Source organism: Roseicella aerolata (assembly GCF_020523605.1).
GTDB lineage: Bacteria > Pseudomonadota > Alphaproteobacteria > Acetobacterales > Acetobacteraceae > Paracraurococcus > Paracraurococcus aerolatus.
Map to the genome: position 1 here is coordinate 1 of NZ_JAJAQI010000003.1, position 53,912 is coordinate 53,912.

At 72.7% G+C, this 53,912-nt stretch carries 57 protein-coding genes (1 of these 57 running past the window's edge); 30 read left to right on the forward strand and 27 right to left on the reverse strand.

Translation table 11 applies throughout. The features are described from left to right. Positions 1-584 precede the first annotated feature (584 nt). From LHA35_RS02480 to LHA35_RS02490, 3 genes are all read left to right on the forward strand, one after another. On the forward strand, positions 585-2,183 hold the full coding sequence (locus LHA35_RS02480; protein WP_226604058.1) for an ABC transporter substrate-binding protein: 1,599 nt from the start codon (positions 585-587) through the stop codon (positions 2,181-2,183). A 158-nt stretch (positions 2,184-2,341) separates the two neighbouring features. Beyond that, positions 2,342-3,331, forward strand: coding sequence for an LLM class flavin-dependent oxidoreductase (locus tag LHA35_RS02485; RefSeq protein WP_226604060.1), 990 nt, complete (start codon positions 2,342-2,344; stop codon positions 3,329-3,331). A 164-nt stretch (positions 3,332-3,495) separates the two neighbouring features. Continuing rightward, positions 3,496-4,455 (forward strand): TIGR03557 family F420-dependent LLM class oxidoreductase, encoded by a 960-nt coding sequence (locus LHA35_RS02490; protein WP_226604062.1) that lies wholly within the window; start codon positions 3,496-3,498, stop codon positions 4,453-4,455. A 131-nt stretch (positions 4,456-4,586) separates the two neighbouring features. Here the strand turns inward: LHA35_RS02490 and ccmI are convergent, their stop codons facing one another. The 7 genes from ccmI to LHA35_RS02525 form a co-directional block, all read right to left on the reverse strand. Beyond that, entirely contained in the window at positions 4,587-5,393 is an 807-nt protein-coding gene (gene ccmI, locus LHA35_RS02495) for a c-type cytochrome biogenesis protein CcmI (protein WP_226604065.1), read from the reverse strand. Then, a complete protein-coding gene (locus LHA35_RS02500; RefSeq protein WP_226604068.1) occupies positions 5,390-5,872 on the reverse strand; it encodes a cytochrome c-type biogenesis protein in 483 nt (160 codons plus the stop codon). The genes ccmI and LHA35_RS02500 overlap by 4 nt, the downstream gene beginning before the upstream one ends. After that, positions 5,869-6,495, reverse strand: a complete 627-nt coding sequence (locus LHA35_RS02505) for a DsbE family thiol:disulfide interchange protein (RefSeq protein ID WP_226604071.1) — start codon at positions 6,493-6,495, stop codon at positions 5,869-5,871. Before LHA35_RS02505 ends, LHA35_RS02500 begins: the two co-directional genes overlap by 4 nt. Next, positions 6,492-8,456, reverse strand: a complete 1,965-nt coding sequence (locus tag LHA35_RS02510; RefSeq protein WP_226604636.1) for a heme lyase CcmF/NrfE family subunit — start codon at positions 8,454-8,456, stop codon at positions 6,492-6,494. Before LHA35_RS02510 ends, LHA35_RS02505 begins: the two co-directional genes overlap by 4 nt. Continuing rightward, positions 8,453-8,977, reverse strand: a complete 525-nt coding sequence (gene ccmE / locus LHA35_RS02515) for a cytochrome c maturation protein CcmE (RefSeq protein ID WP_226604074.1) — start codon at positions 8,975-8,977, stop codon at positions 8,453-8,455. The genes LHA35_RS02510 and ccmE overlap by 4 nt, the downstream gene beginning before the upstream one ends. Further along, positions 8,974-9,129, reverse strand: a complete 156-nt coding sequence (locus LHA35_RS02520) for a hypothetical protein (RefSeq protein WP_226604076.1) — start codon at positions 9,127-9,129, stop codon at positions 8,974-8,976. The genes ccmE and LHA35_RS02520 overlap by 4 nt, the downstream gene beginning before the upstream one ends. An 86-nt stretch (positions 9,130-9,215) precedes the next feature. Next, positions 9,216-10,049, reverse strand: coding sequence for a heme ABC transporter permease (locus LHA35_RS02525; RefSeq protein WP_408902302.1), 834 nt, complete (start codon positions 10,047-10,049; stop codon positions 9,216-9,218). 85 nt (positions 10,050-10,134) lie between these two features. Here LHA35_RS02525 and LHA35_RS02530 point away from each other — a divergent pair, with 85 nt between their 5' ends. The 6 genes from LHA35_RS02530 to LHA35_RS02555 all read left to right on the forward strand — a co-directional run bounded on the left by LHA35_RS02530 (position 10,135) and on the right by LHA35_RS02555 (position 15,584). Continuing rightward, on the forward strand, positions 10,135-10,551 hold the full coding sequence (locus tag LHA35_RS02530) for an EVE domain-containing protein (RefSeq protein WP_226604080.1): 417 nt from the start codon (positions 10,135-10,137) through the stop codon (positions 10,549-10,551). A gap of 199 nt (positions 10,552-10,750) precedes the next feature. After that, the gene (locus LHA35_RS02535; protein WP_226604085.1) at positions 10,751-11,245 is read left to right on the forward strand and encodes a GFA family protein; all 495 of its coding nucleotides are present in this window, start codon (positions 10,751-10,753) and stop codon (positions 11,243-11,245) included. Beyond that, the gene (locus LHA35_RS02540; RefSeq protein ID WP_226604087.1) at positions 11,245-11,607 is read left to right on the forward strand and encodes a Rieske (2Fe-2S) protein; all 363 of its coding nucleotides are present in this window, start codon (positions 11,245-11,247) and stop codon (positions 11,605-11,607) included. The genes LHA35_RS02535 and LHA35_RS02540 overlap by 1 nt, the downstream gene beginning before the upstream one ends. 120 nt (positions 11,608-11,727) lie before the next feature. Next, positions 11,728-12,153: a hypothetical protein gene (locus LHA35_RS02545; protein WP_226604090.1), complete on the forward strand. Its 426-nt coding sequence runs from the start codon at positions 11,728-11,730 to the stop codon at positions 12,151-12,153. Between the two features lie 157 nt (positions 12,154-12,310). Further along, positions 12,311-14,242: an acetate--CoA ligase gene (gene acs, locus LHA35_RS02550; protein WP_226604094.1), complete on the forward strand. Its 1,932-nt coding sequence runs from the start codon at positions 12,311-12,313 to the stop codon at positions 14,240-14,242. Between the two features lie 325 nt (positions 14,243-14,567). Further along, entirely contained in the window at positions 14,568-15,584 is a 1,017-nt protein-coding gene (locus LHA35_RS02555; protein ID WP_226604097.1) for a calcium-binding protein, read from the forward strand. 456 nt (positions 15,585-16,040) lie between these two features. Here the strand turns inward: LHA35_RS02555 and LHA35_RS02560 are convergent, their stop codons facing one another. Beyond that, positions 16,041-16,364, reverse strand: a complete 324-nt coding sequence (locus LHA35_RS02560) for a succinate dehydrogenase assembly factor 4 (RefSeq protein ID WP_226604100.1) — start codon at positions 16,362-16,364, stop codon at positions 16,041-16,043. Positions 16,365-16,448: 84 nt separating this feature from the next. Here LHA35_RS02560 and htpX point away from each other — a divergent pair, with 84 nt between their 5' ends. Further along, positions 16,449-17,381 (forward strand): zinc metalloprotease HtpX, encoded by a 933-nt coding sequence (htpX, locus tag LHA35_RS02565; RefSeq protein ID WP_226604103.1) that lies wholly within the window; start codon positions 16,449-16,451, stop codon positions 17,379-17,381. A gap of 56 nt (positions 17,382-17,437) precedes the next feature. Further along, positions 17,438-17,821 carry a c-type cytochrome gene (locus tag LHA35_RS02570; RefSeq protein WP_226604105.1) on the forward strand — a complete coding sequence of 128 codons (384 nt, stop codon included), beginning with the start codon at positions 17,438-17,440 and terminating at the stop codon, positions 17,819-17,821. A 177-nt stretch (positions 17,822-17,998) separates the two neighbouring features. Here LHA35_RS02570 and LHA35_RS02575 read toward each other — a convergent pair whose 3' ends face one another. The 3 genes from LHA35_RS02575 to LHA35_RS02585 form a co-directional block, all read right to left on the reverse strand. After that, positions 17,999-18,979 carry an MBL fold metallo-hydrolase gene (locus tag LHA35_RS02575; protein WP_226604108.1) on the reverse strand — a complete coding sequence of 327 codons (981 nt, stop codon included), beginning with the start codon at positions 18,977-18,979 and terminating at the stop codon, positions 17,999-18,001. Then, positions 18,976-20,040: a ketopantoate reductase family protein gene (locus tag LHA35_RS02580; protein ID WP_226604111.1), complete on the reverse strand. Its 1,065-nt coding sequence runs from the start codon at positions 20,038-20,040 to the stop codon at positions 18,976-18,978. Before LHA35_RS02580 ends, LHA35_RS02575 begins: the two co-directional genes overlap by 4 nt. 104 nt (positions 20,041-20,144) lie before the next feature. Continuing rightward, positions 20,145-21,119, reverse strand: coding sequence for a Bug family tripartite tricarboxylate transporter substrate binding protein (locus LHA35_RS02585; protein ID WP_226604114.1), 975 nt, complete (start codon positions 21,117-21,119; stop codon positions 20,145-20,147). Positions 21,120-21,229: 110 nt separating this feature from the next. On the opposite strand from LHA35_RS02585, the gene LHA35_RS02590 reads away from it, so the two are divergent. Continuing rightward, positions 21,230-22,147 carry a LysR family transcriptional regulator gene (locus tag LHA35_RS02590; protein WP_226604117.1) on the forward strand — a complete coding sequence of 306 codons (918 nt, stop codon included), beginning with the start codon at positions 21,230-21,232 and terminating at the stop codon, positions 22,145-22,147. A 9-nt stretch (positions 22,148-22,156) separates the two neighbouring features. Here LHA35_RS02590 and LHA35_RS02595 read toward each other — a convergent pair whose 3' ends face one another. Together LHA35_RS02595 and LHA35_RS02600 are read right to left on the reverse strand one after the other, a co-directional pair. After that, the gene (locus tag LHA35_RS02595) at positions 22,157-22,591 is read right to left on the reverse strand and encodes a hypothetical protein (protein WP_226604119.1); all 435 of its coding nucleotides are present in this window, start codon (positions 22,589-22,591) and stop codon (positions 22,157-22,159) included. A 148-nt stretch (positions 22,592-22,739) separates the two neighbouring features. Beyond that, positions 22,740-23,504 (reverse strand): DUF7168 domain-containing protein, encoded by a 765-nt coding sequence (locus tag LHA35_RS02600; protein WP_226604122.1) that lies wholly within the window; start codon positions 23,502-23,504, stop codon positions 22,740-22,742. Between the two features lie 116 nt (positions 23,505-23,620). Here LHA35_RS02600 and LHA35_RS28575 point away from each other — a divergent pair, with 116 nt between their 5' ends. From LHA35_RS28575 to LHA35_RS02610, 3 genes are all read left to right on the forward strand, one after another. Then, positions 23,621-23,752 carry a hypothetical protein gene (locus tag LHA35_RS28575; protein ID WP_264185256.1) on the forward strand — a complete coding sequence of 44 codons (132 nt, stop codon included), beginning with the start codon at positions 23,621-23,623 and terminating at the stop codon, positions 23,750-23,752. A 206-nt stretch (positions 23,753-23,958) separates the two neighbouring features. After that, complete coding sequence (locus LHA35_RS02605; RefSeq protein ID WP_226604125.1) at positions 23,959-24,342, forward strand: VOC family protein; 384 nt, start codon at positions 23,959-23,961, stop codon at positions 24,340-24,342. A 30-nt stretch (positions 24,343-24,372) separates the two neighbouring features. Next, positions 24,373-24,705, forward strand: a complete 333-nt coding sequence (locus LHA35_RS02610) for a YdhR family protein (protein WP_226604126.1) — start codon at positions 24,373-24,375, stop codon at positions 24,703-24,705. A gap of 64 nt (positions 24,706-24,769) precedes the next feature. Here LHA35_RS02610 and LHA35_RS02615 read toward each other — a convergent pair whose 3' ends face one another. The 4 genes from LHA35_RS02615 to cysQ all read right to left on the reverse strand — a co-directional run bounded on the left by LHA35_RS02615 (position 24,770) and on the right by cysQ (position 28,918). Beyond that, positions 24,770-25,693, reverse strand: a complete 924-nt coding sequence (locus LHA35_RS02615) for an NAD(P)-dependent oxidoreductase (protein ID WP_226604128.1) — start codon at positions 25,691-25,693, stop codon at positions 24,770-24,772. Further along, positions 25,690-26,901, reverse strand: coding sequence for an ABC transporter substrate-binding protein (locus LHA35_RS02620; RefSeq protein ID WP_226604129.1), 1,212 nt, complete (start codon positions 26,899-26,901; stop codon positions 25,690-25,692). Before LHA35_RS02620 ends, LHA35_RS02615 begins: the two co-directional genes overlap by 4 nt. Before the next feature lie 278 nt (positions 26,902-27,179). Further along, positions 27,180-28,154, reverse strand: a complete 975-nt coding sequence (locus LHA35_RS02625; RefSeq protein ID WP_226604131.1) for an L-threonylcarbamoyladenylate synthase — start codon at positions 28,152-28,154, stop codon at positions 27,180-27,182. Then, complete coding sequence (cysQ, locus tag LHA35_RS02630) at positions 28,151-28,918, reverse strand: 3'(2'),5'-bisphosphate nucleotidase CysQ (RefSeq protein WP_226604133.1); 768 nt, start codon at positions 28,916-28,918, stop codon at positions 28,151-28,153. The genes LHA35_RS02625 and cysQ overlap by 4 nt, the downstream gene beginning before the upstream one ends. Positions 28,919-29,039: 121 nt before the next feature. Between cysQ and LHA35_RS02635 the strand changes: the two genes are divergently transcribed. From LHA35_RS02635 to LHA35_RS02650, 4 genes are all read left to right on the forward strand, one after another. Next, positions 29,040-30,587, forward strand: a complete 1,548-nt coding sequence (locus LHA35_RS02635) for a leucyl aminopeptidase (RefSeq protein ID WP_226604135.1) — start codon at positions 29,040-29,042, stop codon at positions 30,585-30,587. 102 nt (positions 30,588-30,689) lie between these two features. Next, entirely contained in the window at positions 30,690-32,123 is a 1,434-nt protein-coding gene (locus LHA35_RS02640) for a leucyl aminopeptidase family protein (RefSeq protein WP_226604136.1), read from the forward strand. A 176-nt stretch (positions 32,124-32,299) separates the two neighbouring features. Next, positions 32,300-33,910: a catalase gene (locus LHA35_RS02645; protein WP_226604138.1), complete on the forward strand. Its 1,611-nt coding sequence runs from the start codon at positions 32,300-32,302 to the stop codon at positions 33,908-33,910. Between the two features lie 68 nt (positions 33,911-33,978). Further along, positions 33,979-34,503 carry an ankyrin repeat domain-containing protein gene (locus tag LHA35_RS02650; protein WP_226604140.1) on the forward strand — a complete coding sequence of 175 codons (525 nt, stop codon included), beginning with the start codon at positions 33,979-33,981 and terminating at the stop codon, positions 34,501-34,503. Between the two features lie 3 nt (positions 34,504-34,506). Here LHA35_RS02650 and LHA35_RS29055 read toward each other — a convergent pair whose 3' ends face one another. Beyond that, a complete protein-coding gene (locus LHA35_RS29055; RefSeq protein ID WP_274707738.1) occupies positions 34,507-35,586 on the reverse strand; it encodes a methyl-accepting chemotaxis protein in 1,080 nt (359 codons plus the stop codon). 230 nt (positions 35,587-35,816) lie between these two features. Between LHA35_RS29055 and LHA35_RS02660 the strand changes: the two genes are divergently transcribed. From LHA35_RS02660 to LHA35_RS02670, 3 genes are all read left to right on the forward strand, one after another. Continuing rightward, positions 35,817-36,242 (forward strand): GFA family protein, encoded by a 426-nt coding sequence (locus LHA35_RS02660; RefSeq protein ID WP_226604143.1) that lies wholly within the window; start codon positions 35,817-35,819, stop codon positions 36,240-36,242. Positions 36,243-36,392: 150 nt separating this feature from the next. Next, positions 36,393-36,851 (forward strand): DNA polymerase III subunit chi, encoded by a 459-nt coding sequence (locus LHA35_RS02665; protein ID WP_226604145.1) that lies wholly within the window; start codon positions 36,393-36,395, stop codon positions 36,849-36,851. Positions 36,852-36,906: 55 nt separating this feature from the next. Next, positions 36,907-37,161, forward strand: a complete 255-nt coding sequence (locus LHA35_RS02670) for a hypothetical protein (protein WP_226604148.1) — start codon at positions 36,907-36,909, stop codon at positions 37,159-37,161. Between the two features lie 23 nt (positions 37,162-37,184). On the opposite strand, the gene LHA35_RS02675 is transcribed toward LHA35_RS02670, so the two are convergent. Genes LHA35_RS02675 through LHA35_RS02685 form a run of 3 tightly spaced genes read right to left on the reverse strand, consistent with a single transcriptional unit; the run spans position 37,185 to position 39,277 of the window. After that, the gene (locus LHA35_RS02675; RefSeq protein WP_226604150.1) at positions 37,185-37,889 is read right to left on the reverse strand and encodes a hypothetical protein; all 705 of its coding nucleotides are present in this window, start codon (positions 37,887-37,889) and stop codon (positions 37,185-37,187) included. A 48-nt stretch (positions 37,890-37,937) separates the two neighbouring features. Then, entirely contained in the window at positions 37,938-38,243 is a 306-nt protein-coding gene (locus LHA35_RS02680; RefSeq protein WP_226604152.1) for a hypothetical protein, read from the reverse strand. Between the two features lie 47 nt (positions 38,244-38,290). Then, a complete protein-coding gene (locus LHA35_RS02685; RefSeq protein WP_226604154.1) occupies positions 38,291-39,277 on the reverse strand; it encodes a Bug family tripartite tricarboxylate transporter substrate binding protein in 987 nt (328 codons plus the stop codon). 292 nt (positions 39,278-39,569) lie between these two features. Between LHA35_RS02685 and LHA35_RS02690 the strand changes: the two genes are divergently transcribed. After that, entirely contained in the window at positions 39,570-39,743 is a 174-nt protein-coding gene (locus tag LHA35_RS02690; protein WP_226604156.1) for a hypothetical protein, read from the forward strand. A gap of 172 nt (positions 39,744-39,915) precedes the next feature. Here the strand turns inward: LHA35_RS02690 and LHA35_RS02695 are convergent, their stop codons facing one another. Next, complete coding sequence (locus LHA35_RS02695) at positions 39,916-40,359, reverse strand: nucleoside deaminase (RefSeq protein WP_226604157.1); 444 nt, start codon at positions 40,357-40,359, stop codon at positions 39,916-39,918. Between the two features lie 119 nt (positions 40,360-40,478). On the opposite strand from LHA35_RS02695, the gene LHA35_RS02700 reads away from it, so the two are divergent. The 6 genes from LHA35_RS02700 to LHA35_RS02725 all read left to right on the forward strand — a co-directional run bounded on the left by LHA35_RS02700 (position 40,479) and on the right by LHA35_RS02725 (position 48,547). Beyond that, positions 40,479-41,195, forward strand: coding sequence for a gamma-glutamyl-gamma-aminobutyrate hydrolase family protein (locus LHA35_RS02700; RefSeq protein ID WP_226604159.1), 717 nt, complete (start codon positions 40,479-40,481; stop codon positions 41,193-41,195). Beyond that, positions 41,188-42,048 carry a pseudouridine synthase gene (locus LHA35_RS02705; RefSeq protein WP_226604161.1) on the forward strand — a complete coding sequence of 287 codons (861 nt, stop codon included), beginning with the start codon at positions 41,188-41,190 and terminating at the stop codon, positions 42,046-42,048. The genes LHA35_RS02700 and LHA35_RS02705 overlap by 8 nt, the downstream gene beginning before the upstream one ends. A 115-nt stretch (positions 42,049-42,163) precedes the next feature. Continuing rightward, entirely contained in the window at positions 42,164-42,739 is a 576-nt protein-coding gene (gene rsmD, locus LHA35_RS02710; protein WP_226604162.1) for a 16S rRNA (guanine(966)-N(2))-methyltransferase RsmD, read from the forward strand. A gap of 192 nt (positions 42,740-42,931) precedes the next feature. Then, entirely contained in the window at positions 42,932-43,873 is a 942-nt protein-coding gene (locus LHA35_RS02715) for a glycosyltransferase (RefSeq protein ID WP_226604164.1), read from the forward strand. 31 nt (positions 43,874-43,904) lie between these two features. Continuing rightward, the gene (locus LHA35_RS02720) at positions 43,905-46,559 is read left to right on the forward strand and encodes a glycosyltransferase (protein ID WP_226604166.1); all 2,655 of its coding nucleotides are present in this window, start codon (positions 43,905-43,907) and stop codon (positions 46,557-46,559) included. Beyond that, on the forward strand, positions 46,556-48,547 hold the full coding sequence (locus LHA35_RS02725) for a DUF6212 domain-containing protein (RefSeq protein WP_226604168.1): 1,992 nt from the start codon (positions 46,556-46,558) through the stop codon (positions 48,545-48,547). The genes LHA35_RS02720 and LHA35_RS02725 overlap by 4 nt, the downstream gene beginning before the upstream one ends. On the opposite strand, the gene LHA35_RS02730 is transcribed toward LHA35_RS02725, so the two are convergent. The 4 genes from LHA35_RS02730 to LHA35_RS02745 form a co-directional block, all read right to left on the reverse strand. Next, positions 48,544-49,308 (reverse strand): sensor histidine kinase, encoded by a 765-nt coding sequence (locus LHA35_RS02730; protein WP_226604171.1) that lies wholly within the window; start codon positions 49,306-49,308, stop codon positions 48,544-48,546. The genes LHA35_RS02725 and LHA35_RS02730 overlap by 4 nt on opposite strands. Before the next feature lie 99 nt (positions 49,309-49,407). Continuing rightward, the gene (rpmB, locus tag LHA35_RS02735; protein WP_226604174.1) at positions 49,408-49,710 is read right to left on the reverse strand and encodes a 50S ribosomal protein L28; all 303 of its coding nucleotides are present in this window, start codon (positions 49,708-49,710) and stop codon (positions 49,408-49,410) included. A gap of 123 nt (positions 49,711-49,833) precedes the next feature. Further along, a complete protein-coding gene (locus tag LHA35_RS02740; RefSeq protein WP_226604177.1) occupies positions 49,834-50,100 on the reverse strand; it encodes a hypothetical protein in 267 nt (88 codons plus the stop codon). A gap of 186 nt (positions 50,101-50,286) precedes the next feature. Continuing rightward, complete coding sequence (locus LHA35_RS02745) at positions 50,287-52,200, reverse strand: ABCB family ABC transporter ATP-binding protein/permease (protein ID WP_226604178.1); 1,914 nt, start codon at positions 52,198-52,200, stop codon at positions 50,287-50,289. Positions 52,201-52,346: 146 nt separating this feature from the next. Here LHA35_RS02745 and LHA35_RS02750 point away from each other — a divergent pair, with 146 nt between their 5' ends. Then, positions 52,347-53,201 (forward strand): NUDIX hydrolase, encoded by an 855-nt coding sequence (locus LHA35_RS02750; protein WP_226604181.1) that lies wholly within the window; start codon positions 52,347-52,349, stop codon positions 53,199-53,201. A gap of 29 nt (positions 53,202-53,230) precedes the next feature. Here LHA35_RS02750 and LHA35_RS02755 read toward each other — a convergent pair whose 3' ends face one another. Then, positions 53,231-53,912: the 3' portion of an alpha/beta fold hydrolase gene (locus LHA35_RS02755; RefSeq protein ID WP_226604184.1), read on the reverse strand. Its footprint extends 269 nt past the window's final position; 682 of the gene's 951 nt are visible here — the last part of the coding sequence; its start codon lies off the right edge, out of view — the gene reads right to left on this strand; it ends in the stop codon at positions 53,231-53,233.

The window sequence follows — 53,912 nt, forward strand, 5'->3', positions numbered from 1 at the left end:
AATCGAAGGCAAAATCGGCGCCCCTGCCGGCGCTCATATCGCCCAAACCTCCGCATTGCCGAGCCATCTGCTCGTTCTGGTGCGCTGGGCCCGTTCTGGCGCATCCGCGCACAGCTCTCATGATACCTGGTTCATGGAGTCCCGACCTGCGGCCCGCGGAGCGGGCCGGGCGCGCGAAGGCGCGCCGCGGCCAGTGCCGCGCAGCCAAGGCCCGGAGGGCCGCCGGCGCTTGAGGCAGGACATGCGTCAGCATGTTCATGGGCCAGGCATGAGCGGTGCTGCCCCGCCTGGCCGCGCCGGCCTTCCTGCGGCCGAGGGCCGTCCGCCGGCGCGGGGCAGGCCGGTGCCGGTCCATGCCGCCCGCAGGCGAGGCCCGCGATACCCGTGGAACGTCTCACCCCGCGGAGGATCGCCGGGGCACCAGATGCCGCATGCGGTGCGGACACCTCCGCCCGGATGGGTTCCCCTGCCATGGAACGGTCATTTGCGGATGAAGGCCACGGTCCGTTGTGGCGCATCGCCCTGATGTCGCGGCAGGCTCGCCCGGAACGAGCGGCGATGCCGCCGGGACGGGGAGGAGCAACATGGACCGGAGGACGTTCTTCAGGACCTCGGCCGCCGCGGCCATCGCCGGCGCAGGGGGGCTGCCCGCGCCCGCCCTCTCGCAAGGCGCCGGGGCCCGCACGCTGCGCTTCGTGCCGCAGGCGAACCTGGCGAATTTCGATCCCATCTGGGGTACCCAGTACGTCGTGCGCAACGCCTCCGCGCTGGTCTGGGACACGCTCTACGGCCTCGACGACAAGCTCGAGCCGAGGCGCCAGATGGTCGAGGGCGAGGAGGTCTCCGCCGATGGGAAGACCTGGACCTTCCGGTTGCGGGAGGGCCTGCGCTGGCATGACGGCGAGCCCGTGCGCGCCGCCGATTGCGTGGCCAGCCTCAACCGCTGGGCGGTGCGCGACGGCATGGGCCAGATGCTCCGCGCCATCCAGGAGGAGCTCGTCGCCGTCGATGACCGCAGCTTCCGCTGGCGGCTGAAGCAGCCCTATCCGAAGATGCTTCTCGCGCTGGGCAAGACGAACACGCCCATGGCCTTCATGATGCCCGAGCGCCTCGCCCGCACGGATCCCTTCCAGCAGATCACGGAGTTCGTCGGCTCCGGGCCGATGCGCTTCCTGCGCAACGAATGGGTGCCGGGCGCGAGGGCCGTCTTCACCAGGTTCGAGCAGTACCGGCCGCGGGCGGAGCCCGCCTCCTGGCTCGCGGGCGGCAAGCAGATCAATTTCGACCGGCTCGAATGGGTCATCATGCCGGATCCCGCGACCGCCTCGGCCGCGCTGCAGAATGGCGAGATCGACTGGTGGGAGACGCCGCTGACGGACCTGGTGCCGCAGCTCCGGCGCAGCCGCAACATCACGGTCGACATCGCCGATCCGCTCGGGAACATAGGGTCCTTCAGGTTCAACCACCTGCATGAGCCCTTCAGCGATGTCCGGGCGCGAAGGGCCGTGGCCATGGCGCTGAACCAGGAAGACTACATGCGGGCGGTGGTCGGCGATGAGGGGAGCCTGTGGCAGACCTCCGCCAGCTTCTTCACGCCGGGAACGCCGCTCTACACCGAGGCGGGCGGCGACATCCTGAAGGGGCCGCGCAACATCGAGGGCGCGAAGGCGCTGCTGCGCGAGGCCGGCTACAAGGGCCAGCCCATCACGGTGCTGGTGGCGCAGGACCAGGCGCCCCTGAAGGCGATGGGCGAGGTGACGAACTCCCTGCTCGGCGCGATCGGGATGAATGTGGATTTCGTCGCGACCGACTGGGGCACGGTGGGACAGCGCCGGGCTTCCAAGGCGCCTCCCGGGCAGGGCGGGTGGCACGTCTTCCACACCTGGCATGCCGGAGCCGACTGCACCAACCCGGCGACGCAGATCCAGATCCGCGCCAATGGCGACGGCGCCTGGTTCGGCTGGCCGAGCGACCGCGCGGTGGAGGCGGCGCGCGACAGGTGGTTCGAGGCCGCCGACCTGGAGGCCGAGAAGGCCGCCGTCGCCGAGATGAACCGCGAGCTCTGGCGGCACGTCACCTATGTGCCGACCGGCTTCTACAAGACCTTCCAGGCCTGGCGCCGGAACGTCACGGGGGTGGTTGGCGGACCCATCCCCTTCTTCTGGGGCGTCTCGAAGTCCTGACGCGCCCGCCCGGTCCGTCCCGGCCGGCATGCCGAACCGGTGCCGGCCCTCGGGCGGCGCGCTGACCGGCCCGCAGCCCACGGGCGCCGCAAGGGTGCGGAAGACACCCCGCGGCGCGGGCTGTAGGCTGCCGGCAAGGACAGCGGAGGGAAGGCGCCATGAAGGTCGGACTGTTCCTGAACACGCAGTTCCCCGAGGGGGACAGCCTGCCCGCCCGGCTGCCGGAACTGGCAGCGCAGGTGCGCCTCGCCCGCGCCTCGGGCTTCAGCTCGCTCTGGTTCCCGGACCACTACCTGATCGGGCCGGTGCAGATGCCGCAGCCCATGCCGCTGATGGCCTGGCTGCTGCGGGAGGCGGAGGGGATGACCATCGGCCCCAACATCCGCATCCTGCCGCTGCTCAACCCGGTGATGGTGGCCGAGGAGGCGGCGACGATGGACCTCCTCTCCGGCGGGAATTACGTGCTCGGCGCCGGCCTCGGCTACCGGGAGATGGAGTTCACCGCCTTCGGCATCCCGCTCGCGGAGCGCGCACCGCGCTTCTCCGAACAGGTCGCGCTCATCCGCCGCCTCTGGACCGAGGAGAAGGTGACGCACAAAGGCCGCTTCTACACGGTGGAGGATGCCTCCATCAGCTGCCGCCCGGTCACGCCGGGCGGGCCGCCGATCTATGTCGCGGCGCAGGTGGAAGCGGCGATCAGGCGGGCCGCGCGCATCGGGGATGCCTGGCTGATCGTCAATTCCTCCGCGCTCGATGTCGTGGTGCCGCAGATGGCGGCCTATCGCGCGGCGCTGGCGGAGGCAGGCCGGACGCCGCGGGAGTTCCCGATCGCGCGGGAGTGCTATGTCGGCGCCTCCCACGCCACCGCCTTCGAGGAATGCCGCGCGGCGCTGCACTACAAATACGCCGCCTATGCCTCCTGGGGGCTCGGCCGCGGCAGCACGGATGCCGAGATGTTCGGCATGCCCTTCGAGCAGTTCGTGCGCGACCGCTTCATCATCGGCGACGAGGTCTCGGTGAAGGAGGAGATCGCCCGTTACCGCGAGGCGCTGGGCGTGGACCATTTCATCATGCGCCTGCAATGGCCGGGCCTGCCGCAGGAGCGCGTGCTGGGCAGCATCGAAAGGCTGGGACGGATCTTCGGCTGAGGCGGCAGGGGGGCTGCCGCCGGCCCCCAGGCCAGGAGACGGCACGGGCCAGCCGGCAGCGCCGCCGGCCGCGAACAATCCCCGCCCGGGGGCGTTAGCGCGGCACCCGCCGCCCGCCCGCCTCCTGCCGCGAGCGGCCGCATCCCCGGACGGAGCGCCCGCAGATGATCAAGCTCGGCTACAAGCTGATGTCGGAGGAACACGGACCGAAGGAGCTGGTGCGCAACCTGGTGCGCGCCGAACAGGCCGGCTTCGACCTGGCCGCCATCTCCGACCATTTCTCGCCCTGGATCGAGGAGCAGGGCCATGCGCCGCTCGCCTGGTCGGTGCTCGGCGCCTGCGCGCAGGCGACCAGCCGCATCGGGCTGATGACGGCGGTGACCTGCCCCATCATGCGCTACCACCCCGCCATCATCGCCCAGGGTGCCGCCACCGTCGCGCTGCTCAGCGACAACCGCTTCACCCTCGGCCTCGGCGCAGGGGAGCGGCTGAACGAGCATGTCACGGGCGAGGGCTGGCCCGGCGTGGGGGAGCGGCATGAACGGCTCTCGGAGGCCATCGACATCATCCAGGGCCTGCTCGCCGGCGATCTCACCAATTACCGCGGCGCCTATTTCAGCCTGGACCAGGCGCGGCTCTTCGACCGGCCGCCAGGGAAGCTGCCGGTGGTGGTGGCTGCCGGCGGGCCGGAGGCGGCGCGGCTGGCGGCGCGCAAGGGCGATGGCCTGGTCGTGACGGAGCCGAAGCCCGAGCTGATCGAAGCCTTCCGCTCCGCCGGCGGCGAGGGCCCGCGCTATGCCGAGGTCTCGATGTGCTGGGCCCCCACCGAGGAGGAGGCGCGGAAGACGGCGCACCACTATTTCCGCTGGTCGGTCACCGGCTGGCCGGTGCAGGCGGAGCTGCCGAACACCCGGGGCTTCGAGGCGGCGACGAAGCATGTCACGCCGGAGGTGGTGGCGCAGCAGGTGACCTGCGGCCCCTCAGCAGAGATGCACCTGAAGTCGATCACCAAATTCATCGAGGCCGGCTATGACCACATCATCCTGACCCAGGTCGGGCCGCAGCAGGCGGAGTTCATCGCCTTCTTCGAGCGCGAGCTGGCACCGGCGCTGCGGGGGCGCTGAAGCGAAGCACCGCTGCCGGCGCGGGCCGGCAGCGAGCCGGCCTCCCACGGCTGCGGGTCGCAGGCACGGCCCCGGCCGCCCTTGGCTGCGGCAGGCCAGGGCACATGCCGGCCGGCAGCAGGCGGCCCCTGCTAAGGCAGCTCGTTCATCCGCCGCTCGACCATCGCCCGCCAGGGCGCCTCGGGCGGCGCATCGGCGATCAGCGCCCGCCAGGCGGCGCGGGCGCTCTCGGTCCGCCCGGCCCGGGCCTCCGCCAGCCCGGCCAGGAAGCGCAGGCCGATATGCTGTGGCGCCTGCGGCAGCGCGGCCCGCAGCAGCGCCCCCGCCTCCTCGGTCCGCCCGTCCTCCAGCAGCACCTGGGCGAGCTGCGCGGTCAGCTCCGGGTCGAACCTGCCGAGCAGCGCGCGCCGGTAGGCATCCGCCGCGGCCTCCAGCCGGCCCCGGCTGCGCTCGGCATTGCCCAGCAGCACCCAGCCCTCCCGCGCCTGCTCGCTGCCGGGCGGAAGCTGCCCCAGCCGCTCCCGAAGACGGCCCATCACCGCCTCGTCCCGCGCCGCGGCCTCCTGCCGCAGGGCATAGGGGGCGGAGGGCATCTGCGGGATCCCGCCGGCGAGATAGAGGCCGAGCGCCAGCGCCGGCGCCGCCCCCAGCGTGCCGAGCAGCACCCAGCGGCCGCGGCCGGACTCGGCCGGGCCCCGGTCCTCCGGTGCGGTCAGCAGGCGGCGCTGCACCTCCAGTGTGGCGGCGCGATGCGCCGCCTCGTCCAGCCTTCCCGCCTCCTTCTCCCGTTCCAGCTCCGCGAGCTGGGCGTGGTAGAGGGCGAGATCTGCCTCCCGCCTGCCGCGGGCGCGGGGCGGGCCGAACAGGGCGATCGCGAGCGGCGCCAGCGCCGCCACGGCCAGCAGGCCGAGCAGCGGCCAGAAGGGAAACCAGGTCACGGGCTGCGGCCGTCCTCGAGCTGGGCGAGCCGCGCGCGCTCCGCGGCGGAGAGATCCTCGGCGGTCCCGGGCGGGGCGGCCGCCGCGCGCCGGCGGCGCATCGCCAGGATCAGCGTGAGGCCAAGGCCGAGCGCAAGGACCGGCGTCGCCCAGAGCAGCCAGGTCGCCGGCTTCACCGGCGGGCGCAGCAGCACGAAATCGCCGTAGCGGTCATGCACGAAGCGGAGGACATCGGCATCGTTGCGGCCGGCCGAGACCTGTTCCCGCACGATGCGGCGGAGATCGCGGGCCAGCTCCGCATCGCTATCCTCGATGGACTGGTTCTGGCAGACCAGGCAGCGCAGCTCGCGCCCGATCTGGCGCGCGCGTTCCTCCTGCGCCGGGTCGCGCAGCATCTCCGCCGGGTCGGAGACGGCGGCGAGGGCGGGCGGCGTGAGCGGGGCGGCCAGCAGGAAGGCGAGGAAAAACAGGTATTTCATGCGTGGCGGCGCAGCAGCGGCTGCAGCTCCTGCTTCAGCGTGTCGTCGGTGATCGGGCCGGCCCAGCGCCAGCGGATGAACCCCTCCCTGTCCACCAGATAGGTCTCCGGCACGCCATAGAGGCCCCAGTCGATCGCCACGCGCCCGGGCAGGTCCACCCCGAGCTTCCGGTAGGGGTTGCCGTGCCGGCGCAGGAAGCCGAGCGCATCCGCCGGCTTGTCCTTGTAGGCGACGCCGAGCACCGGCACGCCCTCGCGCGCCAGGCGCATGAGCTGCGGATGCTCGATGACGCAGGGCACGCACCAGGAGGCGAAGAAATTCACCAGCACCGGCCGTCCGGCCCCGCGCAGATCGGCCGAGCTGAGGCCGGGGAGGTCGGCGCCCTCCAGCGGCGGCAGGCTGAATTCAGGCGGCTGCCGGCCGATCAGGGCGGAAGGCACGCCCTTCGGGTCGTAGCTGCCGGTGCCGAGGCCCCGCAGCATGGCATAGAAGCCGACACCAGCCGCGGCGGCGACGCCGAGCGGGGCGAGCAGCAGCAGGCGGCGGCGGGAGGGCGAGGGCGGTGCCCCCGCGCCGCCCGGCCCCTGCGCGGGGGCCGGGCGGCGATCCCCGGCCGCGCTCATGCCCGCGCCTCCGCCCGCACCGGGCGGGCCGCGGGGGCCGAGACGCGCATGCGCCGGTCGCTCAGCGAGATGCCGCCGCCGAGCGCCATGATGGCGGCGCCGAGCCAGATCCAGGGCGCCAGAGGGTTGTTGTGGATGCGGAGCACCGCGCCGCCATCCCGCTCCTCGCCCATCACCACATAGAGGTCGCGGGCCCAGGTGGTGTGGATCGCCGCCTCGGTGGTCTGCATGCGGGCGACGGCGAAGCTGCGCTTGTCGGCCTCCAGCACCGTCACCAGCCGGTCGCCGTCCCGCACCTCGACGGTGGCGCGGCGGGCCGTCCAGTTCGGGCCCTGCACATCGGCGAGGCCGGTCAGCCGGTACTCCATGCCGGCGAGCGTCGTCGCCTCGCCCGGCTTCAGCAGCGCGAGCTTGTCCGTCGCCAGTCCCATGCCGGCGAGGCCGAGGATCATGACACCGAGCCCGGCATGCGCCAGCGCCCCGCCCCAGGCGGCGCGCGGCAGGCCCTTCGCCCGCGCCCAGGCCGCCTGCGGCCGGCTGAAGAGCGCGATGCGGTCGGCGATGTCGGCCGCCGCGGCGGCGATGGCCCAGAGCGCCGCGGCGAAGCCGAGCGCCGGGCCGATCCGCCAGCCCTCGATGGCGAGGCAGAGCAGGAAGGCGGCGAAGCCGGCCAGCGCGGCCCACCAGAGCCGCTGCATCGCCGGGAAGATCCGGGCGCGCTTCCAGGGCAGCATCGGCCCGAAGCCCATGGCGAGCACCAGCGGCACCGCCAGCGGCAGGGTCGCCAGGTTGAAGAAGGGCGGCCCGACCGAGATTTTCTCCCCCAGCAGCAGGTCGGCGAACATCGGGTAGAGCGTGCCCACCAGGACGACCGCGGCGATGGAGCAGAGCAGCAGGTTGTTCAGCACCAGCGCCCCCTCCCGCGAGAGCGGGGCGAAGACGCCGGTCGGCACCATCGTCGCCGCCCGCCAGGCGAACAGCGCGAAGCCGCCGCCGATATAGAGGGCGAGCAGGCCGAGGATGACCATGCCCCGTTCCGGGTCATTGGCGAAGGCATGCACGCTGGTCAGCACGCCCGAGCGCACCAGGAAGGTGCCGAGCAGCGACATCCCGAAGGCGAGGAGCGCGAGGAAGACGGTCCAGGTCTTCAGCGCCTCCCGCTTCTCGACCACGATCGCGGAATGCAGCAGGGCGCAGCCGGCCAGCCAGGGGAGGAGGGAGGCATTCTCCACCGGGTCCCAGAACCAGTAGCCGCCCCAGCCGAGCTCGTAATAGGCCCACCAGGAACCGAGCGCGATGCCGAGGGTCAGGAAGCTCCAGGCCGCCAGGGCCCAGGGCCGCACCCAACGACCCCAGGCGGCGTCCACCCGGCCCTCGATCAGCGCCGCGACGGCGAAGGCGTAGGTCACAGCGAAGCCGACATAGCCGAGATAGAGCAGCGGCGGATGGAAGGCGAGGCCGGGGTCCTGCAGGATCGGGTTCAGCCCCTGGCCATCCGGCGGCGGCGGCCAGACCCGGTCGAAGGGGTTGGAGGTCGCCAGGATGAAGCCGAGGAAGCCGACCGAGACCAGGCCGAGGATGCCCAGCACCCGCGCCTGCAGGGCGGAGGGCAGGTTGCCGCCGAATCCCGCCACCGCCCCGCCGCAGAGCGCGAGGATGAGGACCCAGAGGACCATCGAGCCCTCATGGTTCCCCCAGGTGCCGGAGAGCTTGTAGAGCAGGGGCTTCGCCGAGTGGCTGTTCTGCACCACGTTCAGCACGGTGGTGTCGTTGACCACATAGGACCAGGCGAGACAGGCGAAGGCCGCCGCCACCGCGATCAGCGCGCCGGCGGCGAGCGGCGCGGTGGCCGCCATCAGCCGCGCCTCCGCCCGCTGCGCCCCCCAGAGCCCGACCACGACCTGGGCGAGGGAGAGGGCGAGGGCGAGGGCGAGGGCGAAATGGCCGAGTTCGGGGATCACGAGCCGCTCCGCCCCGCGGCCGGCGCCCGCGCCGGGTCGAGGGTGTTCCATGTGGCGGCCGGCGGGGCGGCGCCCTCGGCCGGGTTCCAGTGGCCGCTGCGCTTCAGCGCATCCGCGACCTCGGGCGGCATGTAGGTCTCGTCATGCCGCGCCAGCACCTCGGAGGCACGGAAGACGCCGTCCGGGCCGAGCTTGCCCAGCGTGACGACGCCCTGGCCTTCCCGGAACAGGTCGGGCAGCACGCCGACATAGGTGACGCTCACGGCATGGGCGCCATCGGTCACGCGGAAGCGGGCGGCGGGCTTGCCGTCCGGTGCCGTCTCCCGCGCGACGCTGCCGGTCTCGACCAGCCCGCCCAGGCGGAAGGCGCGGTCGGGCGCCGGCGCCTGCTGCGCGATGTCGGAGGGGGAGCGGAAGAAGACCAAGTTGTCCTGGAAGGCGGTGAGGGTGAGGGCGGTGGCGCTGCCGAGCCCGATCCCGCAGAGCAGCAGCACCCAGAGCCGCCGGCGTTTCCGTGTCATGTCCTGTCCTGATTCCGCCGCGCCCGCGGGTCCAGCGCATCCAGCCGCCGCCGGGCGGCGCCAAGCCTCGCCACCGTGGCGACAGCCAGAGCCGCGAAGCCGCCGAGTGTCAGCACGTAGCTGGCCGCAACATGGGCCCAATGCAGTGTCATCCTAGACGTCTCCTCGGGCCATCCGATTCAGCCCTCCGCACCCCGAAGGGCGCTCCGGCCATCGGGAGCTTGTCTGGCCATCCGATTCAGCCCTCCGCGCCCCGAAGGACGCTCCGGCCATCGGATGGCTCCGCCCGCCGCGCCGCCGCCAGTTGCAGGGCCCTGATCCGCCGTTCTATCACCGCCGCCCGCGTCCGCGCCAGCACCAGCGCGGCAAAGGCCAGGGTGAAGCCCAGCGCGCAGACCAGCAGGGGGTAGAGGATATCCACATGCAGGCCGGGCGCATTGATCCTGGTCACGCTGGCCGGCTGGTGCAGCGTGTTCCACCAATCCACCGAGAATTTCACGATCGGCAGGTTCACCGCCCCGACCAGCGCGAGGATTGCGCCCATCCGGGCCCCGCGCTCGGCATCGTCGAAGGCCCGCACCAGGGCGGCATGGCCGAGCCAGAGGAAGAAGAGCACCAGCACGCTGGTCAGCCTTGCATCCCAGACCCACCAGGTGCCCCACATCGGCTTGCCCCAGAGGCTGCCGGTGGCGAGGCACAACGCCGTCACCAGCGCGCCGACCGGCGAGAGTTCCCGGCAGGCGAGGTCCGCCAGCGGGTGCCGCCAGATCAGCGCCATGGCAGAGCCGATCGCCAGGCCGGCATAGCCCCCCATGGCCAGCCAGGCCATGGGCACATGGATATAGAGGATCCGGACCGTCTCCCCCTGCTGCCAGTCGGGCGGGGAGAGAAAGAGGGCCCAGGGCAGGCCGACCGCCAGCACCAGCAGGGCGGCCCCGGTCAGCCAGGGCTGCACGCGCGCGGCCAGGCGCAGGAATCGCCCCGGATTGGCGAAGCGATGCAGGTTCGCTCCGCGCGCGGCGGGAGTGCCGGCGAGCGGCGGTCCGAGAGGGCGTGTGTCGGCGGTTTCCACGGGGCACAACCTAGGGCGAGATCGCCGCAGATTGAAGCGCCGGCTGCCGCCGTTACTTTGCGTTGCCGCAAACGCGAGGGAACCGATGGCGCAGTGGCTGGTGAAGAGCGAACCCGATGCCTTTTCCTGGGACGAGCAGGTCCGGAACGGCATCGAGCCCTGGACCGGCGTGCGCAATGCGCTGGCCTCCAACAACCTCAAGGCCATGCGGGTGGGTGACCGGGCCTTCTTCTACCATTCCAATATCGGCAAGGAGATCGTCGGCATCGTCGAGGTGGTGCGGGAGGCCTATCCCGACCCGACCGACGGGACCGGCCGCTGGGTCTGCGTGGACATGAAGGCGGTGGGGCCGCTGCCGCGGCCGGTGACGCTGGCCGCCATCAAGGCGGAGCCGGATCTCGCCGAACTCGCCCTGGTCCGGCAGTCGCGCCTCTCCGTGATGCCGGTGAGCGAGGCGCATTGGGCCAGGCTCTGCGCCCTGGGGGGCTGGGCAGGCGACTGACCCCGGACGATGCCCGGCGGCGGGAACTCCGCCCCGCGGCGGCCGTCAGGCGGCGGGTGCGGACCGCTGCTGCCGCGGCACGGCCAGGGCCCGCAGGGCCGCCGGCGTCAGCGGCATGACATGCGTCAGCTGCCATGGGCCAGGGATGAGGGCCGGGAGGCGACACCTTCCCGCGCCTTTATGAAGGGAGGATGGTGCGATGCGGCTGGAAGGCTCCTGCCATTGCGGCGCGGTGAAATTCCGGGTGGAGAGCCCGCACCCCTATCCCTACCAGCGCTGCTACTGCTCCATCTGCCGCAAGACCCAGGGCGGGGGCGGCTACGCCATCAATCTCGGCGCCGACTCCGCCAGCCTGCGGGTCACGGGGAAGCAGCACGTCACCATCTACCACGCCCGCATCAAGGAACCGGGGGAGGCCAGGGCGCATCGGAGCCCGGCGGAGCGGCATTTCTGCTCCCTCTGCGGCAGCGCGCTCTGGCTCTACGACGCGCGCTGGCCGGAATTGATCCACCCTTTCGCCTCGGCGATCGATACGCCCTTGCCGGCGGCGCCGGAATCCACGCACATCCTGCTGGCCTTCAGGGCTCCCTGGGTGGCGGTGGAGGCCGGTCCGCGCGACCGGCAGTGCGATGGCTACCCGGAGGAGAGCATCGCCGAATGGCATGCGAGGCTCGGCCTCGCTGAGGGAGGGTGATGGGACAGGTGACCGGGGCGGGGGAGCGCATCCTCTGCCGGCTGGAGGACATCCCGGAGGGCGGGGCGAAGGGCTTCTCCGCGCCGCCGGGCGGCTTCGTCGGGCTCTTCGCCGTGCGCAAGGACGGGCGGGTGCATGTCTACGTGAATGCCTGCCCGCATATCGGCCTGCCGCTGGAACCCCTGCCGGACCGCTTCCTGGACCCGCGCAGGCAGGTGATCCTCTGCGCCGTCCATGGCGCGCGCTTCCGGATCGAGGACGGGCAATGCGTCAGCGGCCCCTGCATCGGGGAGGCGCTGGAGGCAGTGCCGGTACGCATCGTGGACGGGCAGGTGATGGTGCCGGCCGGGGCCGGATTGTGACGCTTCGCCATCATCGCCCCGCCCCTGCCGTGATGCGCCCGAAAAGACCCTGAAGCCGCCGGATCGCCGCCCAGGGCGGCCGCCAGCCTTCCTCCTGCGCCAAGCCCAGAGGAGGCCTCCATGCGCACCACCGGTATCAATCTCCGCCGCAGCCTGCTTGCCACCGGCCTGCTGATCGCCGCCGGCCCCGCCTTCGCCCAGGGGAGCAACCCGGGCAGCGCCGCCTGGGGCACCCCGGCCAGCAGCCAGCCGGCGGGCCAGGGCAGCGTGCCCGCCGCGGCGGCACCGGCCGCGCCTGCGCAGCGCCAGGCCGTCACCACGCCGGCAACGCCCGCCGGCCAGGGCAGCAGCCCGACGGCGGCGCCCACGGGCCCGGCCGGCGCGCCCCGCCCCGGCTTGACGGCCCCCGCCACGCCCGCGAACCCGGGCGGCCAGGCGGCGCCGCAGCAGGCGACCAGCCAGCCGCAGCGGCCCACAATTCCGGAGCGGCACGGTGCCGCGCCCCAGCCCGCGCCGGGCACCGCCGCATCGGCCCGCAGCAACTGACACCATCGCCCCGCCCGGCGCCTCGCCGGGCGGGGTTCCGCTGGCGCTTGCCGGCTCCGTCCGACTTAATGCGGACCGCCGAGGTCCATTGACGCAGCGCAAGGCGGCATGGCCAAACTCCTGTCAGGCACGACTATCGCCCGAGGGGAGGCCAAGCATGGCAGACGACCTGATCGCCGTGAAACCGGAGATCGCCGCCAAGGCTCTTGTGAACACGGACCGCCACCGCGCCATGACGGAAGCGGCAGCAAAGGATCCGGAAGGCTTCTGGAGTAAGGAAGCCCGGCGCATCGCCTGGATGAAGGCGCCGACCAAGATCAAGAATGTCGACTTCAACGGCGACGTCACGATCAAGTGGTTCGAGGATGGCGTGCTGAACGCCTCCGTCTCCTGCCTCGACCGGCACCTCGCCACAAAGGGCGACCAGGTGGCGATCATCTGGGAAGGCGACGACCCGAACAGCGACAGCAAGGTCACCTACCGCCAGCTGCACGAGCAGGTCTGCCGCCTCGCCAACGGCCTGCGCAGCCTCGGCGTGAAGAAGGGCGACCGCGTCTGCATCTACCTGCCGATGATCGTCGAGGCCGCGGTGGCGATGCTGGCCTGTGCCCGCGTCGGCGCCATCCACTCCATCGTCTTCGGCGGCTTCAGCCCGGACAGCCTCGCCTCCCGCATCCAGGACTCCGAGTGCTCCGTCCTCATCACCGCCGATGAGGGCCGCCGCGGCGGCCGCAAGGTGCCGCTGAAGACCAATGCGGACGAGGCGCTGCAGACCTGCCCCTCGATCAAGCATGTGATCGTGGCGAAGAACACCGGCGGCAGCGTGCCGATGCAGGCCGGCCGCGACATGATGTGGGATGAGCTGTGCGGCAAGCAGCCGACCACCTGCGAGCCGGAGCCGATGGGCGCGGAGGACCCGCTCTTCATCCTCTACACCTCGGGCTCGACCGGCAAGCCGAAGGGCGTGCTGCACACCACGGGCGGGTACATGGTCTGGGCCAGCTACACGCATGAGCTGGTCTTCGACTACCGCCCCGGCGAGATCTACTGGTGCACCGCCGATGTGGGCTGGGTGACCGGCCATACCTATATCGTCTACGGCCCGCTGGCGAACGGCGCGACGACCCTGATGTTCGAGGGCGTGCCGAACTATCCCACCGTCTCCCGCTTCTGGGAGGTGGTGGACAAGCACCAGGTCAACATCTTCTACACCGCGCCGACCGCCATCCGCAGCCTGATGCGCGACGGCGAGGCGCCGGTGAAGAAGGCCAGCCGCAAGTCGCTGCGCATCCTGGGCAGCGTGGGCGAGCCGATCAATCCGGAAGCCTGGCTCTGGTACTACCGCGTGGTCGGCGACGAGCGCTGCCCGATCGTCGATACCTGGTGGCAGACCGAGACGGGCGGCATCCTGATCTCCCCGCTGCCGGGCGCGGTGCCGCAGAAGCCGGGTTCCGCCACCCTGCCGCTGCCGGGCGTCTTCCCGGCGCTGGTGGATGGCGAGGGCAGGATCCTGGAGGGCGCGACCGAGGGCAACCTCGTGCTGCTCGACAGCTGGCCGGGCCAGATGCGCACCATCTACGGCGACCATGCGCGTTTCGGGCAGACCTACTTCTCCACCTTCAAGGGGATGTATTTCACCGGCGACGGCGCCCGCCGCGACGCCGATGGCTACTACTGGATCACCGGGCGCGTGGACGATGTCATCAACGTCTCCGGCCACCGCATGGGCACGGCCGAGATCGAATCCGCGCTGGTCGCCCACCCCAAGGTCGCCGAGGCCGCGGTGGTCGGCATGCCGCACGACCTGAAGGGCCAGGGCATCTACTGCTACGTGACGCTGAAGAGCGGCGAGGAGCCCTCCGACGCGCTGCGGAAGGAACTGGTGGCCTGGGTGCGCAAGGAGATCGGCCCGATCGCCTCGCCGGATGCCATCCAGTGGGCGCCGGGCCTGCCCAAGACCCGGTCGGGCAAGATCATGCGGCGCATCCTCCGCAAGATCGCGGCGAACGAGACGGACAGCCTGGGCGACACCTCGACCCTCGCCGACCCGTCCGTGGTGCAGGAACTGGTGCAGAACCGGGTGGGCTGAGCGGATCGCGGCCGGGCGGGAGCGCCCGCCTGGCCGCGTGGCTCTGCCCGGCACGGGATGACCCGCGGCGGATCGCACCCGGGCGGGCACGCCCGGGTGCGTGGCCTTGCCCTGTCAGGCATGCCCCGAGGCGGGGGGCACCGGAACCGGACACCCGCCGTCGCTAGCGCGGTCGTGGCGCGGCCACCCGCACCGCCTTCCGCGCGCGCCGGTGGCATGGCGCGCCGCGCCTGTCCGGCGGGGGCCGTCGCAGCGAAACCCCGGCGATGCCCTCGCAGGCAAATAGTATACAATTCTCCCTGCGCCTGATCCGGGGAGGACAACCATGGCGACGATCATCGGCACGCCCGCTGCCGACACCCTGTCCGGCACCGCGGAGGCCGATATCCTGATCGGCCGTGGCGGGAACGACAGGCTGGAGGGCCTGGGCGGCAGCGACCTGCTGCTGGGCGGTGCCGGCAACGATCTGCTCCATGGCAACAGCGGCACCGTCCCGCAGTGGCCCCACTTCGAGATGCCGCCTCTCGCCGGGCCGGGTCACGACACCTTGATGGGTGGCCCGGGCGATGACACCATCTTCGGCAGTTCGGCCACGGCGGATACCGCTTCGGCGGCCAGCCTGATCCTGGGCGGCGCCGGGAATGACCACATCACCGCCACCTGGGGTGCCGACACGGTGCTGGGCGGCGCCGGCGACGACACCATCATTGGCTACGGATCGACGCATTTCGTGCCGCCCATTCCGCACAACGCCTTCCCGCAGATTCTGGCGCAGGAGCCGGCCGACCTGCTGCTGGGCGGGCGCGGCGCCGACAGCATCGAGGGCGGCGGCGGCAACGATACCCTGCTCGGCGGGCCAGGCGACGATACCCTGCTGGGCGGCTTCGGCGCCGACCTCCATGCCGGCGGCGCGGGGGCGGATCTCTTCGTCTTCCGGCCGCTCCGCCTGAACGGGGTCTTCCAGGATGTCGGCATCGGCGAGGGGAGCCGCGATATCGTGCTCGACTTCCGGCAGGGCAGCGACAGGCTGGACCTCAGCGACTACGGCTTCGCCGCCAGCGGCCAGCCGTTGCCCGCGCCGGCCTTCCTCGGCAGCGACCCCTTCATTGCCGGCTTCGGCCTGCAGGTGCGCAGCGAGATCCTCGGGAACGGCAATACCCTGGTGCAGTTCGCCACCGCCCTGGGCGGGGCGGGATCCGGGGAGCCGCAGGTGCCGTCCGGGCCGACCGGCGAGATCGAACTGGTCGGGGCCCACCACCTGCAGGCCGGCGACTTCATCCTGGCCCTCCCCGAAGGGCCCGCCGGCCTGCTGTCCGCGGCCGTGCCGGAGCCCTTCGGCTGACCGCCAGGTCGGGCCTCTGCCGTGCTTGGCGAACAGAGATGGAACTCGAGCGGCTGCGGCGCCGGGCCGGATGCCGCCGGGTCAGATACATGGCCCGAGTCGCGCGAACGAATCGCTGACTCTCCGGCGCGGGCCGACATGGATCATGCACCACCATCCCTGGTAGGGCAGACGAAGCGGGACCCACAATCCTGTTCCCGCTTCGGTCCGGTCGCGACTCGGGCGCGACTCGGGGCGCCATCTGTCCCGCAGGCAGGCTGACGCCTGTCCTGCCGCCCCGGCGGCTCGGCTGCGCGCCCACCTGGCGCGGGTCCGCCTTCGCGGCCTCAGCCGCCTGTGGCGGCGGCAGGGCGGCACTTGTGCCGGGCGGCAAACCTCCACGCGGCAGGGATCCGTGTTCGTCGCGCCTGAACTCGCGACGCAGGCGCCCGCAGCGTTCCGAGGCGGCTGGGTTGGTCAGAAATCGCTGACGCGCCCCTTCCGCTCCCAGTCCCCGTAGCGGGTCGGCTCCGGCCCGGCCGGGCCGCCGATCTCCTTCATCCGGACCGGCGGGTCGGCCGGCGGGTCGCCCGCGGGCGGCAGGCCGGGATCGCCGGGCAGGGGCGCCTCCGGTCCCGGCGGGTCCTGCACCGGCGCGTCCGGCAGGTCGGGCCCTGGCGGCGGCGGCGGCACGGGCGGGACCGGCTGCGGCGGCATGTCGGGCGAGATGGGCACCTGCGCCCTGAAGGCGGTCACGGTGTCCGGGGCGGCCTTCGCGGCCCCTTGTCGGGTTTCGGTCATAGGCATCATCTGGGGTCTCGGGGCGGGGTCGCACCACCCCCAACGCCGGGGGAATGGCCCGGCCGCGCCGGAAAGGGAAGGGACATGGCTGGCTATCTGCGTACGGCGATCCTGCTCGCCGGCCTCACCGCGCTCTTCATCGCCATCGGCTATGCGCTGGGCGGGCAGCAGGGCATGGTCATCGCCTTCCTCTTCGCCTGCGGGACCAATCTCTGGGCCTGGTGGAACAGCGACCGCGTGGTGCTCTCCATGCACAACGCCCAGCCGATCACGCCGCAGGAGGCGCCGCGGCTCTACCGGCTGGTGGAAGGGCTGGCGCGGAATGCCGGGCTGCCCATGCCCGCGCTCTATGTCATCCATGAGGACCAGCCGAACGCCTTCGCGACCGGCCGCAACCCGCAGAATGCCGCGGTCGCGCTGAACACCGGCCTGCTCGACCTGATGTCGGAGGAGGAGGTGGCCGGCGTGGTCGCGCATGAACTCGCGCATATCAAGCATCGCGACACGCTGATCATGACCATCACCGCGACGCTGGCAGGCGCGATCGGCATGCTGGCGCAATTCGGCTTCCTCTTCGGCGGGCGGACGCAGGATGGCCGGCAGAACCCCTTCGGTCCTATCGGTGCGCTGCTGCTGGTGATCGTCGGGCCGCTCGCCGCCATGCTGGTGCAGATGGCGATCAGCCGGTCCCGCGAATACGAGGCCGACCGGATGGGGGCCGAGATCTGCGGCGACCCGCGCTGGCTGGCGTCCGGCCTGCAGAAGCTGGAGCACTACAAGCAGGGCCGCATCAACCACACCGCCGAGGCGCATCCGGCGAGTGCGCATATGTTCATCGTCAACCCGCTCTCGGGGATGCGCATGGACAGCCTCTTCACCACCCATCCGCGGACCGAGGAGCGCGTCCGCCGGCTGCTGGCCATGGCGCCGCCCGCCCCGCCGCGGATCGCCCGGCGCGGGGCCGGCGCGCCCGCCGCCTCCCCTTGGGGGAGCGGACAGCGCAATCCCTGGGGTTGACGGATGGCAGCCCGCGCCACATTCGAAGCGCAAGCCTGAATGGCCGGAGACGTGAGATGATCCGCACCGCCCCCTTTGCCCTCGCCGCCGCGCTCGTGCTCGGCACCGCGCTGCCCGCCATGGCGCAGGATGCCGAGGCCGGCCGCCGCGTCTACAACCAGTGCCGCGCCTGCCACACCATCGACGCCGGCGGCCGCAACGGCGTCGGCCCCAACCTGCACGGCGTGGTCGGCCGCAAGGCCGGCGCGGTCGAGGGCTTCCGCTATTCCGCGAGCCTGAAGGAGAAGGCCGAAGGCGGCCTTGCCTGGAGCGAAGAGAACCTGCGCGCCTATGTCGCCAATCCCAAGGCGGTGATCCCGGCCGGCTCCATGTCCTATCCCGGCCTGAAGAACGAACAGCAGTTGAACGACCTGATCGCCTTCCTGAAGGCGAATGGCTGAACCCCAGGCCGGGCGCGCGGCAGGGGCCCAGGTGGCCCTGCCCTCGACCCTGGGCTGCCCCGCCTACAGCGGATTGCGTTCAAGACTGAACGCCGATCCGCTGTAGACCGCCGTTTGTAGAGCAGATTCACGCTGCGGGGCGTTCACGCCCCTCCGCGATCCGCTCTAGCCCCGCCGCTACAGCCTGTAGAGCTTGCCGACCGCGGCCGGCGCCACCGCCGGCTCCCCGAAGGCCCGTTCCAGCGCCGCCACCGCCCGCCAGCCCGTGCAATGCGCCGGGATGATGTGGGTCAGGCCGAAGCCCGCCAGGTCGCGGACCGTCTCGGGGATGATGGCCTCGTTCTCGCCCGAAAGATGGAAGCCGCCCATCGCGGCATGGATCGGCTCGCCCGGGAAGCTGTCCCGCACATGGTGCAGGACATTGGCGATCCCGGCATGGGAACAGGCGGAGAAGACCAGCAGCCCCTTGTCCCGGATGCGCAGCACGAGGCAGCGCTCGTCCAGCAGCAGCGGGTCGGGCCTCCAGGGATCGGCCTCGGTCGCGCGGGCGACCTGGTTGGCCAGCCCGCGCTCATAGGGGGTGCGGCGGGGGATCTCGCCGCTGATCCAGAACAGGTCGTCGAGGATCGTGTAGGCATCGGCGCGCAGCACCGGCGCCGCGCCCATGGCCGTCCAGGCCTCGGGCGGGGGCACGCGGTCCATCGGCAGCACGCCGCCATCCGGCTGGCGGCTGCCCCGCTCGGCGAACATGCCGGGATGCAGGTGCAGCGGCACCGGGCCGCCCCCGTTCGCGGCGCGGATCATCGACAGCGCCTGCGGCAGCCCACCGGCATGGTCCCAATGGCCATGCGAGAGCATGGCCGCCCCGATCGCGCCGAAATCGACGCCGAGCCGGGTGCCGTTGCGCTCCACCGCATAGTCCACCGGCCCGCCATCGAAGAGCAGGCTGCGCCGCCCGTCCGGGCCATGCGCCGTGATCACCAGCGAGAGCCCGTGATTGGCGCAGCAGAGCGCGCCGCCGGCCACCACCTTCATCCCCCGCCTGCGCAGCACCTGCCATTCCCGCGTGACGAAGGCGGGGGTGGAGGAGAGGCTGTCCGTGACATTGTCCACCAGGACCAGCACCTCCACCCCATCGGCGGTGGCGAGTGCCGTCATGCGTTGATGCCCCAGACATTCTCCGCCCGCGCCTCGGCCTCGCCGCGCTCCACCCGCTTCACCACGGCGGTGATGGCGGCATTGGCCGGCGCGGCGAGGCCGGCCTTCGCACCCTCAGCCACCACGAAGCCGTTGATCTGGTCGATCTCGGTCTGCCGGCCCTTCAGCATGTCCTGGCCCATGGAGGGGCGCTGCAGCGCGCTGCGCTGGCCGGCGGCGAGCGTCGCCAGGATCGTTCCCTCCGCCGTGTCGAGCGCCGCGGCATCGCCCCCGCCGGCGCGGGCCAGCACCTCCGGCGCGATCTTCTGGATCGGCTCCAGCGCATAGCCGAGCGCCTGGCCGATCCGCACCGCCTCGGCGCCGAGCCGGATGGAGAAGCGGCGGATGCGCTCGTCCCGGTCGCAGTCATTGCCGGAGAGGCCGGTCGCCGCGCTGACGCCGTTGCGCATGACGTTGACGCAGAGCTTCGACCAGCGCTCGCCCCACAGGTTCGTCGTGGCCTGCACGCTGTCGATGGCCGCGATCATGTCGCGGATCATCTCGACCCGCGCGGTGATGCGGCCATGCGGCTCGCCCACCGCATAGACGATGCGCTGCGTGCCGCCGAGCGGGACGGTGCGGCGGATCTCGCCGGGCGCGTGCAGCTCCCCCGAATAGGTGCCGGCGATGACGCCGAGGGTGCGGCCCCAGCCGACCACCGAGGCGATGGCCGGCTCGTTGATGCAGTTCTGCAGGCTGGCGACGAAGCCGCCGGGCGCGAGATGCGGCGCGATCAGGTGGGTCGCCCAGACCGTGTCGTAGGACTTCACGCTGACGAAGGCGATGTCGATCGGCCGTTCCCTCGACAGGCGCTGCACGTCGCTGAGGTGCAGCGCGGGCACCTGCACCGTGACGTTCTGGCTCTCCTCCAGCCCGGTCAGCCGCAGCCCCTGCGCCCGGATCGCCTCGACATGCGCCGGCCAGGCATCGATCAGCGTGACGTCATGGCCGAGCCGGGCGAGATGGCCGCCGAGATAGCCGCCGACCGCGCCGGCCCCGATGATGGCGATCCTGGGACGCATGCCCGTTTCCTCCTGCTTTCGGCGGGAGGGTAGCCGGGCGGACCGGGGGCCGGAAGCGCCGCGGCCGCCCGGCAGCCGCACCCTCCGGCACGCCCTTCCGGGCGTCACCCGGCCCTGATGCCCGCGAGGCGGATGATCTCGGCGTAGCGGGCGGTCTCCGAGGTGAGGAAGCGGCCGAACTCGGCCACGGAGCCCGGCATCGCGGTCGCGCCGAGCCGGTCGAGCGCGTCCCGGACCCCGGCATCGCGCAGGCCGTCGTTCACCGCCGCGTTCAGCCGCGTGACCAGCGCGGTCGGCGTGTCCCGCGGCGCGCCGAGGCCGAACCAGGACCCGCCCTCGTAGCCCGGCAGCACCTCGGCGACGGTCGGCACCTCGGGCAGCGCCTCCGCCCGCGCCGGGCCGGTGGTCGCCAGCGGCACGAGCCGCCCCGCCCGGACATGCGGCATGGAGGAGGGCGCCGGGTCGAACATGACGTCCGCCTCGCCGCGCAGCAGGTCGGCCAGCGCCTGCGCCGAGCCGGGATAGGGCACCAGGGTGAGGCGCAGGTCCGCCATGTGCCGGAACAGCTCGATCGCCACGTGCTGCGGCGTACCGGTCCCCGCATAGGCGACCCGCAGCCGACCCGGGTTCGACCGGGCGTAGGCGATCAGGTCGGGGATGGAGCGCGCCGGGACCGAGGGATGCACCTCCACGATCAGCGGCACGCGGGCGATCCCGGCCACCGGCGCGATGTCGCGACCGAAGTCGAAATCCAGGTCCGGGAACAGCGTTGTATTGATGGTGTTCACCGGGCCGCAGAGCAGCAGCATGCCGCCGTCAGGCGCCGAGCGGACCACTTGGCGCGTCGCGTCGTTCCCGCTTGCCCCGACCCGGTTCTCGACCTGCACCGGCACGCCGAGCCCGGCCCCGAGCGCCGGCGCGATGGTGCGCGCGGCGATGTCGAGCGGGCCGCCGGGCGGGAAGCCGACGAGGATCCGGACCTCCCGCACGGGCCAGGCCTGCGCGCGCAGCGGGGCGGGCAGTGCCAGGGCCGTCCCGGCCCCGGCGAGTGACCGCAGCATCACACGACGTCCGATCATCGCCCCGCTCCTCCTGCCGCTGCCGGTCCGGCGACCGGCTGCGACAGGGATAGGGGGCGGGCCGCCCCTGAGCCATGCGGCTGTCGAGGTGAATGCGATATGCTGCGCATATGGCTCTCGACCTCCGGCAGCTCCGCTACTTCGTCGCCGTCGCCGAGGAGGGGCATGTCACCCGCGCGGCCGAGCGCCTGGGCATGCAGCAGCCGCCGCTCAGCCAGCAGATCAAGGCGCTCGAGGCGCAGCTTGGCCTGCAGCTCTTCCGCCGCAGGCCGCGCGGGGTGGAGCTGACGGAGAGCGGGCAGGTGCTGCTGGAGGAGGCGAGGGCGATCCTCGCCCGGCTGGAGCAGGCCGAGCGCGCCACGCTGAGCACGGCCCGGGGCGAGCAGGGCCGGCTGCGGGTGGGCGTCGCGCCGACCGCGCCCTTCCACCCCTTCGTGCCGCAGGTCATCCGCGCCTTCCGGGAAGCCTTCCCGGGCGTCTCGGTGACGCTCGACGAGTGCCTCAGCCGCCAGGCGGTCCAGGGGCTGAAGGAGGCCAGGCTCGACGCCGCCTTCGTGCGCGCCGAACTGCCGGAGGCCGGGGAGCTCACGGTCCATCGGCTGCTCGATGAGCCGATGGTGGTGGCCCTGCCGGCGGCGCATGCCCTGGCACGGGAGCCCGCGGCATCCCCCCGCCCGCTCCGCGCCTTCGCCAGGGAGAACTTCATCGTCTTCGCGCGGACCGACGGCCCGGGGATGTTCGACGCGACCCTGGCGGCCTGCCTGAAGGCTGGCTTCACGCCGCGGCTGGGACAGGAGGCGCCCCGCATCACCTCGACGCTCGGCCTGGTCGCTGTCGGGCTCGGCGTGTCCCTCGTCCCGGCCTCCATGCGGCGGGTCCAGATGGATGGCGTGGCCTATTGCGACCTGCTGCCAGCGGAGCGGCCGACCGTGCCGCTGCACCTCGCCCTGTGCCGTGGCGGCGGCTCGGCGGTGCTGCGCAACTTCGTGGACCTGGTGCGCCGCGCGGCGCGGGAGGCGGCGGGCTGAAGCCGGTCGCTACCCGAGGAAGACCGGCCGCGCCGCCGGGTCGAAGGGGATGCCGGCGGCCCGCAGCGAAGCGGCCAGCGCCGCCTGCGGCATCCGCGCATGCCGCACCAGCAATTGCAGGTAGAGCCCGACGAAGAGCGGCCCATGGCCGTCATTCCCGCCCTCGGCCGTGCTGGTCATGCAATGCGCCAGCTCATGCAGCAGGACCCAGCTCGGCAGCTCGGCCGGCGCCTCGATGGCCAGCCGCGTGGCCCGCGCCACGGTCCGGCGCGCCTGGCGGGGCAGGGGGCGCACCCGCGGGGGAAAGCGTAGCCCTTCGGTGGCCCAGACATGATCGACCAGCGCCTGCAATTGCGCGAAGGGCACCATGGAGGCATCGCGCGGCGCGACCTCCGCATCCTCCCAGGCATAGAGCCGCCGCGCCGCGGCATCCCCGCAGCTCATATCCGCGCGCCGACATGCCGGCGCATGCCTGCCGCCCCAGCCGCCGGCGCTGCCGCCGGCGGATGGGCGGCGCGGCATGGGCCGCGGGCTGCCTTCATGGCCTCAGCCGTCGCTGGCGGCTGCGGGTCAGGACCTGTGCGGCCTCGCATCATTTTCGCGGCAGGGGCCTCGCCGCCGGCCCGGCGCCCGATCCTTGTCCCAGGGGCCGTTCCAGCCCCACGCGCCCGCCGGCCGCCTGGCCGCGGCCATAGGCGCCGCGGTCGCGCACCGTCGCCGTGGAATAGACCGTCTTCAGCCGCACGCCGAGGGTGCGGAACCCCTCCTCCACCTTCTTCTCCTTGGCCAGCACCAGGGCGGTGGAGGCGCTGGCCCGGTCCGGCGGCGCGGCGGCGCGGCGGGCCTCGGCGGCCAGGTCCCGATCCGCCGTCATTGCCTCCAGCCGCTTGCCGAGCCTGTCGGCGAAGCCGTAGCGGAAGCTGCGCAGCCGGGTCTGCGGCGTGGCGCGGCTGCGGAGGTACTCCGCGCTCTCGCGGTAGCGCGCCTCCTCCCAGAGCAGCGCGCCCTCGGCCACGCGCAGCAGGTAGTCCGCCATCTGCACATCCGGCTCCAGCCCGTAGAGCACGAAATCCGCGCGCCCGTCGGTCCAGCCGCGGCATTCGCAGAAGCGGAGCAGCGCCGGGAACAGCCAGCGCAGCGCCAGGCGCTGCGGCCCCGCGACGGTGACGCGGCGCTGCAGGCAGGCTTCCTCGCGCAGCTCCACCTCGCTCATGGAAAGGCCGTAGACCTCCAGCAGCTCCCCCACCTTGGCGGCGGCGGCAAGCGCCTCGGCCTCGGAGCAGCCGCGCTCCACGGTGCGGGCCGTCAGGGCCCGGATGCGGGCCTTCACCTTCAAGAGTTCGGTCTGCTGATCCATGCAGGATAGGTGCCGGGCTCGGACGGCGGGGGTCAAGGCCGGCCTTCGCAGCCCGGTGGCGGGTTACGGCGGTGGAAAGTCGGGCGACCGACGCCGCCCCGCCGCGTTGGGCGGTCATGCCCGACGATGATTGCCTCTATATCCGCCTCGGCGACTATTTCCGGCGCCGCCGCGAGGATGCCTCCGGGACGCCGGCGGCGGAGCCGGATCCCGATGCCCGCACCGCCGAGGAGGAGGGCGAGCCCTAGAGCGGATCGCCGCAGGGCGGAAACGCCCGCAGGCGTGAATTTGCTCTACAAACAAAGGCGTGGAGCATTCTCACCCTGCACAGTCAGGGTGAGAATGTTCTAGCGCCTCACCCGCGCCCGGCACCGGGCGGGAGCCGACCTGCGCCCGTGGGCCGCGCGGCCGGCCATGCTAGGCTGGGCCATCCACGGAGAGGGAAGGGGACCCCATGGCCCGCTACGGCTTCGACCATATCCATCTGCGCAGCCCCGAGCTGGACGCGACCGCCGCCTGGTTCCAGGAGAAGCTGGGGGCCGAGGTGGTGCGCCGCGTCGGCGGCGAGGCGCCGCGCATCGACATGACGCTCGGCGGGCTCGACCTCTTCATCTCGCAATCCGATGCCCGCGTCGCGGCGCCGCCGACCTCCCCCTACAACGGCATCGACCATTTCGGCCTGGCCGTGCAGGGGCTGGACGAGGCGGTGGCCGACCTCAAGGCCAAGGGCGTCGAGTTCACCATGGAGCCGAAGGAGGCCCGCCCGGGCGTGCGCATCTGTTTCATCCGCGGCCCGCAGAACATCACGATCGAACTGCTGGAGCGGACGCCCGCCTGACGCATTCCTCCCGGTAGGAGGAACGCCGCCATGCACATCGTCCAGATCAACTACCGCCGCCCGGAGATGCCGAAATCCGAGTGGGAGGCGCGCTACACCGACGACCGGGCGAAGCCGTTCCTGGACGTGCCGGGGCTGCTATGGAAGATCTGGCTGGACGGGGAGGCCGAGCGGCTGGCGGGCGGGATCTACCTCTTCGCCGACCGCGCCTCGGCCGAAGCCTATGCGCGGGGCCCGATCGTCGCGCGCATCCGCAACAATCCGGACCTCTCGGAGGTCTCGGTGCGGGTCTTCGAGGTGCGGCAGCGAATGAGCGAGATCACGCGCGCGCCGATCGATTTCGGGAAGCAGGCCGCGGAGTGAATCCGGGGGACGCTGTCCCCCGGACCCCCCTGCTAGGCCAGAACCTGACCCGGACCGGTCCGGGTCAGCCCTCGTTGCGGCGGGGCGCGGTGATCTCCACGGAAGCCCAGTCCTCCGTGACCTTCACCAGCTCGCTGACATCGCCCTTCGCGCCGCCACCGGCCATGGCGAGGCCATAGAGCAGCTGCGCGGCCCGGCTGGTCGGCATCACCAGGCCCAGCGCCTCCGCCTCCTGCAGGGCGAGGCGCATGTCCTTCGCCATCAGCTCCATCCGGAAGCCGAAATCGAAGCGCCGCGTCAGCACCGGCCCCGCGGCGAACCGCTCCGTCGGGAAGCTGCGGCCGGAGCTCTTGTTGATGACATTCACCATCAGCTCCGGGTCGAGCCCCGCCTTGGTGCCCATCGCCAGCGCCTCGCAGGCCGCGGCCCAGGTTGTCGCGGCCAGCAGGTTGTTCACCAGCTTCAGCGTCTGGCCGAGCCCGACCTTCTCGCCGACCAGCACGGTGTTGCTGCCGATCACCTCCAGCACCGGCCGCACCCGCTCGAAGGCGGCAGGCTCGCCCGCGGCCATGACGGAAAGCGTCCCCGCCTCCGCCCCCGCGACGCCGCCGGAGACCGGCGCATCCAGCGCGGTGACGCCCCGCGGCGCGAGCCCTTCCGCCACCGCCTGCGCCACCTGCGCCCCGGTGGTGGAGAGATCGACATAGATCCGCAGCGCCCCGCCCTCGGCGAGACCATCCATGAGCCCGTTGGGACCGAGCGCCACCTGCCGCACCACATCCGGCGTCGGCAGGCTGACCAGCACCACCTCCGCCTCCGCCGCGACGGCGGCGGGGCTGTCGCGCCCCTCCGCCCCACGGGAGACCGCGGCCGCCACGGCCGCCGCCTGCACGTCATGCACCAGCACCCGATGCCCGGCACCGAGCAGCCGGCGGACCATCGGCGCCCCCATGGCGCCGAGGCCGACGAAGCCGAGCGTCCCGGTCATGGACGCACCAGCGGGCAGCCGCCCTCGTTCAGCGGTCGGAAGGCCTGGTCGGCGGGCACGGTCGAGAGCACGCGGTAGAGGTCCCATGGCCCCGTCGACTCCTCGGGCCGCTTCACCTCCACCAGATACATGTCGTGCACGTGCCGGCCATCCGGCCGGACCCGGCCGTTCTTCGTGAACACGTCGTTCACCGGCAACTCCCGCATCCTGGCCGCGACCGCCATTGCCTCATCCGTGCCGGCCGCCTCGATCGCCTTCAGGTAATGCCGCACCGCGCTGTAGATGCCCGCCTGGTACTGGCTGGGGGGCGTGCCGCGGTTGCGGTCGGCGAAGCGCCTGGCGAAGGCCCGGGTCTCCTCGTTCTGGTCCCAGTACCAGGCTTCCACCGTCACCACGCCCTGCGCGGTCGCAAGGCCGAGCGCCTTCACGTCGTTGATGTTGACGAACATGCCGACGAGACGCTGGCCCTGCCGCGTCAGGCCGAACTCGCCCGCCTGCTTGATGGCGTTGATCGTGTCCGTCCCCGCATTGGCCAGCGCCACCACCTGCGCGCGGGAGGCCTGGGCCTGCAGCAGGAAGGAGGAGAAGTCCGGCGTGTTCAGCGGGTGCCGCGCCCGGCCGAGCATGCGCCCGCCCTCGGCATTCACGACCGCCTCGGCGCCGCGCTCCAGCGCGTAGCCGCCCTCGTAGTCCACCGTCAGGAAGAACCAGTTCTTCCCGCCCTGCGCCATGACGGCGCGCGTCGTGCCGGTGGAGAGCGCATAGCTGTCCGAGACCCAGTGGAAGCCGACCGGCGAGCATTGCCGCCCGGTGATCTCCGTGCTGGCGGCCGAGGCATTGATGATGATGCGGTTCCGCTCCCGCCCCACCTGCTGCACGGCGAGCGCGACGGCGGAGTTCGGCATGTCGATGATCATGTCGACACGTTCGGTATCGATCCAGCGCCGTGCCAGCGCGCCGCCGACATCCGGCTTGTTCTGGTGGTCGCCGCCGATGGCCTCGACCGGCTTGCCGAGCGCGCGGCCGCCATGGTCCTCGATGGCCATGCGGGTGGCGAGGACCGAGCCGGGGCCGGCGAAATCGGCATAGGGGCCGGACAGGTCGGTGAGCACGCCGATCCGGACGACCTCATCCGAGACCTGCGCCGGCGCCACCGCGGGCGCGAGCATGAGGGCGAGCGCGGCGGCCGCGCCCCTGAGCCTGGACATGGTGTTTCCTCCTGTGCGGTTGGGCGCGTCGGATGCGCGCCGTGCCAGGGGAGGCTAGCAGGCTATCGAATGATCCCGGAAGCCGCCCGCGGCATGGCTGTCCGCCTCGCCATGCGGCTGTCCTCTGCCGGACCTGGGCTCCTCTTCCAATCCGGCCATCATGTGTTGACCGCCCGCCGGACGCCGGACGCCGGCCCCGGTCGTCCCAGGGCGCGGCCGGTGCCACGGCCCGATCCGGCGGCCGATCGGCGCCGCCGCGGCGGAGTGCCGCCGCGCCGCTACGCCCGTGGCGCCGCGGCCCGCGCCAGCCGGTCGTTGATCGCCGCGCCGAGCCCCGCTTCCGGCACCGGCATGGCCGCGATGCGCGCGCAGCCGCGCTTCGCCCCTTCCGCATCCAGCCAGCGCAGCCCGGCGAAGAGCCGTGCCGCCGCCTCCCTCAGGTCGCCCGTCTCGGAGAGGTTCCAGACCAGCGCCGCGCCGGGCAGCGGCGGGCCGAAGGCCAGCAGCGCCTCGTCCGGCGCGACATTCTCCGCCCGAAGGCGCACCGGCAGGCTCGGCGCGTAGTGCGAGAGCAGCAGCCCCGGCGAGCGCAGGCTCTGGGTCTGCGCCGCGGCGGTGATCGGCAGCGCGCGGCCGACCGGGCCGAGCAGCGCCTCGATCGCCTCCGCCTCCACGCCGCCCGGCCGCAGCAGCACGGGTCCGGCGCCGGTCAGGTCCAGCACCGTGCTCTCCACGCCGACCGGGCAGGGTCCGCCATCCAGCACCGCGCCGATCCGCCCCGAAAGCCCTTCCAGCACATGCCCGGCCGTGGTCGGGCTGACCTGGCCGGAGCGGTTGGCCGAGGGGGCCGCCACCGGCACCCCGGCCTGCCGCAGCAGCTCCTGCGCCAGCGGATGCGCCGGCACCCGCACCGCCAGCGTGTCCAGCCCGGCGCCGGCCAGCAGGTCGACGCGGCAGTCGGGCCGGCGCGGCAGCACCAGGGTCAGCGCCCCGGGCCAGAAGCGCTCGGCCAGCCGCCGTGCCCGGTCATCGGCGCGGACATCGGCGAAGGCGGCCTCCGCATCGGGGTAGTGGCAGATCAGCGGGTTGAAATGCGGCCGGCCCTTGGCCGCGAAGATGCCGGCCACCGCCTGGCCGTTGGTGGCATCGCCGCCCAGGCCATAGACCGTCTCGGTCGGGAAGGCGACCAGCGCGCCCTGCCGCAGCAGCGCCGCGGCGCGGGCGACGTCGCCCGGCCCCAGCCGCTCCGTCACGCGCCGGGTCCCCCGTGGCAGACGAAATCCGGGTTCCGCCAGCCCGGCTTGCCGTAGCGGAGCGGGCTGCCATCCACCTCCGTCACCGCGCCGCCGGCGGCCTCGACGATCGCCTGGCCGGCCGCGGTGTCCCATTCCATCGTCCCGCCGAAGCGGGGGTAGAGATCGGCCACGCCTTCCGCCACCCGGCAGAATTTCAGCGCCGAGGACACCGCCCGCCGTTCCGCGATCGGCCGTCCCGCCAGGAAGGGCGCCATGCGCGGATCCTCGGCATAGGTGCGGCTGGCCAGCACCGTCAGCCCCTCCGGCGGCACGGCGCGCACGCGGATGGGGCGGCGCGCCCCTTCCGCCTCCTTCCAGGCGCCGGCGCCGAGCAGGCCGCCGAACAGCTCCCCCGTCGCCGGCAGGGCGATGGCGCCGAGCACCGCGCGCCCGCCCTCCACCAGCCCGATGCAGACCGCGTACTCGCTGCGTCCCTTGGCGAAGTCCCGCGTGCCGTCCAGCGGATCGACCAGCCAGAAGCGCGGCGCCGCGGCGGTGACGATGCCGGCCGCCACCTCCTCCTCCGCCACCACCGGGACGCCGGGGGTCGCGGCGCGCAGCCCCTCCACGATCAGCGCCTCGGCGATGCGGTCGGCCTCGGTCACCGGGCTCTCGTCGGTCTTGCGCTCCACCGCGAAGCCGGCGCGCTTCACGGCCTCGATGGCGGCGGCGGCGCGGCGGGCCAGGTCGGCGGCGAGGTCGAGCAATTCGGGATCGGTCATGCCCGGGGTGTAGCAGGGCAGCGGCGGCGGCAGAACCGGAAGGACCGCCGGGCCGGTGTGGCGGCCCGGCAGGCCGATGCTATCCTCCGTCCCACGACATCACCCCAGGGATTCCCGCCGCATGCTCGATATCGCCTTCGTGAAGCCGGTCCTGCCCCGTCATGGCGCCCTGGTATTGCCGCTGGTGGAGGGTTCGGGCCCTGAGGGCATGAACGAGCTGGCGGGCCTCGCCCAGGCGGTGGATGCCGCCTCCGGCGGCGCCGTCGCCCGTGCGCTCGCCGCCGCCTCCTTCAAGGGCCGCAAGGGGCAGAGCTGCACCATCTGGGCCCCGGCGCTGGAAGGCGGCGCCTCTGGCCCCTCCCGCATCGTGGCGATCGGCCTCGGCAAGGCGGCCGAGCTGACGCCGGAGGGGCTGGAGGCCGCGGGCGCCGCCGCCCTGCCGCTGGTGAATGGCGAGCGGGAGGCGGTGATCGCCGCCGAGACGCTGGCCGCCCCGCAGGCCGCCGCCTTCGCCCTGGGCCTGCTGCTGAAGAGTTACCGCTTCGACCGCTACCGCACGACGGAGAAGGAGGAGGACAAGCCGAAGCTGGAACGGGTCGAGGTGGCGACCGATGCCACGACCGCGGCCAAGACCGCCTGGGCGCCGATGCGCGCGGTGGCGGAGGGCGTCTTCCTCAGCCGCGACCTGGTCTCCGAGCCGCCCAACATCCTGCATCCCGAGGAGATGGCGGAGCGCTGCCAGGAGCTGGAGAAGCTCGGCCTGACGGTCGAGGTGCTCGGCCCGAAGGAGATGAAGAAGCTCGGCATGGGCGCGCTGCTCGGCGTCGCCCAGGGCTCGGCGCGGGAGCCGCGGATCGTGGTCATGCAGTGGCTCGGTGCCACGGGGAATGGCGGCAAGGGCAAGAAGGCGGCGACGAAGCCTCTCGCCTTCATCGGCAAGGGCGTCACCTTCGACACCGGCGGCATCTCCATCAAGCCCGCGGCGGGGATGGAGGACATGAAGTGGGACATGGCCGGGGCCGGCGCCGTGATCGGTCTGATGGCCGCGCTCGCCGGCCGCCGCGCCAGGGTGGATGCGGTCGGGCTGGTCGGCCTCGTCGAGAACATGCCCTCCGGCGACGCCCAGCGACCGGGCGATGTGGTGAAGACCGCGAGCGGCCAGACCGTCGAGGTCATCAACACCGATGCCGAGGGGCGGCTGGTGCTGGCGGATGTCATCCACTACTGCCAGCAGCGTTTCGAGCCGCGCTTCATGATCGACCTCGCCACGCTGACGGGGGCGATCATCATCTCGCTCGGCCATGAGCATGCCGGGCTGTTCAGCAATGACGACGCGCTGGCGCAGCAGATCACCGCGGCCGGCAAGGCGGTGGGCGAGGCCTGCTGGCGCATGCCGCTGGGCGAGGCCTATGACAAGCAGCTCAAATCCGACATCGCCGACATGAAGAATGTCGGCGGGCGGCCGGGCGGCTCCATCACTGCCGCGCAGTTCATCCAGCGCTTCGTGAACACGAAGAACGGCCCGATGCAGGCCCCGACCCCTTGGGCCCATCTCGACATCGCCGGCGTGGCCTGGAGCAGCAAGGACCTGCCGACCGTGCCGAAGGGCGCGACCGCCTTCGGCGTGCGGCTGCTCGACCGGCTGGTGGCCGACCATTACGAGGGCTGAGGGGGCTGGCCGGCGGCACGTGCCGCCGGCCACAGGCAGGCGCTTGGCCTGCGCGATGAGCCGTGCCGCCGCATCGCCGCGGCTGCCGGCGCCGGGCGCCGCATGCTGAGGGTGAAGCTGCGGCCCTCGGCGCGCGACCATGGCGGCCCGCGGGCCATCCCGGTCGCCGAGGGCGCCGCCCCGCCGCAGGCCTTCCGCGCGGCGGCCGAGGCGGCGCGCTTCACCGGCGCGGCCGGGCAGGTGCTGGACCTCCCCACGCCCGGGGGCCGCGTGCTGCTGGTCGGCGCCGGCAGGCCGCGGCGGATGCTCAACTGGGAGATGGCGGGCGGCACCGCCGCCGCCGGCGCGGGCCGGGTGAAGCGCCTGACCATCGACGCAGGCGGGCTGGCGCCCGAGGCGGCCGCGGCGCTCGCCGCCGGTGCCTGCCTGCGCGCCTGGCGCTTCGATGCCTGCCGCCGCCGGGAGGAGCCGGCGCCGGAGGCGCTGGACCTGGTGGTGGACAGCCCGGCCGCGGTGGCGCCCTGCTGGGAGCGCGCCGCGGCCGCGGTGCGCGGCTGCCTCTTCGCCCGCGACCTGACGGCCGAGCCCGGCAACCGGCTGACCACGCGCGATTTCGCGGCGCGGCTGGAGGCGCTGGCGGAGCACGGCATCGCGGTGGACGTGCTCGGCCGCAAGCGGCTGGCGCGGGCGGGGTTGGGGGCGCTGCTCGCGGTCGGCGGCGGCAGCGCCAACCCGCCGCGTCTCGCCGTGCTGCGCTGGCGCGGCAGCCACGCCGCACCACCCATCGCCTTCATCGGCAAGGGCATCTGCTTCGACACCGGCGGCATCAGCATCAAGCCGGCACAGGGCATGGAGGCGATGCGGGCCGACATGGCCGGCGCCGCGGCCTGTGCTGGCGCGATGCTGGCGCTCGCCCTGCGCCACTCGCCGGCCCCGGCCGTCGCGGTGCTGGCGCTGGCCGAGAATGCCATCGGCGCCGCCGCCTACCGGCCGGGCGACGTGCTGCGGACGGGCGCGGGCAGGACGGTGGAGGTGGTGGACACCGATGCCGAGGGGCGCCTCGTGCTGGCCGATGCGCTGCACTATGCGCAGCGCTTCCGGCCGGCTGCGATGCTCGACCTGGCGACGCTGACCGGCGCGATCGTCACCGCGCTGGGCACGCACCGTGCCGGGCTGTTCGGCACGGATGCCGCCCTGCTCGCGCAGGTCGCGGCGGCGGGGGAGGCGGTGGGGGAACAGCTCTGGCCCATGCCGATCGGCGAGCGGCACCGCGCGGAGCTAAAGAGCGACATCGCCGATCTGAAGCAGTGCGTGCCAACAGGGGGCGAGGGCGGCCGCTTCCTGCCGGATGCCTGCCATGCCGCGGCCTTCCTGCGGGAATTCGTGGGCGCGACGCCCTGGGTGCATCTCGATATCGCCGGCCTCGGCACGCGGGCGGCGCCCTGGGCGCTGGGGCCGAAGGGGCCAAGCGGCTTCGGCGCGCGGCTGCTGGATGCGCTCGTGGCGCAGTCCTTCGAGGATCCCGACCGGCACTGAGCCGCGACCCGGCCATGCGCGGGGAAACATCGCCTGCACGCCGCGTTCCCCCGCTTCAGGCGAGGGGCGTGCCGTTCCCGCCTGGCCCAACCCGGTCGGCCGGGCCCGGCACAGACTGCCGGCGCCGGCCGCCGCAACCCGATGCCCCTCCTTTGGGGGCCTTTCTGGGGGAACGTATGAGCGGCCAGGACAACAACCCCATCCTCGCCACACGCCAGGGCCATCCCGTCACCGACAACCAGAGCCTCCGCAGCGTCGGGGAGCGCGGGCCGGCGACGCTGGAGAATTACCAGTTCATCGAGAAGATCACGCATTTCGACCGGGAACGGATCCCGGAGCGCGTGGTGCATGCCCGCGGCACCGGCGCCTACGGCTATTTCGAGGCGACCGGGAAGATCGGCGACGAGCCCGCGACGAAGTACACCCGCGCCAGGGTGCTGACCGAGGCGGGCAAGCGCACCCAGGTCTTCGTCCGCTTCTCAACCGTCATCGGCAGCAAGGACAGCCCGGAGACGGCGCGTGACCCGCGCGGCTTCGCGGTGAAGTTCTACACGGTGGACGGCAACTGGGACCTGGTGGGCAACAACCTGCGGATCTTCTTCATCCGCGATGCCATCAAGTTCCCCGACATGATCCACGCCTTCAAGCCGGACCCGGTTACCAACCGGCAGGAGCCCTGGCGCTTCTACGACTTCGTGCAGCACCACCCGGAATCGCTGCACATGGTGACCTGGGTGAAGAGCCCCTGGGGCATCCCGGCCGGCTACCGCAACATGGAGGGATCGAGCGTCAACACCTACAAGCTGGTCAATGCCGAAGGCGTCGCGCATCTCGCCAAATTCTCCTGGGTGCCGAAGCAGGGGGTGAAGAACCTGACCAGCCAGCAGGCGGCGGAGATCCAGGCGAAGGATGTCGGCCACGCGACCAAGGACCTCTATGAGGCGATCGAGCGCGGCGACCATCCGGAATGGACCTTCTGCGTCCAGCTCATGGAAGACGGCCCGCATGACGAGCTCGACTTCGATCCGCTCGACGACACCAAGCGCTGGCCGGAGGACAAATTCCCGCTGCTGCCGATCGGCCGCATGGTGCTGGACCGCAACCCCGACAACGTCCATGCCGAGACCGAGCAGTCCGCCTTCGGCACCGGCGTGCTGGTGGACGGCATCGACTTCTCCGACGACAAGATGCTGCAGGGCCGCACGCTCTCCTATTCGGACACGCAGCGCTACCGCGTCGGCGCCAACTACCTGCAGCTTCCGGTGAATGCGCCGAAGGGCACCAAGGCCCGGACGAACCAGCAGGGCGGCGAGATGGCCTATTACGTGGACCAGGCCGGCGCCAACAAGCACGTCAATTACGAGCCGAGCAGCCAGGGCGGCCTCACCGAGGCGCCGCGGCCCGGCAAGGACTATCACCAGTGGGTCGAGGGCCATCTCGGCCGCTACCAGACCACCAGGACGCGCGACGACTACGCCCAGGCCGGCGCACGCTACCGGAGCTTCGAGGACTGGGAGCGCGAGGACCTGATCGCCAACCTGGCCGAGGACATGCGGGCCTGCCCGGAGACTATCGCGCTGCGCATGGTCTGGCATTTCTGGCACTGCGACCCGGATTACGGCACGCGCGTCGCGCAGGCCGCCGGGATCGACCTCGAGAAGGCCAAGGCGCTGCCGCCGCTGCCCGGCAAGCCGGCGCCGGGCCAGGACCGCCCCGGCCCGACCTATAGCAGCGGCCGGCGGGAGGAGCCGAAGGGCGCCCGGCCCGGCCGGCAGGCGGCGGAATAGGCGCCCCGGAGAACGGGGGCGCGGGCAACCGTGCCCCCTCGCTGCGGCCGGCAGGGCAGGGGATTTCCATGCAGGACCGGACGGAGCCGGGGCGGGAACTGGATGCGGAGACGCTGGCCTTCGCCGGCCGCGTCTTCGGCCATGCCCGCGGCGGCCAGGCCAGCGAACTGGCGGAACTGCTCCGCATGGGGCTGCCGGCCAATCTCCGCAACGAGAAGGGCGACAGCCTGCTGATGCTGGCCGCCTATCACGGGCAGCAGGAGGCGGTGCGCGTGCTGCTGGAGGCAGGCGCCGATCCGGATCTGGCGAATGACCGCGGCCAGACCCCGCTCGCCGCGGCTGCCTTCAAGGGCGCGGCCGATGTCGTGCGGCTGCTGCTGGAGAAGGGCGCCGCGGTGGACGGGCGCGGGGAGGGCGGGCGGACGGCCCTGATGGTCGCGGCCATGTTCGACCGCACCGAGATCCTGGACCTGCTGCTGGCCCGCGGCGCCAACCCGCTGCTGGAAGACGGCGCGGGCATCACGGCGCGGGCGGCGGCGGAGCGGATGGGTGCGGCCGGCACGGCCGCGCGCCTGGCCAGGATGGGCGGCTGAACCCTATCCTGCCGCCTGCACCAGCACGCCGTACCAGCCGAGGCCCTTGTAGGTCTCGTAGCCGGGCGTCCGGTGGAAGGCGATGGTCCGCGCGCCGTCATGATGGAAGCCGGCCTCCCGCCCGCCGGCCGAGAGCGCCACCTGCTCTTCCAGCACGCCCTTGCCGTCCGAGGCCGCGAGGACCCGTCCCTGCGCATCCAGCAGCAGCACGCGGGTCCGCCGGGCTTCCTCCGGCGTCAGGCGCACGCCGCGCACCACCGCCTCCGCCTGCGGGCCCCAGTCGAAATGGATGCCCAGCACGCCGATCGCGCGGCCATGCGTCTCGCCACCCTCCCGCACTGCGGCGGCATAGGTGGCGACCGGCGCGCCGCCGAAGGCCGCCGGCCGGGCCACATCGGCCACCGCGAACTCCTCCCCGCTGGCCGAGCGCAGCGCGGCCTGGAACCAGCTCTCGCCCGAGACGTCGAGTCCGACCGCCGGCCAGCGCTCCGCCCGCCCGTTGGCGATCACCCGCCCCGACAGGTCGCAGAGCCAGAGGTCGAGATAGACGGTGTAGGCCCCCAGGATGACGCCGAGCCGCTTCGCCGCATGCGCCAGCCGCGCCGGCGCCGGGTCTGCCGCCGCCTCCACCACCGCCGCATCGGTCGCCCACCAGCGGACGTCGCAGGTGCGCTCGTAGAGGTTGCGGTCGATGATCTCGATGGCGTTGAGCGCCAGGTCCACCAGGCGCTGGCCGCGCACCGTCTCCGCCATCTGCGTGCCCACGCCGCGCAGCGCGTCGAAGGCGTCCCGCAACTCGCCATCCATGGCGTCCGAGAGGCGGGCGACCTCGCCGGCCACGTTGCGCACCTCATTCGCGACGACGGCGAAGCCGCGGCCGCTCTCGCCGGCCCGCGCCGCCTCGATGGTGGCGTTCAGCGCGAGGATGCGGGTCTGCTGCGTGATGCCCTGGATGGCCCGAAGCCGCGCGGCCACCAGCCCGGCGGCATGGTCGGCAAGGGCGAGGACGCGCTCGGGCGTCGCCTCCCCGGTGTCCTGCCGCGCCGTTCCCGCCCTCTCCTTCGGGAGAATGCCGCCGTCCATGCCGCCGTCCTGCCGCCTCGCCACCGCCCTCATGGCAGCGGACAGGCTGCGAAAGCGCTAACGAATCGCGCTCCTGCCGACGCCGGCCCTCTCCCAATCGTCGGGCGGTCTACTGGTTCACGCCGGACGATTCGTACCGTTGACAGCGGTTTTCCCTCAGGCGTGGAGTGGAGAAGGGACCGGAGCACGCAAGCGAAACAGCGCCGCACCGGTCTCGGAGGAGCGACGGGATGCCGAGGATTACAGGGGGATGCCTCTGTAGAGGCGTCCGGTACGAGGGCAAGGCGGAGCCGATCTTCATGCGGGCCTGCCACTGCAAGGAATGCCAGCGCTTCACCGGATCGGCCTTCGTGACCGCCATCGCGGTTCCCAGGGAGGCGATCACCATTACGGGGGCCATGACAACCTACTCCCAGCCCGGCGGGACCTCGGGCTTGCCGCTGCGCCGCCGGTTCTGCCCTCGGCGCGGCTCGCCCATCATCGTTCAGGTCGAGGATTCCACGAGGATGGCCACCATGGCGGGCACGCTCGACGACACGACGTTCTTCCGGCCGACGGCGAACATCTTCTGCGAGGAGGCGCAGTCCTGGGTCCCGATGTCACCGGACATGGAGAAGCACCCGCGCTACGACGGCTGGCTCCCGACCCCGACCTGATGCCGCCTCGGCGGCACATACGGAGCCGCACTGCGGGTACCAAGCGTTCGGCGCATGCCACCAGACCGCGCGTGCAGCGGCGCGCATCCGTGCGCCGGGCAGGCATGGAACATTCGTGCCGCTGGTACTAGCCTGCGGCCGGACCCACGCATGACCGACATCGCCTTCTACCACCTGACCCGCACGCCGCTCGACCAGGCGCTGCCGAAGCTGCTCGGCCGCGTGCTGGCCACGGGCGGCCGCGCGCTGGTGCTCTGCGGCAGCGAGGAGCGGGTGGCGGCGCTGGATGCCGCGCTCTGGCTCAGCACCGACCCGGACTGGCTGCCGCATGGCAGCAAGGCGATGGGCCATGCGGCGCAGCAGCCGATCTGGCTGACCGCCGAGGATGTCGGCGGGGAGGGGGCGCCGAACGGGGCGCGCTTCCTGTTCCTGGTGGATGGCGCCGAAAGCGCCCGCCTGGACCTGTTCGACCGGGTGCTGGACCTGTTCGATGGCGCCGACGAGGCGGCCGTTGCCGCCGCGCGGCGGCGCTGGAGCGCGGCGAAGGCGGCGGGGCATGCGCTGTCCTACTGGCAGCAGGGCCAGCGCGGTTGGGAGAAGAAGGCCTGACCAACCAGGGTGGCCCGGCAATTGCAGGGCCAGGGCCCGACCTGGAGTTCGTGCCATGCTCCCGCGCCGTCGCCGCCGCCTGCCTCCGCTGCCGGTCAGCACCGCGCCCCCGCCGCGCGCCGGCCATAATGGCGGCCCGCCGCTCGACCCGGAGGAGAGCTGGCGCGGCTATGTCTGGCGCAGGAAGGTGAAGCAGGCCTGGAAGGTGCCGCGCGAGATCGCGCTGCGCCGCCTCGCCCGCGCCGAGGAACTGGGCATGACCTACCGCGAGTACACGCTCGAGATCCTGGAGCGCGGGCGGTATCTTTGAAGCATCAATTCTAGTGAATCAGTTTACAAACTCCAACTCTTCGGGTCTAGGAAAGTGCTGCTCAGGTATGCTGACACTCGCCGAGTGTAATCACGGAAATCTGCGTTCTGGGAAGAAATGCGGTTCATCGTGTCCCAGTCGATCATTTCGCGCTTCCGTGCAGGAATGACAATGCGGCTTTCGTCCGGGATAATTCGGTTGAAGTGCATGTACCCAATGCCGTGGGCCGCGCACAACATTTCCAGTTCACCTAACGTCTCTTGCCCGCCGCTTACGCCTGTTGCGACAAGATACCCATAGGTGGCCCAACTGCTGTTGGAGACAGCCTGGAAGAATGACTCGCGGAGATTGCTGGTGGAAATCTCTTCCTTGATTTCAAAGGACCAAAGCTCAACGACCTCCGATCCGAAGCCACGGGCACATTGCAGAATCTCACTATTCCAGCTTGCTCCCTTTGGCAGCATGCCGGCGATGTCAGGATGCAGCCACCGGTTTGCTCCTGACCCTCGATTGTTCTTCGATTTTCGTTCATCAATCCGGAGAGCAAGAATATTCTTCTGTGCAAACAGATATTGCCGAAATGGTTCATACAGGCTCTTCTCGCCTGAATCCGATGCCTTGATTTCCTCCGCCGGTTGCGTGGGATTTGGCTGCGCCTTCACCGGGCTGGCGCCAATATCTGACGCCTCGGCCGAAACTGGCTGCCAATAGTAGAGTTTTGGCCGCACTGATTCATCTGTTATTAGTTGAGGAAATCGCTTTTGCAGCGTTGGTCGTTATGAACCGACTTCAGCCACAAGCTGCTGCTCAAAAGGAACGTCAGGACGGGATTGCGCGAGCGCCCGGCGCTTGTCTTCGAAATCTCTTGGGTGCTCAGCCAAAATCTGGAGAACCAGATCTCGTGCGGTGAATCGCTTGCCAGCATTGCGCTGCAAGAACGCCACGATGTGCTGACCAAGACTCGGCATGGGACGACTCGAATCCACCTCAGTTTGCTGAGTATGAGCGTGCGGCTTGGCACCGGCTGGTACAAACCGCAAAGCGGAAACCGTCGAGCATGGCGCTTGCGCCAGCCGCGACATGACGTTCCAGCAGGTTCACAAAGGGCAAGCGGAAAGGCTTGCCCTCCTCACTCCAGCCGGATGCCCGTCAGCTCCACCAGCCCCTTCCACCGCTCCACCTCCGCCCGCTGGAAGGCGGCGAATTCCGCCGGCGGCAGCGGTGCCGGGGTGAAGCCCAGCGAGGCGAGCCGCGCCACCATCTCCGGCTCCGCCAGGATGCGCGGCAGCGCCTCGGCCAGCCGCGCCACCACCGGCTGCGGCGTCCGCGCCGGCGCCCAGAGGCCGAACCAGGCATCCACCGCCATATACGGCGCGCCCGCCTCGGCGAAGGTCGGGATCTCCGGCAGCTCCGCCAGCCGCCGCGGCGCGCCGATGCCAAGGCAGCGCAGCCGCCCGTCCTTCACCAGCGCCACCACCTGCGGCCAGGTGGAGACGAAGAAATCGACCGTCCCCGCCACCGTGTCGGTCGTGGCCTGGGCACCGCCGCGATAGGGCACATGCGTCGCCTCCAGCCCCTCCCGCCGCACGAAGCTCTCGGCGATCACATGGCTGGCCGAGCCGACGCCGGAGGAGGCGTAGGTCAGCCGCCCGCCGCCCTTCCCGCGCGCCGCCAGCTCCGCCAGCCTCCGCGATGGCGCGTTCGCCGGCACCACGAGGGCATGGTGCACCTCCGCCAGGCGGCCGATCGGGGCGAAGTCCTCGACGGGCCGGTAGGGCAGGTCCCGGACCATGGCCGCATTGGCGGCATGGGTCTGGTTGTTGCCGAGCGCCAGCGTGTGGCCGTCCGGCGCCGCCGCCGCCGCCGCCTGGGTGCCGACCACCGCCGCGCCGCCGGGGCGGTTCTCCACCACGAAGCCCGGTCCCGGGATCGCGACCGCCAGCCGCTCGGCCAATGTGCGCGCGAGCACATCCGTGCTGCCGCCCGGCGGATAGGCAAGCAGGATGCGAACCGGGCGGTTCGGCCAGGTTTCGGGCGCCGCCGGCGCCTGGCCCTGGGCCCGGGCGATCCCGGGCACGAAGAGGGAGGCGGCGAGCAGCCGGCGGCGGGCGATCATGGACGCATTCTCCTCACTCGTTGCGGATGCTGTCGAAGGGCTTGTAGCGCGGCCGGCGGAGGGCGTCGCCTGCGGTGGCACGGGCCCTGCCGGCAGGTCGGAATCATCGCGCCCGGTGAATCACGACGATGTGACATCATCCTGCGCCGAAACGGGTTCTTTAGAAACATTCGGTATTGTTTCTGCCGCGATTGCGCCACAGGCGATGTGCAATACTGATGATGCAAGAAGGGGAACGGAAAATGCCGGGCGGAGTCGCATCCTCCTCCAGGACGGACCGGTGGTGAGGCGCATGGACAAGCGCGTCGATCCCTGGGGTGACTTCCTGCGGCGGCTGCTCCTCTCGGCCAGCCTGGCCGGCACCACCCTGCCCGCCACGGCGGCGGAGGATGCCGCGCCGGTCGAGGTGGCGGAGCCCGACCTGCCCGCCAGGCAATCCGCCGCGGTCGAACCCGCCGAGGGCTGAACCCGGCGGGTGCCCCCGCAGGCACGCCACCACGCCCAGGCCTGCCCTCATTCAACGGCCCGGATGCGGAACCGCATTCGGAAAAGAGCGCCGCCCTTGCGGCGGGCCGCAGAAGCGGCCCCGGCGCGGGCTGGCGCCCAGGCCGCAGAGGCCACTGACCGGGGCCGGTCCATCAACGCCTCGCCGCGAAGAACGCCCGCAGCAGCGCGCCGCATTCCCCTTCCCGCACGCCGCCCACCACCTCCGGCACATGGTGGCAGGATGGGGCGGCGTAGATCCGCGCCCCGTGCTCGACCCCGCCGCCCTTCGGGTCATAGGCACCGAAGACCACCCGCCGCACCCGGAAGACGCTGGCGGCCTGGGCGCACATCGGGCAGGGCTCCAGCGTCACGGTCAGGGTGCAGTCGCCGAGGTTCTTGTTGCCCCGCGCGGCGGCGGCGGCGCGCATCGCCAGCATCTCGGCATGGGCGGAAGGGTCGTGCCGCGCCTCCACCTCGTTCCCCGCCCGCGCCAGCACCGCGCCGGCGGCATCCGTCACCACCGCGCCCACCGGCACCTCCCCGCGCGCGGCGGCGGCGCGGGCTTCCGCAAGGGCGAGTTCGATGGGGCTGGCCATGGCGCCCGCTTGTCGCCCGGCCACGCGCCCGGGTCCAGCGCCGGCGCCGGTGCGGGCCGTTTCACGCCGCCCCGCGCTTCGTGCTTCCGCCCCCGGGCGATCTGCCCTACCAACCCGGCATGCGCACCCGCCCCGTCATCGGCGTCACCCTGGATGCGGAGGAGCCGGGCGGCTACTCCAAGCTCCCCTGGTACGCCCTCCGCAAGAACTACTTCTCAAGTCTGGCCGAGGCCGGGGCGCTGCCCGTGGCCTTGCCGCACCATCCGGAATTGGCCGGGTCCTATCTCGATGAGATCGACGGGCTGCTGGTCACCGGCGGTGCCTTCGACGTGGACCCCTCGCTCTGGGGAGATGAGCCGGTGCACCCGACCGTCACGCTGAAGCCGGGCCGCACCGATTTCGAACTGGCCATGACCCGCGGCGCCCTGGCGCGAGACCTGCCGGTGCTCGGCATCTGCGGCGGCCAGCAGCTCCTCGCCGTCGCCTTCGGCGGCACCCTCATCCAGCACATCCCGGACAGCATCGCGGAGGCGCTGGCGCATGAGCAGCCCAACCCGCGGACCGAGCCGGGGCATGAGGTGGCCATCGCGGGCAACACCCTGCTGGCCAGCATCGTCGGCAAGCCGCGCATGGCGGTGAACAGCGCGCATCACCAGGCCGTCGCGACGGCCGGCGCGGGCGCCGTCATCAACGCCCTGGCGCCGGACGGCGTGGTGGAGGGCGTCGAGCATCCCGGCCATCGCTTCGCCCTCGGCGTCCAGTGGCACCCGGAATATGCGGTGGATCCCGCCGATCCGCTGATCTTCCGCGCTTTCGTGCAGGCCTGCCGTGGCTGAGGACGAGGAGGGCGGCGAGAATACCGGGCGCGGCGAGCGGATCGCCAAATGGCTCGCCCGCGCCGGCATCGCCAGCCGGCGGGACGCCGAGAAGCTGATCGCCGAAGGCCGGGTGAAGCTGGAGAACAAGGTGGTGGAGACGCCCGCCACCTTCATCCGGCCGGGCGACCTGGTGACGGTGGACGGCCGGCATGTCGCGGAGCCGCAGCGCACCCGGCTCTTCCGCTACCACAAGCCGACCGGCCTGGTGACCACGCACCGGGACGAGAAAGGGCGCGAGACCGTCTTCCAGAAGCTGCCGCCCGGCCTGCCGCGGCTGGTCTCGGTTGGCCGGCTCGACCTGAACTCCGAGGGGCTGCTGCTGCTGACCAATGACGGCGAGCTGGCCCGGCGGCTGGAACTGCCCTCCAATGGCTGGCTCCGCCGCTACCGCGTCCGGGTCAACGGCTTCATTGATGAGCGGGCGCTGGCCGACCTCGCCCGGGGCGTGACGGTAGAGGGCGTGCGCTACGCCCCGATCGAGGCCGGGCTGGACAGCCGCAAGGGCGCCAATGCCTGGCTGACGGTCGCGCTGCACGAGGGCAAGAACCGCGAGATCCGCCGGGTCATGCAGCATCTCGGCCTCAACGTCTCCCGCCTCATCCGCACCGCCTATGGCCCCTTCCAGCTCGGCGCCCTGCCACGCGGGGCGGTGGAGGAGGTGAACCCGAAGGTGCTGCGGGACCAGCTCGGCCTGAAGACCGAGACGCCGGCGCAGGAGCGGCTGCGCAAGGTGAAGGCCCGCTCGCGCGCCGGGCGGGATGCCGGGGACGCCCCCCTCGACGCGGCCCCGAAGCCCGACCCCGCGGATTAGAGCAGATCGCGGGAGGCCGTGAACGACCGGATGCGTGAATCTGCTCTGCCATCAAGGAACTGCAGCGGATTGGCGTTCAAGTTTGAACGCAATCCGCTGTAGGCGCGGCCGCCGCATGCGCATCATCGCCGGGACGCATCGTGGCCGGCGTCTGACGGCGCCCGCCGGCCAGGCCACCCGCCCGACCGCGGACCGGGTGCGGCAGGCGCTGTTCGACATGCTCTGGCACGCCCCCTGGGCCGGGCGGGAGCGGATCGAGGGCGCCCGGGTGGTGGATGCCTTCGCCGGCACCGGCGCGCTGGGGCTGGAGGCGCTTTCGCGCGGCGCCGCCGCGGCGAGTTTCCTCGAGACCGACCGGGCGGCGCTGGCCGCGCTGCGGGCCAATATCGCCGCCTGCCGGGAGGAGGCGCGCTGCCGCGTCCTGCCGGCCGATGCGACGAAGCCGCCGCGCGCCGACGCGCCCTGCGACCTGATCTTCCTCGACCCGCCCTACCGGGAAGGGCTGATGGAGGCGGCGCTCGCCGCGCTGCGGGCCGCCGGCTGGATCGCCCCCGGCGCCCTGGTCTGCGCCGAATATGGCGCCCTCCCCCCAGGCTCGCCCCTTGCCCCGCCGCCCGGCTTCGCGCCGCTGGCGGAACGGGCGCATGGCCCGGCGCATCTGCTGGTCCTGCGGGCGGAGGGGGGCGGGTGACGCCGCGCGGCCGCATCCTCTCGCGCGCGCTGATGATCCTGCCCTCGACCGCGCTGGGCGGGACGGAGAAGCACAGCGCCGCCCTGGCCCGCGCCCTGGCGGAGGCCGGGGTGGTCGTGACGCTGGCGCTGGAGCCCTCGCTGCGGCCGGGCGTCCAGGCCATGCTGGGCGCGCAGCCCGATATCCTTCTTCATGCCGCGCCGGTCGGCTGGCAGCCCGGGACGGGCCTCGCGGCCAATCTGGACCGGCAGGAGGCGGCGCTGGCCGGGCTGCTCGCCGCTGCCCTGGCCGACCCATGGCCTCGGCCTGCTGCGCGGCCTGGCCGCGGCCGGGGTGCCGGTGCTCGCCATCCTCCATCTGGCGCCGCGCGAGCCGGAGCCGCCGCTGCCCGAAGCGGCGCAGGCGGTGATCGCGGCGCTGCCCGGGGCGCCGGTCCGCTGGGCGGCGGTCTCCGCGCCGATCGCCGCGCGCGTCGCCGGCCGCTTCGGCCTGCCGCCCGCTGCCATTGCCGTGGTGCCGAACGGCGTCCCGGTGCCGCCCGAGGATCCGGCCGCGCGGGCCGCCGCCCGCCTCCGGCAGCGCCGCCGCCTCGGCCTGCCGCCGGAGGCGAAGCTGCTGGTCTTCGCCGGGCGCCTGGAACTCCCGAAGGGCGCCGACCTCCTGCCCGGGATCGCGGAGCGGCTGGAGCAGTCCTGCGGCGCGACCCTGGTCGCCCTCGGCGAGGGGGCCCTGCGCCCCGGGCTGGCGGCGAGCCGGGCCGGCCGCCGCGACGGGCCGCTCCGGCTGCCCGGCCATGTGCAGGACGTGCCGGACTGGCTGCTGGCGGCCGATGCCCTGCTGCTGCCCTCCCGGCTGGAGGGCTGCCCGCTGGTCTTCCTGGAGGCCGCGGCGCGGCGCTGCCCGGTCATCGCCTCGGGCGATGCGCTGGAGGCCTTCGGGGAGGACGCGCCACGCCTTGCCGCCATCGCGCCGGCGGGGGGCATTGCGCACTTGACAGATCTTGCTCACGTAAGGTTGAACGACCGCGGCGCCTCCCGCACATCCGTGGATGCCGCTTTCCGCTCCGCTGTTGTCCAGGACGAGGCCGCCATGCTGCGCCGTTATTTCAGCCTTCTGCGGTCCTCCCTTGCCTGATGTCCTGCCGGCGGCCCGCCCGCCGGGACCGGTGCCATCCCTTCCGTCGCAGGACCCCGCCGCGGTGCGGTTGGCGGTGGTGATCCCTGCCTGGAACCAGCCCGGCCTGCTGCCGGAAGCCCTGGCCTCCGTCCTGGGGCAGGAGGGCGCGCCGCCGATCGCCGCCGTGGTGGTCGATGATGGCTGCCCATCGCCCTCGACCGCGGCCATCGCCCTGCACTACGCGGCCGCCCATCCGGGCCGGGTCTTCCTGCTGCGGCAGCGCAACCGGGGCCTGTCGGCCGCGCGCAATGCCGGGATCGACTTCGTCCTGCAGGCCTTCCCCGACTGCCGCGGGATCTTCTTCCTGGATGCGGACAACCGGCTGCTGCCGGGCCACATGGCGCGCGGCTGGGCCGCCCTGCAGGCCGCGCCCCCGGGAACGGGCTGGTTCTACCCCGACATCAACGAGTTCGGCGGCCATGCGAACGGCAGTTGCGCGGGCGATTTCTCGCTGCTGCACCTCCTTGTCCTGAACTACTGCGAGGCCGGCAGCCTGGTGCGGCGCGAGGTCTTCGAGACCGGGCTGCGCTTCGATTCCGCCACCATGCGCGCCGGCTTCGAGGACTGGGATTTCTGGCTGCAGGCGGCGCGCGCCGGCTTCACCGGCCAGCATGTGCCGGACTGGGGCTTCCTCTATCGCAGGCGGCCCGAGAGCATGCTCGCCGCCGCGGAGCGCCAGCGCGACCACCTGCTGCGGCTGCTGCGGGAACGCCATGCGCCGCTGCTGCGGCCGGCTGCGCTGCTGGAGCTGGAGGCGCGGGAGGCGCCGCGCTTCGCGCTCTTCGAGGTGGACCGGCCCGGCCTGCGGCTCTTCCTCGACCCGGCGCGGCCGGAGGAGGCCGAGGTGCCCGCCTTCCGCCGGCGCCTGCTGCAGGCGGAGCAGGCGCCGGGCGCGGTGCATGCGCCAGCCCTCTGCGTCTTCGCCGAGGCAGCGCCGCTCGACCTGCTGCGCCGGCAGGGGCTGCTGGCGATGGTGCTGTGGTGGGCCGAGCGGCTGCTGCGCGACCACGAGCTGGTGGCGCTCGAGATCGCCGCGGCCGCCGCGCCGCAACTGTCCTTCGAGGTGCGGGAGGCTCCGGAGGACGGCATCGCCGGGGCCGCCCTGCTGCTGCTGGGCAGCGAGCGGCTGCTGCGCTTCGCCGCCGACCCGCTCTCGCCCGAGGTGGCGAGCCTGGATGCCGAGGCGCCGCTGCCGCGCCTCGCCCGGCTGCGCCTCGCCCTGCCCGGGCCGGTGCCGCCGCCCGGCGGCGGCGGCGCGCTGCGGCTGCTGCAGGCGGAGATCGCCGGGCTCGGCCGGCTGCGGCAGGCGATGGCGGGGCTGCCCCGGCCCTGGCGCGTGGACTGGCGCAGCAGCCGCCGGATGATGGCGGCCGATGCCCGCGCCGCCATCGGCCTGGGCGCCACCCTGCCGCGCCTGCCGGCGCCGGGGAAACGCGATATCGGCTTCCTCCTGCCGGTCTTCGCCTTCGCGGGACTCGAGAAGGTGGTGCTGCGGCAGGCCGAGTTGCTGCGGGCGCGCGGCTGGCGCACGCATCTGGTCGTCGCCGGTGCGCTCGGCATGGACTGGGGCCCGGAGATCGGCCGCAGCTTCGACAGTGTCACCCTCTTCGCGGGGCTCGGCGAGGATTGGGTGCGGCACGAGATCGGCTATTTCGGCAGCGCCCTGTCCCGCATGCAGGACCATCCCGGCGCGGCCGATGCGCTCGGGGCGCTGGCCGGCTGCGACGTGGTGATCAATGCCCATGCCGTCGGCTGCCATGCGCTGGCCGCCCCGCTGCGGCGCCTGGGCGTCCGGTGCCTGGCGGCGCTGCACCTGGTGGAGCGCGCCTCCTGGGACGCGCCTCATGGCAACCCGCATGCGCTGGCGGGCTACGAGCACGCCTATGACGGCGTGCTGGTGATTTCCGACGAGCTGCGGCGCTGGTGCATCGGCCATGGGCTGCCGCGCGACAAGCTGCTGCTGGTGCGCAACGCGCCGGGCCATGCGGCGGAGCCGGCGCGCATCGCCGCCGCGCTGGCGGCGCGCGAGGCGCGGGACGGGCCGCTGCGCGTGCTCTTCCTCGGCCGGCTGGATGCCCAGAAGGGGATCGACCGCCTCGCCGCCCTTATCGCCGCCACCCGCTCGCCCGGGATCGCCTGGCGCGTGGTGGGGCGGCCGGTGATGCAGGACGGCGCCGCTCCGCTGCTCGAGCTCCCCATCGAGCCGCCGGTGCAGGCGCCGGAGGCGCTGGACGCGCTCTATGCCTGGGCCGACCTGCTGGTCCTGCCCTCCCGCTTCGAGGGCGTGCCGCTGGTGATCCTGGAGGCGCAGCGCATGGGCTGCGCCGTGGTCACGACCGATGTCGGGGCGGTGCGCGAGATCGTCGCGGATGGCGAGGACGGGGTGCTGGTGCCCGGCGGCTTGCCGGAGGAGGCGATCATCGCCCGCTTCATCGAGACCATCGGCCGGCTGGCCGCCGACCGCGCCGCGCTGCGCGCCATGGGCGCCCGCGCCGCGGCCCGCGCCGGCGCCCTGACCTGGGAGGACTGCATGCGCGATCTCCTCGCCCGCTTCGACGCGCTGGTGCCCCCGCCGGCCGAGGCGGCGCCCCGGCCCGTGCCGGCCCCGGTGGCCGCCCCGGTAATTTCCGGGGCGGGGGCATGACGCCGGAGGTTGCGCCGGGCGCGCTCGCCGCGCTCTGCGGGGGGCAGCCGAAGCTGATCCTGCTGCCCGGCCTCGCGGCGCCGGAAGCCCTGGCGCTGCCGGGCCTTGCGCTCTGGGCCCTGCGGGCGGGGGAGGGGGCGCCGCGGCTGCATCCGCTGGGCGAGGCGCCCGATGGCCCAGGCATCGCCCTGCCCGCCGCCCCCGGCCAGGTGCTCGGCATCATCGCGCCCGATCCGGCGGCCGCGGCCCCGCTGCTCGACTGGTGGCAGGAGGCGGCGCCGGCCGCGCTGCCGCCGGTGATCGCGGCGGCGAGCGGCGATGCCGCCCTGCCGGCGGTCGCGGCCCGCGCCATCGCCGCGCTTGCCGCCAGCGCGGCGGAAGGGGTTGCGGCGCAGCAAGGCCTTGTCGCGCTGCGGCAGGAGCATGAGGCGCTGCGCCTCGCCCATGCCGCGCTGCGGCAGGCCAGCGCCCATCTCCAGCCGCCGACCATGCCGGTGCTGGTGGCCTCGGCCGAGCCCTCGCCCGGCGGCCATGCGGTGGCGGCGAAGGCCGGGCGGCTCGCCCTCGGCCAGGCGCTGGGGACGAAGCTGGAAGGGCTGGCCGCCATCGCGCTGCATCTGCGGGAGGCGCTGCTGGGCGCCGAGGCGGTGCTGCGGGTGCGGCTCTACGGCGCCGAGAGCGGGCGCATCGCCGGCGCCTGGGTGCTGCACGGGCGCTCGCTCGTCCCGGGCTGGCTGACGCTCGACCTGCCGGAGCCGGTCGGGCCGCTGCGGGAGACCGCCTGGCTGGAGGTGAAGGCCGAACTCGGTCCCCATGACCGCCTCGCCCTGTCGCTCACCGCCGAGCCGGTCGCGCCGGGCCTGGCCGTCGCCGTGGCGGAGGGGCCGGAGGAGGCGCGGGCGCTCGCCTTCGGCCTCTGGACCGCGATGCCGGGCCGCAGGCTGGTGCAGGCGCTCTATTGGGATGGCGAGGCGATCGGCCTGCCGGCGCCGCCCACCGGCGCGCCGGTCGAGCTGCCGCAGCAGATCTGGCAGGCGGCGCGCCTGCCGGAGGGCAGGGTGGAGCGGCTGGCGATCGGCACCCAGCCGGCGCGGCTGGTGGCGGCGCTGGCGCCGGGCGAGCAGGCGCTGGTGGTGCTGCCGGCGGTGCCGCTGAACGGCCTCGACCTGCTGCGGGCGGAGCTGGTTGTCGCGCTCGGCGATGCCGCCTGGCTGGAGGCGGCGCTCTGGCTGCAGCCCGAGGGGATGACGATCGGCGCCCTGGCCGATCTCTCCCCCACCGCGCCCGGGGCGCGCTGGTCCGGCTGGCATGCCGGCGCCTTCGGGGAGGGGAGCTGCCGCCTGGCGCTCTCCCTGCCGCCCGACCCGCCGCGGCGGGCGGTGGTGGCGCTGGTGCTGCGCAACCGCGCCGAGGCGCCCGAGGAGGTGCTGCGGGTCGAGGTCGCGCGGCTGTTCGGCATGCGGGCCGTGCAGCCGCCGCCCGAGGCGGCGCGGCGCGCGCCGGTGCCGCTGCGCATCCTGCCGGGTGCGCCGGCCGCGGCACCCTCGGCCGCCGCGGCAAGGCTGCTGGAACGCTATGCCGCGGCCGGCGGCAGCTACCGGCATCTCGACCTGCTGATGGAGGGCGTGCGGGCCGGCGACCATGCCTGGCCGAGGCTGCGCTGCAAGCTGGCGGTGGCGGATGGGCGCCCGACGCTGGAATTCCGGCAGCGGCCCGACTGGCCGGTGGTGTTCGAGACCTGGCCGCCTTCCCCAACGGATGCCGCGGGACCCTATCTGGTCCTGTCGGAGGCGCAGCTCGCCGGCGATTTCCCGGCGATGCTCGCCGGCGACCGGGACCGGGCAACCCTATCCACGGTGCTGCGGCTGCTGCCGGCCGTGGTGGCGACGGTGGCGCGCGATGCGACGACCGATCCGGAGGAGTATGAGCGCTGGATCGCCGGCGCGCGGCGGCTGGCGGCGACGGTCAGCGCGCCCGCGGAGGGTTAGGCGGCCACCAGCCGCTCCCGCGGCAGGGTGAGCCAGGCGCGGGCGCCGATGCCTGGCAGCGCCTCCAGCCGCAGGCTGCCGCCATGCGCCTCGACCAGGGAGCGGGCGGTGGCAAGGCCGAAGCCGAGGCCCCGCGTGCCGGGGGCCGCGCCGGGCGAGAGATCCGCCGCCGGCAGGCCGGCCCCCTCATCTTCGATGACAATCGACACGGCCTCCTCCGTCAGCACCGGGCGCAGATCGACCGTCTCGCCCTCCCGCGTCATCCGGGCGGCGCGGGCCAGCACCTGGGTGAGGGCGGCGAGCAGGGCGCGGCGGTCCGCCCGCAGGGTCAGGCCGGCGAAGCCTTCCGCCAGGCGCCAGTCCCGCCGGCCCGGGCCGAGCCGGACCGCGACCTGGGCGATGGCCTCCGCCAGCAGGGGCGCGAGCGGCAGCGCTTCCGGGGCGAGGCGGCGCGGCCCGGATTCGGCCGAGAGATAGTCCGAGAGGTCGTCCGAGAGCCGCAGCAGGTGCTGCGCCGCGGCGGCGATGGCGCGGTCCGGTCCCGCCGGCAGCGCCGGCGCCCCGGCCAGCAGGGCGAGGCCGGGTTCCTGGAGTTCCCGCGCCACCAGGCCGAGGCAGCGGCCGCGGCCCTCCGCCATGCGGCGGGCGGACTCGGCCGCGAGTTCCATCGCGCGGAGCCGCCGCGTGAGATGGAGCACGCGCCAGAGGGCGAGCGCGGCGACGAACAGGGCCAGCAGCAGGGCAAGAAAAAAGCCGGGCATGGGCCCGGCTTTATCCTCTCTGGCGTGAAGAAAGCCTTGGCGGACGGCCCGCGGACCGGGAGGACCCGGCGGCGCGCCCCTGCCCTGGCCGCCAGGGCGTCAGGCCGCGGCGACGGCCTTCTTCGCCTGGGCGCGCAGGATGCGGCGCTTCAGGGTCTGCGCCTCCTCCGGCAGCTTGCGGTCCGGGGTGCCGAGCAGGAAGGCGTCCAGGCCGCCATTGTGCTCGATCGTGCGGATGCCGTTCGTGGTCAGGCGCAGCTGCAGGCTGGTGCCGAGCACGTCGGAGAAGAACGACGTCTCCTGCAGGTTGGGCAGGAAGCGGCGACGCGTCTTGTTGTTGGCGTGACTGACGTTGTTCCCCGTCAGCACGCCCTTGCCGGTGATGCCGCAGCGGCGGGCCATGGTGCAAATCCCGAAAACAGCAGCACGCGGCGAAGGCCGCCGCGTGCGGGTGGGCGAAGAAGGTTGGGGCGTATGGCCCGCGGCGCCGGCGGAGTCAAGCACGAGCCGCGCCCGGCAGGGTCTTCAGAGGGGCTCGGAACCGCCCGGCAGCTGGTCCCGCATCTCCCGCAGCTCGCCCGATTCCACCGACATCAGGGCGTTGCGCAGCACGCCGGCGATGGCGCGGTCGTCCATGCTGCGCGCGAGCAGGCCGAGCGCGCCGCCGAGCAGCGCCGAGGCCACCGAGATCGGCGCGATCTTCTGGTCCATCATGTATTCGATGGCCTTGTCCACCACCGAGCCGGCATGGCTCAGGTCATCCGGGGCCACGCCCTGGGGGTCGAGTTGCATGCAGCACCCTCCTGTTGGGGGTGCAGATAGGGGGCCGGGCGGGGGCATGAAACCCCTGGCCGCGCACGGCAACCTTGCGTTGCGTGCAGGTGAGCGGGCCTCAGCCGGGGCGGATCGCGGCCGGGCATGACCGGCGCGGGAGGGGCAGATGCCCCTGGGAGGTGGCCCTGCCGCCCGCGCCGCAGTTCAGCGGGCCGGTGCCTGCGGCGCCGCCACCTCGGCCGCCCGGCCGGCGCGCGGCTGGTCGAGATCGGCCGCCGCCTGCGCCGCCGCCGCGGCCTCGGCCATCGCCACCGCCTCGGACTGCCGCCGCCACATCTCGGCATAGAGCCCGTCGGCGGCGATCAGCGCGGCATGGGTGCCGCGCTCGGCGATCCGGCCGTCCTGCAGCACGATGATCTCATCCGCCTCCACCACGGTGGAGAGGCGATGCGCGATGACCAGGGTGGTGCGGTCGGCCGAGACCTCGCGCAGCGCCGCCTGGATCTCCTGCTCGGTCCTGGTGTCGAGGGCGCTGGTCGCCTCATCGAGGATCAGGATGCGCGGGTCCTTCAGGATGGTGCGGGCGATCGCGACGCGCTGCTTCTCGCCGCCGGAGAGCTTGAGGCCGCGCTCCCCCACCATCGTCCGGTAGCCGTCGGGCAGGCGGCTGACGAAATCGTGCACCTGGGCGAGCTTCGCGGCCCGGATCACCTCCTCCTCCGAGGCGCCGGGGCGGCCATAGGCGATGTTGTAGCGAATGGTGTCGTTGAACAGCACGGTGTCCTGCGGCACCACGCCGATGGCGGCGCGCAAGCTCTGCTGCGTCACCCCGTCGATCGGCTGGCCATCGACCAGGATGCGGCCGCCGGTGACGTCGTAGAAGCGGAAGAGCAGGCGGGAGATGGTGGACTTGCCCGCACCGGTCGGCCCGACGATGGCCAGCGTCCGCCCCGGCGGCACGCGGAAGGAGACCCCCTTCAGGATCTGCCGGTCGGGGCGGTACGCGAAGCGGACATCCTCGAAGACCAGCTCGCCCGGGCCGGCCGTGAGCGCCGGGGCGCCCGGCCTGTCGGCCACCTCCTGCGTCTCCGACAGCAGGGTGAACATCGCCTCGGTGTCGGTGAGCCCCTGCTTGATCTCGCGATAGGCGAAGCCGAGGATGTTCAGCGGCATGTAGAGCTGGATGAGGTAGGTGTTCACCAGCACGAAGTCGCCGACCGTCATGGTGCCGGCGACGACGCCCTGCGCCGCCAGCAGCATCACCAGCGTCAGGCCGATGGCGATGATCGCCGCCTGGCCGCTGTTCAGCATGTTCAGCGTGGTCTCGGAACGGACATAGGCGCGCTCGTAGCGCGTCAGGCTCTCGTCGTAGCGCCGCGTCTCATGCACCTCGTTGCCGAAATACTTCACCGTCTCGTAGTTCAGCAGGCTGTCGACCGCCTTGGTGTTGGCGTCCTGGTCGGTCTGGTTCATCTCCCGCCGGAAGCGCAGCCGCCAGTTCGTGAACAGCAGGGTGAAGGTGACATAGAGGCCGATGGTCGCCAGCGTCACCGCGGCGAAGCTGATGTCGAACATCCCCCAGAGGATCGCCGCCACCAGTAGGATCTCGAGGATGGTCGGGATGATGTTGAACAGCAGGAAGTTCAGCACGAAGGTGATGCCGCGCGTGCCGCGCTCCATCACCCGCGACAGGCCGCCGGTCTGCCGGTCCATGTGGTAGCGCATGGACAACGCATGCAGATGCGCGAAGACCGAAAGGGCGATGCGCCGCGCCGCCCGCGCCTGCACCTTGGCGAAGACGGCGTTGCGCAGCTCCCCGAAAGCGGAGCTGGCGACGCGCAGCAGCCCGTAGCCGATGACGAGCGCGACCGGCACCGCGAGCAGCGCCGCCGCCCCCTCCTTCGGCGCCAGGGCATCGACGGCACGGGCATAGGCGATGGGCACCAGGACATTCGCCGCCTTGGAGGCGACGAGGCAGGCGATCGCGATGACCACGCGGGCGCGCAGGCCCGGCTCGTTGGCCGGCCAGAGCCAGGGGAGGAGGTTCAGCAGGGTCTGCCAATGGGAGCGCTCGGGGACGAAGTCGGAAGTCGGGGGCGCGGCTCGTCGCACGGGCATGGGTCTCCGGAAGGCCCCCCGACATAGGCCGGAACGGGCCAGGGACAAACCGGCCATCCGGCCGGGCCCCGAGGCAGGGGGCGGCCGCGGCCCGGCCCGCGGCCGCCGATATGTGCCGATCCCCGGGCCTGGGCTATGCAGGTCCGATGAGCCCTTTCCAGCGCCATATCGATGCCTGCAACAACCTGCCCTCCCCGGCCGGGCTGATCCCCTTCCGGATCGGCCCGGACCAGGTCGGCTGGCTTGGCCCCGAGCTGGCGCGGGCGCTGACCTTCTTCCCGCGCGACATCCATTTCGACGGGCAGGGCGCGGCGCTCGCGAGCCGGCTGCGCAGCCCGGGGGCGCGGAGCGAGGCGCTGGCCGCCATCGCCCGGTCCCTGGCCGAGCGGGGACATTTCCGGCTCCGGGACGAGCCTTTCGATGTCCGGGCCACTCCGGATGGGCCGGTCCTGGCGCAGCTCGACCGCGGCGCCCTGCCGGCCTTCGGCATCCATGCCCAGGGGGTGCATGTGAACGGACGGGTGATGCGGCCGGACGGGCTGCATCTCTGGGTCGGGCACCGCTCCAGGCACAAGTCGGTGGCGCCGGGCAAGCTCGACAACCTGATCGCCGGCGGCATCCCGGCCGGCCTGTCCGTCGAGGAGACTCTGGTGAAGGAGGCGGAGGAGGAGGCGAGCCTCCCGGCCGAGCTGGCCGCCAGAGCCCGCCGGGTCGGCCGCGTCTCCTATGTCATGCGGGTGGAGGAGGGGATGCGGCGGGACGTGCTGCATTGCTTCGACCTCGACCTGCCGGAGGGTTTCGAGCCGAAGCCGAATGACGACGAGGTGGAGCGGTTCGAGCTCTGGCCGGTGCGGCGGGTCTTCGAGGCGGTGCGGGACACCGACGAGGTGAAGTTCAACGTCAACCTGGTGCTGATCGACCTTTTCCTGCGGGAAGGGCTGATCGACCCGGAGGGCGCCGAGGGCCGGAGCCTCCGGGCGGGCCTTGAGCAGGGGCCATAGGCCCGCATCCCCGGCGCGGTCGCCCGCCCCTACAGCCCCTTCAGGAAGCCGATCAGCGCCGCATTGACCTCCGCCGCCGCTTCCTGCTGCACCCAGTGGCCGGCGGTCTCGACCAGCACCCGGCCGCGCAGTTCCGGCACGGCTTGCGGCAGCGCCTCCAGCGCCCTGCCTGCCCAGCCCAGCACCGGGTCGCGCTTCCCCGCGATGAAGAGGCCAGGCACCCGCACCGGCGCGCCGAGGAAGGGCGCCATCAGCGCCCAGTTGCGCTCGATGTTGCGGTACCAGTTCAGCCCGCCGCGGAAGCCGGTGCGGCGATAGCTCTCGGCATAGAGGGCAAGCTCGGCCTCCGGCAGCCAGGCGGGCAGGGCGGGGGGCTCGTGCAGGCTGGCGAGGAAACCGCCTTCCGGCAGGTCCGGGTTCCAGCGCTCCGCCTCCGGCGGGTCGCCCGAGAGCGACCAGAAGGTCCGCCGCAGGGTCAGCGTCGGGTCGCGCTCCAGCTCCGCCTCCGCCAGGCCGGGCGCCTGGAAATGCAACTGGTAGAAGCGGTGCCGGCCGGCACGGCGCAGAGCCTCGAAGGGGCTCACGGGCCCGCGCGGCGCATAGGGCACAGAGAGGCCGGCGACGGCGCGGAACCGGTCCGGCCGCAGCAGGGCGGCATTCCAGGCGACCGGTGCCCCCCAGTCATGGCCGACGATCACGGCCTGCCCGAGA

Coding starts and splice junctions, on each gene's coding strand:
- LHA35_RS02480 (WP_226604058.1), top strand. CDS start 585: ATGGACCGGAGGACGTTCTTCAGGACCTCGGCCGCCGCGGCCATCGCC.
- LHA35_RS02485 (WP_226604060.1), top strand. CDS start 2,342: ATGAAGGTCGGACTGTTCCTGAACACGCAGTTCCCCGAGGGGGACAGC.
- LHA35_RS02490 (WP_226604062.1), top strand. CDS start 3,496: ATGATCAAGCTCGGCTACAAGCTGATGTCGGAGGAACACGGACCGAAG.
- LHA35_RS02500 (WP_226604068.1), bottom strand. CDS start 5,872: ATGAAATACCTGTTTTTCCTCGCCTTCCTGCTGGCCGCCCCGCTCACG.
- LHA35_RS02505 (WP_226604071.1), bottom strand. CDS start 6,495: ATGAGCGCGGCCGGGGATCGCCGCCCGGCCCCCGCGCAGGGGCCGGGC.
- ccmE (WP_226604074.1), bottom strand. CDS start 8,977: ATGACACGGAAACGCCGGCGGCTCTGGGTGCTGCTGCTCTGCGGGATC.
- LHA35_RS02520 (WP_226604076.1), bottom strand. CDS start 9,129: ATGACACTGCATTGGGCCCATGTTGCGGCCAGCTACGTGCTGACACTC.
- LHA35_RS02530 (WP_226604080.1), top strand. CDS start 10,135: ATGGCGCAGTGGCTGGTGAAGAGCGAACCCGATGCCTTTTCCTGGGAC.
- LHA35_RS02535 (WP_226604085.1), top strand. CDS start 10,751: ATGCGGCTGGAAGGCTCCTGCCATTGCGGCGCGGTGAAATTCCGGGTG.
- LHA35_RS02540 (WP_226604087.1), top strand. CDS start 11,245: ATGGGACAGGTGACCGGGGCGGGGGAGCGCATCCTCTGCCGGCTGGAG.
- LHA35_RS02545 (WP_226604090.1), top strand. CDS start 11,728: ATGCGCACCACCGGTATCAATCTCCGCCGCAGCCTGCTTGCCACCGGC.
- acs (WP_226604094.1), top strand. CDS start 12,311: ATGGCAGACGACCTGATCGCCGTGAAACCGGAGATCGCCGCCAAGGCT.
- LHA35_RS02555 (WP_226604097.1), top strand. CDS start 14,568: ATGGCGACGATCATCGGCACGCCCGCTGCCGACACCCTGTCCGGCACC.
- LHA35_RS02560 (WP_226604100.1), bottom strand. CDS start 16,364: ATGACCGAAACCCGACAAGGGGCCGCGAAGGCCGCCCCGGACACCGTG.
- htpX (WP_226604103.1), top strand. CDS start 16,449: ATGGCTGGCTATCTGCGTACGGCGATCCTGCTCGCCGGCCTCACCGCG.
- LHA35_RS02570 (WP_226604105.1), top strand. CDS start 17,438: ATGATCCGCACCGCCCCCTTTGCCCTCGCCGCCGCGCTCGTGCTCGGC.
- LHA35_RS02575 (WP_226604108.1), bottom strand. CDS start 18,979: ATGACGGCACTCGCCACCGCCGATGGGGTGGAGGTGCTGGTCCTGGTG.
- LHA35_RS02580 (WP_226604111.1), bottom strand. CDS start 20,040: ATGCGTCCCAGGATCGCCATCATCGGGGCCGGCGCGGTCGGCGGCTAT.
- LHA35_RS02585 (WP_226604114.1), bottom strand. CDS start 21,119: ATGATCGGACGTCGTGTGATGCTGCGGTCACTCGCCGGGGCCGGGACG.
- LHA35_RS02590 (WP_226604117.1), top strand. CDS start 21,230: ATGGCTCTCGACCTCCGGCAGCTCCGCTACTTCGTCGCCGTCGCCGAG.
- LHA35_RS02595 (WP_226604119.1), bottom strand. CDS start 22,591: ATGAGCTGCGGGGATGCCGCGGCGCGGCGGCTCTATGCCTGGGAGGAT.
- LHA35_RS02600 (WP_226604122.1), bottom strand. CDS start 23,504: ATGGATCAGCAGACCGAACTCTTGAAGGTGAAGGCCCGCATCCGGGCC.
- LHA35_RS28575 (WP_264185256.1), top strand. CDS start 23,621: ATGCCCGACGATGATTGCCTCTATATCCGCCTCGGCGACTATTTCCGG.
- LHA35_RS02605 (WP_226604125.1), top strand. CDS start 23,959: ATGGCCCGCTACGGCTTCGACCATATCCATCTGCGCAGCCCCGAGCTG.
- LHA35_RS02610 (WP_226604126.1), top strand. CDS start 24,373: ATGCACATCGTCCAGATCAACTACCGCCGCCCGGAGATGCCGAAATCC.
- LHA35_RS02615 (WP_226604128.1), bottom strand. CDS start 25,693: ATGACCGGGACGCTCGGCTTCGTCGGCCTCGGCGCCATGGGGGCGCCG.
- LHA35_RS02620 (WP_226604129.1), bottom strand. CDS start 26,901: ATGTCCAGGCTCAGGGGCGCGGCCGCCGCGCTCGCCCTCATGCTCGCG.
- cysQ (WP_226604133.1), bottom strand. CDS start 28,918: ATGACCGATCCCGAATTGCTCGACCTCGCCGCCGACCTGGCCCGCCGC.
- LHA35_RS02635 (WP_226604135.1), top strand. CDS start 29,040: ATGCTCGATATCGCCTTCGTGAAGCCGGTCCTGCCCCGTCATGGCGCC.
- LHA35_RS02640 (WP_226604136.1), top strand. CDS start 30,690: ATGCTGAGGGTGAAGCTGCGGCCCTCGGCGCGCGACCATGGCGGCCCG.
- LHA35_RS02645 (WP_226604138.1), top strand. CDS start 32,300: ATGAGCGGCCAGGACAACAACCCCATCCTCGCCACACGCCAGGGCCAT.
- LHA35_RS02650 (WP_226604140.1), top strand. CDS start 33,979: ATGCAGGACCGGACGGAGCCGGGGCGGGAACTGGATGCGGAGACGCTG.
- LHA35_RS29055 (WP_274707738.1), bottom strand. CDS start 35,586: ATGGACGGCGGCATTCTCCCGAAGGAGAGGGCGGGAACGGCGCGGCAG.
- LHA35_RS02660 (WP_226604143.1), top strand. CDS start 35,817: ATGCCGAGGATTACAGGGGGATGCCTCTGTAGAGGCGTCCGGTACGAG.
- LHA35_RS02665 (WP_226604145.1), top strand. CDS start 36,393: ATGACCGACATCGCCTTCTACCACCTGACCCGCACGCCGCTCGACCAG.
- LHA35_RS02670 (WP_226604148.1), top strand. CDS start 36,907: ATGCTCCCGCGCCGTCGCCGCCGCCTGCCTCCGCTGCCGGTCAGCACC.
- LHA35_RS02680 (WP_226604152.1), bottom strand. CDS start 38,243: ATGTCGCGGCTGGCGCAAGCGCCATGCTCGACGGTTTCCGCTTTGCGG.
- LHA35_RS02685 (WP_226604154.1), bottom strand. CDS start 39,277: ATGATCGCCCGCCGCCGGCTGCTCGCCGCCTCCCTCTTCGTGCCCGGG.
- LHA35_RS02690 (WP_226604156.1), top strand. CDS start 39,570: ATGGACAAGCGCGTCGATCCCTGGGGTGACTTCCTGCGGCGGCTGCTC.
- LHA35_RS02695 (WP_226604157.1), bottom strand. CDS start 40,359: ATGGCCAGCCCCATCGAACTCGCCCTTGCGGAAGCCCGCGCCGCCGCC.
- LHA35_RS02700 (WP_226604159.1), top strand. CDS start 40,479: ATGCGCACCCGCCCCGTCATCGGCGTCACCCTGGATGCGGAGGAGCCG.
- rsmD (WP_226604162.1), top strand. CDS start 42,164: ATGCGCATCATCGCCGGGACGCATCGTGGCCGGCGTCTGACGGCGCCC.
- LHA35_RS02715 (WP_226604164.1), top strand. CDS start 42,932: ATGCCGCGCCGGTCGGCTGGCAGCCCGGGACGGGCCTCGCGGCCAATC.
- LHA35_RS02725 (WP_226604168.1), top strand. CDS start 46,556: ATGACGCCGGAGGTTGCGCCGGGCGCGCTCGCCGCGCTCTGCGGGGGG.
- LHA35_RS02730 (WP_226604171.1), bottom strand. CDS start 49,308: ATGCCCGGCTTTTTTCTTGCCCTGCTGCTGGCCCTGTTCGTCGCCGCG.
- rpmB (WP_226604174.1), bottom strand. CDS start 49,710: ATGGCCCGCCGCTGCGGCATCACCGGCAAGGGCGTGCTGACGGGGAAC.
- LHA35_RS02740 (WP_226604177.1), bottom strand. CDS start 50,100: ATGCAACTCGACCCCCAGGGCGTGGCCCCGGATGACCTGAGCCATGCC.
- LHA35_RS02745 (WP_226604178.1), bottom strand. CDS start 52,200: ATGCCCGTGCGACGAGCCGCGCCCCCGACTTCCGACTTCGTCCCCGAG.
- LHA35_RS02750 (WP_226604181.1), top strand. CDS start 52,347: ATGAGCCCTTTCCAGCGCCATATCGATGCCTGCAACAACCTGCCCTCC.